Genomic DNA, 55,611 nt, shown 5'->3' on the forward strand with positions numbered 1-55,611 from the left:
GTGCGCTCCGCGCCCTGCCAGCCCGGTATAGCCGGGCGGCTCCCTCCGCTCCGCGCCGGGAGCCCAGGGAAACCGGGCCGCTCCGCGCCCCGGCGGTCGCCCTCCGGCCGACCCGTGGCCTCCGCTTCGCTCCAGCCACCCGCTGGTAGCCCACCAACTCCCCCGCGGGGCAGGCGTGCCACGCTCCGCGCGGCCCACCCATGGATCTGCGGCTCGGGCAGCGGTGAGAGGGGCGGGCGTGTTGCACGGCTCCCTTCGAGTTCTGCTCGGAGGGAGCCGTGCAGGGTCCGCTGCGCTCCCTCCCGGCACATCCTCTCCTCGGGCTGGGCCCGGTGTGCTCACGCAGGCCGGGAAGCGGAGTTCAAGCGTGTACGTGGTCGGGGGTGGCGGCCCGCCGGGGTGCGGCGTGGTGTGCCGGGGTGCGTGGCGAGGCTTTTTGGACGCGATGCAGCCACCAGGAGGCGGTAGTGAGCAGGCCGGTGAAGACCACCACGAGGAACAGGGAGACCCACATCTGTCGGCTCCCGGGATGAGTCGACCCCGTCCAGAGCGCGATGGCCGCCCACAGCAGGGCTCCTGCTTGGTAGAAACCGCAGGTCCGGCGCAGTTGTCGTGCGGCCCGCAGGGACAAAGAGTGTTCGGTCTTCGGTGCCATGTTCATCCGTGTGCCCTTGATGTGTTGCGTCTACCGGGCGCGTAGGGGTGCTTCTGCCGGTCCCAGCTGCTAGGGCTGGCAGAAGCACCTCGCGGCCCGGATTCTTTTCGTTCTGGTCAGGGTCGCTGCCTGCCGTCTCCTTCAAAGACCCTTCGTGCAGCTACACCCTGGTCTCCAACCAGCCCTGCGTTGTCCGGCAGGCCCAGGACGCTGCCGCAGTGCTCGCATAGCTTCCCGTCTTCTGCAGGTGTGCCGCATGCCTTGCAGAACCGGTTTCCCTGCTGGTCTTCAGCCTTCTGGTTCATGGCGTCTCCGATACGGTGGTGGACAGTATTCGTATCCGCGTACCCATGACGTGCGTGTTGAGTCGTCTGTAATCTGATTCATTTTTTTCTTCAGATAGGCTCTGGAATGAGGTGCCTGCCAGGGTTCGAGCGGCAGGCATCTCGGGCCGGTGCCCTGTCCGAGAAAAGAAGTGCGGGATCTCGTGTGCGGGCGGCTTCGCTGTAGTCCTACTGGGCGGTGTCCATGGGCCTGTATGTGAGCCCCGGGCCGGGTGCAGGGACTCCCGCGGCCGAAGGAGAAGGGGGACATCGCAATGGCAGTCAGGGAACTACGTGCCCACCAGCGGGAAGCCGTGAATGCCGTATTGCGTGCTCTCGAATCTCCTACAGGCTCACTTGTACCCGAGCAAGAACTCCGGACCCAGGCCCAGGTCATCATGGCGACCGGATCTGGAAAAAGCGCCGAAGAGCTCCACACCCGACCGGGTACTGGCGCTCGTGCCCTCGGTGGACCTGCTCACCCAGACCGAGGCCACATGGCGCAAAGGAGGCCGCAGGAAACCGATAATCGGAGTGTCCTCCCTGCGGGGTGAAGAAGTGTCCCTCCCCAACACCACGGACATGGACGAGCTGGTGGAGTGGACGCGGGGTCTGGACAAGGTCACTGTCTACGCCACGTACGCCAGCCTCGGACTCGGCACACTGGAGCGGGCACACGCCAGGGGCCTTCCGGCCTGGGACCTAATCGTCGTGGACGAGGCCCACCGCGTCTCGGGCCGGATCGGAAAGCCCTGGGCCGTCGTCCACGACAACCAGAAGATCCCCTCCCTGCGCCGCCTCTACATGACAGCCACACCCCGGCTCTGGCAGCTCGGAGACAATGACGAGGCCGGCGCACCGGGTGAGCTGGCCGCGAGCATGGACAACAACCCCAAGGGCCCCTTCGGCCGCCGGGCGTTCACTTTGACGCTCTCAGAAGCCATCAACCGGGGAATCTACGCCCCCTACCAGGTCGTGTGCGTGGACATCACCGACACTCAGCTCCAAGTCGCCCAGCTTCTGGGTACTGAGGGCCGTTCGGCCGAAGTCCGCAGGGCCTGACTCGCCGCCCTGCAAAGCACCCTGGTGAAGGCATCGGCCGAAGAGGGCTTCCGCAGGACGCTAGCCTTCAGGGGAGACGCAGCAGGCCAGCGACCCGCTGATAGAGGGCCTGGTGTCCGGCGTCGTTGGGGTGGAAGCCATCGGTGGTGTAGCCACCGAAGGCCGGTTGCCCTGCCGGAAGCCGATGGGCGGGGACGTCATAGAGATCGGCGCACGGGACGAAGATCCCACCGTTCTCGGCCCAGCACTCCGCGAGGAGCTCGTCCCAGTACGCGACCCTGGAGACCGGGCGGGGGCAGTCCTCCGGGCTCCAGAGGAGCGTGCGGTCGCCCCAGACGCCGAGACCGACGACGACCGCGCCGGGGCTGGCGGCCGCGACTGCGGTGAAAAGTGCCCGGGCGGCGCTACGGGTGTCTTTGGGTGTGTAGACGTATCTGTTGTCCCGTCGCTCGCGGCAGTCGTTGGTGCCGAGGCCCACGACGACCAGATCGCATCCGAAAGGCACGGTGTCCACGGTCGCCAGGCAGGTCAGGCCCTGGCCGTCCCGTGAGGTGACGCCGTTGACGCGGGTGACCTGCCAGGTCTTCGACAGGCGGGCCTGCAACAGAGAAGTCCATGCCAGGTCGGCGCTGGAGGCAAAGCTGCCACGGCCGGTGATGCTGTCACCGATGACTCCGTAGACGAGTGGTTCCCCAGGGCCGGCCAGAGCACGCGGACGCTGCGCCACGGCGGCCCTGGCAGCCGTGCCGATGGTGAGGAGCGTAGCGGGGGTGGTGAGGGCGGCGGTGGTGAGCAGGGCGCGACGGCTGGGGTGCATGGGCATTCCTGACGTTCAGTAGGTGTCGGGCGGATCAGCGGGCCCGAACCGGGCCACCGTGCGTGCCTTACGGACCTCGGTGTCGAGGCCTTCCAGCGTTGACCGGCGGATGCTCTCCCGCTCGGTCTCCGCCATCGCCGCGAAGAACGCGAACAGCAGCTTCCCCGGCCCGATGGGGTCGTAGATGCCGGACAGGAGCCCGGCGGGCATCTCCAGGACGGGTATGAAGCAGTCGGCACCAACCCGGAGGAAAAATTCTGGTGCGGCTATGCGGCTAAAGGAAAAGTTCTCTGCGTAGAACAGGACATACTGAGACGCACCTTTTCCTTGGCCTTGCGTCCCGGTGTCGGCGCTTTTCCCACCTGGTCGGCGGCACGTCGATGGTCTGCGGCCATCGTGCAGGCCTATGAATGCGAGGAGCAGGGGCGGGCCGATCAAGTCGACGATCAGCTACCTGGCGGAGCATCGTCCGAAGCTGCCCGGCCGGAACCACGCGGCCCCACCGTCTGACCGCGACAGTTCACGGGGACCTGCACTTCGCGAACCTCACCATGGACGGGCCTGTTCTCCTCGACCTGGGGGGACACGACCTCGGGCCGGTTGGGTATGACGCGGCAACGCTGTACCTGTACGGGCTCCTCGCGCCGCACACCGCGGTACGGAGACCGAGGATCACTGTTTCGCCAGCGTCCTCATCGTCGAGACAGCACCCGACGGACGGCTCGACACGGTCGACTGCAGCTGTGTACGCCCTCGTTCCTGTCCGCCGAGGGGATGGCGAGGTCGTCCTGCCACCGGGAGCACTGCCAGGCGTGTTCGCCCACATACCTGGCAGGGCACCTCAGGCGGTTTCCTGCACGATCCCGCCCGGGGCGTGCCTACTGGTGGTCGCGGACGGGGTCACCGAGGCCCGGGACTCCCGGCCGAATTCTTCGACCTGAAGGAATTCCTCCGTCGGCAAGCTCCTGGCTCCTGCCCGTGCGACAGTGCGACCGCTCTGCTTGCAGCCCTGGCCGCCCACAACCGGGGCGTTCTTCCCGACGACGCCGTCTTGCGGCCTGCGGCACTGCCCGCCGCAGCCTGAAAGCGGTGTCGGCACCGGCGCGTCCAATCGCGGTGTGCACGCCGTCGCAGGCCCGGCCTACGGCCACGAGACCGCTCCGGGCCGGCCGACAGCTGTGGCCTACAGCTTCGAACGGGTTCGTGCGGCGGGCAGCCGCCCGGTATGGGAGGCAGCTCGAAAAGGTCCCCAGTAATTGTGGCCGAATCCCTGATGCTCTCGGGCCTCGGCGGGGTGGCGGGCGCGACCCTGGGCGTGGCGGCGACGGGCGGGTACGCGTACGTCGCCGGGCTGCCCTGGGTGGTGGGCGGTAGTTTCGGCGCGACGCTGGTGATCGGGACGGTGGCCGGGCTCCATCCGGCGGGCCGGACCTCCCGGCTGTCCCCGACGCCGGCGCTCCAGGCGTAGGAGAGGGGATGCCCGGGGGCCGGGGCGGCTTCGTCCCTCGGCCCCGGGCTTTCCGGGGATGCTGCTCGCGGGCCGGTCTGGTCAGATGCGGGAGTTGCGTACCGACTGCCAGACCGCGCCGGCCAGCGCCCGCGTCGCCCGCGGGACGGACAGGTGCTCGTGCTCCCGGTAGAGGGCCCAGTTGTACTGCACGAGGGAGAGCTTGTTGGAGGACAGCGAGCCCGCCTGCTGGGCCCGGTAGACGGCCAGGGGTTCGGCGAGGCCCCGGGCGTCGGCGCCGTCGCGCATGATGCTCAGCCACAGCGCGTAGTCCTGGCGCTTGCGCATCTGCGGCATCAGCCTCGTGCCGAGGGCGTTGCGGTCGTACATGGCGGTGAGGGCGCCGATGTGGTCCTGGACCAGCATGTCGCGGTAGGTGACGTGGGCCCGCGCCTGGATCACCCGTCCGTTCGGAATCCAGTCGGTGCTCTCGCCGGGGTAGGAGGCGTCCATCTTGAAGTAGGAGGTGAACGTCAGCGGGGCGGTGCCCTCCTGGGCGAAGGCGAGCTGCTTCTCGGTCTTCTCCGGGAGCCACATGTCGTCACTGTCGAGGAAGGCGATGTAGTCCCCGCGGGCCCGCTCCATCGCGAGGTTGCGGGCCCGGCCGGCGCCGCCCTGTTCGGGTGCGGTCCGCGGCAGGACGCGTTCGTCCTGCGCGGCGAACTCGCGCAGCAGTTCCATGGAGGCGTCGGTGGACCGGTCGTCGGTGACCAGCAGCTCCAGGTCGGTGTGGGTCTGGGTGAGCACCGACCGGACGGCCGCGCCGAGAGTGGCTGCCGAGTTGTAGACGGGCATGACGACAGACACCAGGGGCACAGCACTTCTCCTCGCAGACCAGGAACGACTGGTCTATTCAAGCACTGCGGCCGGGCGGGAGCCGCCACGCCCGTGGTCGTCGCTGATCATGGACTACGGATGCCCTTCCCGGTCGCGTGTGCGCACGCTTCCCCTTACTGGACGTGCGGCTTCAGCCGTTCCGCCAGGTGGGCCAGGATCTCGTCCCGGGCGCGGACGGTGGGGTGGCCCTCCTCGTCGACGAAGTGGGCCGTGACGACGCTGTGGGCGCAGCCGACGACGTCGCGGAAGAAGGGTGGGGGGTCGGGGTTCGCCGTCTCGGCCGCAAGCACGCGGCCGTCGAAGGCGTCGCCCAGCAGCTTCTGGTAGGCGGCGAAGCGTCGGCCCGTGCACCAGGCGTCGTTCTCGAAGCGGTAGGCGAGGACGGTGAGGCCGTCCCGTTCGACGCGGGCGGCGACGGCTGCGGCGTCCTCGTCGCTGAGTTCGAGGGCGCCGGGGTCGTCGAGCGGGAGGGAGGGGTGGTTGACGACGGGGGCGATGACGGCGGGTTCGAGGGCCATGGTCAGGGCGAAGTTGCCGGTGAAGCACAGGCCGACGGCGCCGACTCCCGGACCGCCGCACTCGGCGTGTGCCAGGCGGGCGAGGCCCCGCAGCCAGGCGGTGACGGGGCTGGTGCCGCCGCCGGCGAAGGCGCGGAACTCAGCGCTGACGCAGGCGCGGGCGACCACGGTGCGGCGGGCCTCGGCCAGGGGGTAGGCGCCGTCGACGCCGAAGAGGGAGGGCAGGTGGACGGTGAAGCCCGCGTCCCGGATCCAGCGGGCGAAGCGGGCGACGTCGGGGCTGATGCCGGGCATCTCGGGCATGAGGACGACCGCCGGTCCGGAACCGGCGACGTACACGGTCTTCTCCGTCCCGTCGACGGAAACGGTTCTCCGCGTGAAGTCGTCCAGGGGGTCGTGCTGTCCGCGTGTCAGGGGCATGGGAGTGATGGTGCGTGCCGGTGGCCGGTGCGGGGAAGCGGCGGCATCGCCAGGCTTCCCGGTAATCTCGCCACACCGGTGGCGGGAGGGGGAGCATGGGTGCGTTGCGGATCGGTGTGCTGGCCCATCCGGGTTGTTTCGCGTCCGAGGTGTACGGGGTGCCGGATGTGCTGACGATGGCCGGGCACGTCAGTGCCGTCGGGGAGGCGGCGTTCGACGTAACGGTCCTCTCGCCGCGGCGGCGGGTGACCGCGTCCGGTGGCACGAGGCTCGACGTGGCGGCGGTGCGGCCGGTGGACGTACTGGTCGTGCCGGGTTTCGAGCTGTCGCCGGCGCTCGATCTCGACGCGGCGCTGGGGCGGCTCGGGCCGGAGACGGCGGTCATCCGGGAGCGGGCGGCGGCCGATACGGCGGTCGTGTCGATCTGCGTGGGGGCTTTCCTGCTGGCCGAGGCCGGGTTGCTGAACGGGCGGGAGGCGACGACATCGTGGCTGTTCGCGGACCGGCTCGCCCGTCGGTATCCCGAGGTGCGGATGTGTCCGGAGAGGCTGGTGGTGACCGACCGGGGGGTGACGACGACCGCGGGTTTCAGCGCGATGTACGACTTCGCGCTCCAGCTCGTGCGCACGCATCTCGGCCCCGGCGTCGCCCGGAGTACCGCGCGCGTCGCACTGGTGGACGACGCACGGTCCACGCAGGCCCCGTACGTCGACGCGGCGCTGCTGCCGACGCCCGGCCTGGAGTTCTCGCTCGGCGTCAAGCGGTGGCTGGATCAGCATCTCGACGTCCGGTACGACCTGCCCGCGCTGGCCCGGGAGTTCCACGTCAGTACGCGCACCCTGCTGCGGCGATTCGGTGACGAGGCCAGTGAGTCGCCGCTGGCGTACTTGCAGGCGGCCCGGGTGCAGCGGGCGCGGCGGTTGCTGGAGAGCACCGACCGGAGCGTCGCGCGCGTCGCCGCCGATGTCGGCTACCGCGACGCCGGCACGTTCAGTTCCGTCTTCGCCCGGTACACGGGGCGGCGGCCGCGGGAGTACCGGGCGGCGTTCCAGCGCCGGTGATCCCCGGGGCCGCCTGGAGCGGGCCCCGGGGGCGGGGCGGGGTCAGACGCGGTCGGCGGCGATCAGGACGTACTGGAAGGAGCCGTCCTCGTACGCGTTGACGAACGCGTCCTCGATGCCCGTGACCAGGGACGACGTGGCCCGGAGCTTCCAGTAGGGCAGCGTGTCGGGGGTGAGGTCGATGACGGCCTGCGGGACGAGACGGTTGTCGGCCATGGCGCGCAGGTATTCGCGGCGGGAGTGGATGTTGCACTCGAAGTGGGCGTTGATCTGCGAGACCCACTTGGAGGGCTGGCCGTAGCGGGGGTTCCAGCAGCCGGTGATGGTGACGTAGCGGCCGCCGACCGCGAGGACGCGGGAGTGCTCGGCGAAGAGGTCGTGCAGGTCGACGTACATGCTGGACTCGTTGTTCCAGGAGCCCTGGGCCTGCCCGGTTTCGAAGGGCATGGTGAGCATGTTGCAGACCTGGGCGCGGACGTGGTCGTCGATGCCGAGTTCCTGGGCGCGCCGGTTGCCGAATTCGGCCTGCTTGGCGGAGAGGGTGACGCCCTCGACCGTGCAGCCGAAGCGCTGGTGGGCCATGACGCTGGTGCCGCCGCGGCCGCAGCCGGCGTCGATGAGGGTGTCGTCGCGGCCGATGTCGCCGAGGTGGTCCAGGAGGAGTTCGGCCTGGGCGGATTCGAGGCGGTGCAGCTCGGCGACGAGCTTCTTCTCGGCCTCGCTGTCCTGGGGGTCGCCCAGCGCCGTGTGGTCGACCTCGCCGATGCCGTAGTGGTGGTGGTACAGGCCGTCGACGTCGCCGAGGCGCAGGTTGACGGGCCGGGCCTCGCCGTCCCAGTAGCGGGCGATGTCGCCCTGGTAGGGGGTGGCGGGGGCGGGGACGAAGGCGGAGGTCGTGCTGGTCACAGATGATTCCGTTTCTGTTCGGTGAGTGGTGCGGCTCGATGTGCTGTGCGGTGCCGCTCGCTGCGCGGTGGCGGGTGCGGGCCCGTCACCAGAAGTCGGGCAGGGTGTAGCGGTAGGTGTTGGTGCAGTGCCAGCGGTGGTTGCCGTCGACCCAGGCGGCGACGCCGCGCAGGAAGCGCTGCACGCTCGGTACGGGGCAGGCGGCGGTCAGGGCGGCGGCCTCGGACTCGAAGGTGTGCATGAGGTCGTTGTGGACCTCGACGGCCTTGAGGTAGGCGTCGCGTTCGGAGAGGTCCTCCCGTTCGGCGAGGACCACCGGCAGGTTCAGGTGGATGCCGGGGGCGTCGAGTTCCTTCGTGTACGAGTAGAGGTCGTTGACAATCGTGGTGGCGTTGCCCGCGAGCGCGATGACGCGCTGCATGGCGGGCTGGGCGTGCAGGTCGGCGGGGAGTTCGTAGCCGCCGACGGTGTCGGTGATGGTGGGGCAAGGGCGGAAGTTGTTGAACTGGCGCATCGCCAGGTACTCCCACACCTCCGGTACTCGTTCCTCCAGGGCCCAGGCGGCTTCGGCGAGGTAGCCCAGGTGGAGGCGGGCCATGTCGTGGCGGAGCCGGTCGGCCTGGGAGGCGGTGGCCGCCTTGGCGAAGTGCTCCATGGCGGAGCGGTAGGCGCGGCGGGGGGCGTCCGCGTGCAGGGACCGGGCCCAGCCACCCGCGTACTCCGTGGTCGTGTGCAGGGGGTCGAGGGCGGTGTGCGCCAGAAGCAGGCGTTCGCCGAGGCCCACGGGCGAGCCGCCGTGGTCCTCGCAGTAGCAGTCGTCGACGGCGTTCTCGGCGACCATCAGGCGGGTGGCGAGCATCAGGTGGTCGACGGTGGGGGCGTCCGGGTGGCAGCCGACCATGTAACCGGCGACGGAGAAGCCGTCGAACTCCTCCTCCCAGTCGTCGGGGTAGAGGTCGATCTCGTCCATCGCCCAGTCCTTGATCCGGCGGCTGACCTCGGCCACGCGTACGGGATCGGGCTCGGGCACCGGATGGAAATAGAGGCCGGGAATGGGGCGGCCGGCGGGCTGTGCCGGGGGCGGTGGGGCCGGAGCGGTCGCGGTGGTCAGGCGCAGGCCGGAGGTGCCGAGGCCGCTGGGGCCGTGCGGGAGGTGCGGGGTGGGCGGCGGAGGTGTGGCGGCGTCGGGGGCCGCGGGCGTCGCGGGTGACCGCGGCAGGGAGGGTACGAGCGCAGGGCCCCCGGTGGCCGCGGTCGCGAGGCCGAGGGCGCGGGCCGCCGCTTCGGCGAGGACGTGCACCCCGGGGTGCGCGGCGGCCTCGGGCACGTTCGGCTGCGCGGGGGTCGGGTCGGGCACGGGCATGGGGCTCCTTGTCCGAGGGGGCGGGGGGCGGGGCGGGCCGGGGAGCCGGTCAGGTGCGCCAGTGGCCGATCTGGACGTTCTCCAGCACGCCGAGGGCGTCCGGGACGAGGACGGCGGCCGAGTAGTAGGTGGTGACCAGGTAGGAGAGCAGGGCCTGTTCGTTGATGCCCATGAAGCGGACGGAGAGGCCCGGTTCGTACTCGTCGGGCAGGCCGGTCTGGTGGAGGCCGATGACGCCCTGGTCGTCCTCGCCGGTGCGCATGATGAGGATGGAGCTGGTGTTGTCGTCGGCGATCGGGATCTTGTCGCAGGGCAGGATCGGCACGCCGCGCCAGGCCCGCACCGGCTCTCCGCCGAGGTCGACCTGGTCCGGGCAGAGGCCGTGGGCGTTCCACTCGCGGCCGATCGCCGCGATCGTCCTGGGGTGGGCGAGGTAGAACTTGGACCCCCGTCGGCGGCACAGGAGTTCGTCCAGGTCGTCGGGGGTGGGCGGGCCGGTGCGGGGCTGGATGCGCTGCTTGAAGTCGGCGTTGTGCAGGAGTCCGAACTCCCGGTTGTTGATGAGCTCGTACTCCTGGCGCTCCCGCAGCGCGTGCACGGTGAGCCGCAGTTGCTCGGAGGTCTGGTGGAAGGGGCCGTTGTAGAGGTCGGCGACGCGGGAGTGGACGCGCAGGACGGTCTGCGCGACGGAGAGTTCGTACTCGCGGGGCCGGGCCTCGTAGTCGGCGAACGCGCCGGGCAGTGCGTGTTCGCCGGTGTGGCCGGCGGACAGGGCGATCTCGGCCTCGCCCTTGTGGTTCTGGCGCTGGCGCGGCAGCGACCGGATCCGTTCGATGTGCGTGTGCAGGGCGGGAGCGGAGGCACGCACGGACTCGAAGGCGTCGCGGGTCAGGGTGAGCAGGGTGCCGGCGGTCTCGGCGGTGGCGGTGTACTCCCACCGGGCATCGGAGTCCAGGAGGGCCTGGTCGCCGAAGCGTTCGCCGTCGGCGAGTACGGCCAGTTCCTGCTCGTCGCCGTACTTGCCGGCGGCCTTCTTGCTGATGCGGCCGTGGGCGATGAGGTGGAGCCGGTCGGCGGGGGCGCCCCGTTCGACGAGCGTCTCGCCCGCGCGGAAGTCGCGCTGCTCGCAGCGGTCGGCGAGCGCGGTCAGGACGTCCTCGTCGTCGAAGCCGCGCAGCAGGGCGAGTTCGCCGAGTTCGCGGGGGATGACGCGCACGTGGGCGCCGTCCTGGACGAATTCGACGCGCCCGTCGCCGACGGTGTACGTCAGGCGGCGGTTCACCCGGTACGCCCCGCCCTTGGTCTCCACCCAGGGGAGCATCCGCAGCAGCCAGCGGGAGGTGATCTCCTGCATCTGCGGGGCGGACTTGGTGGTGGTGGCGAGATTGCGGGCGGCACCGGTGCTCAGGGCCTGCTGGGGTGTCTCCACGTGCCGTTCGGGGCTCGTTTCCACGCTCATCGGGCGGCTTCTCCTTGGGCAGGTCGACTCGGTGGGGTGCCGGTGGGGTACGCCCGCCCGGCGGGCAAAGGGGTGAAAGGGGGGTCAAAGGCCGGGGAATCGGCCCGGACACCGTGGAACAGTAGCCATGGGTGCGGCCCTTCGGCCCGCGAAATCCGGTGACATTAACTCGATACGATGATCGCGCCCGCGGAATGTTTGCCTTGGGGACGACGTGATTCGGCCACGTCGAAGCGGACTTCCCCCTCGGCTCCGGATCGCTTCGGCGGAGTCCGGCGGGATGCCCCCGGGAACGGCGGTCAGTCCGCCCAGGACCGGGTCAGGCAGCGTCGGCGCGGCGGGTCGGGGTGGTCGGTGAAAGCGGTACGGCCGTGCAGTACGGCGGTGTTGTCGAGCAGGAGGAGGTCACCGCGGCGAAGGGGCACCCGGAGGGCGAGGTCCTGGCCGGCGAGCACGCCGTCGAAGGCGTCGAGGGCGCGGGTCCGGGCCTCGCCGAGCGGGACGCCCGCCGCGTGGTGGCCGCGTTCGATCTGGTGCCTGTTGTAGTGGACGGCGAGCCGGCCGTCGTGGCGGGCGAAGACGGGGCCGGTGCGTGCGAGGCCGGGTTCCGCGCCGAAGTGGAAGTCCGCGTACAACGCGGCCAGTTGGCCGGGGGGACGGGCCGTGAGCCTGTCGTGCACGGTGGCGGCGCTGATCAGCAGTGAGGCGCCGCCGGTCGGCGCGGGCCGCACGCACAGCAGGGCGAGGAAGTGCGGGGGGCCGGGCGGACCGGCACGGTCGGTGTGGGGGGCGAGTGCCGGGACTTCGGGCATGGGGTCCTGGGTGTCCGCGGGGCCCGTGGGGGCGGCCGGCGGCGGGACCGTGGCGAGGTGGGCGGTGCTGAGCAGGTGGTCCCCGGGTGCGGCGGATTCGTGGGGGCGCGGGGTGCCCGCCAGCGCGGCGATCCGTCGGCCGAGTTGCGCGCAGGCCTGGTCGTCGAGCCCGTCCAGCCGCAGGCCGCGCAGCACGGCGAATCCCGGCCCCTCGCGCAGGGCGGCGAGCAGGCGGGCGGCCGGGCCGGGTGGCAGGCACGTGGGGGCCGGTGGGGCAGTGGGGACCGTCGCGGGACGGGCGTCGGGCAGGTGGATCAGCCAGTCCCGCTCGCTCAGGGCTGCCGGTTCCCACGCGTGCGGTCCTGAGGCGGCGACGAACTTCCCCATGAGCACCCCTGGCGTCGTGCGGTCAGGAACCACGAGGGCATCCCTTCCCCGCCCGGCAGCGGCGAAGCGCCACCGGGCCGGGGAGCGGACGCACCGGTGGGTCGGCGTGCGCGGCGGCATGTGCGCGGGCGCCCTCCCCGACGGCATGCCGCGGGAGGGACGCAGCGGGCTTCCCGGTCGCTCGTCCCTCCCCGCCCTCCGGGAACACCGCTGCGGGGCAAGGACGTTGTACCGGCGCACCACTGTGACGTACCGGAAGACGCCCCTCATCGAGCTCCCGAGCGAAGGACACAGATGACCCTCCCCATCACTCTGGACGACGTACGCGACGCCGCCGCCCGGCTGAAGGGTGCCGTGCACCGCACTCCCGTGCTGCGTTCGCGCACGCTGGACGAGCTGGTCGGCGCCCAGGTGCACCTGAAGTGCGAGAACTTCCAGCGGATCGGCGCCTTCAAGATCCGTGGTGCGTACAACGCGATCTCCCGGCTCTCTCCCGGACAGCTCGCCAAGGGGGTGGCGGCCTTCTCGTCCGGCAACCACGCGCAGGCCGTCGCGCTGGCGGCCCGGGAGCTCGGGACGAGCGCGGTGATCCTCATGCCCGAGGACGCCCCGAGGTCGAAGGTGGAGGCGACTGTCGGGTACGGGGCGGAGGTCGTCACGTACGACAGGTACGCGGGTGACCGGATCGCGCTCGGCAGCACCCTGGCGGCGGAACGCGGGCTGGCGCTCGTCCCGCCGTACGACCATCCGCACGTCATGGCCGGTCAGGGCACGGTCGCGCTGGAGCTGGTCGAGGAGAGCGGCGAACTCGGGGCGCTGGTGTCCCCGGTGGGCGGCGGCGGCCTCATCGCGGGGAGTTCCACGGTGGTCAAGGGGCTGTACCGGAACACCCGGGTGGTCGGGGTCGAGCCGGAGGCGGGGGACGACACCAAGCGGTCGCTGGAGGCGGGACGGCGGGTCACGGTGCCGGTGCCGCGCACCATCGCCGACGGGCAGGCGATCCAGAGTCCGGGCGAGCTGACCTTCGCGGTCAACCGGCAGTTGGTGGACGAGGTGGTGCTGGTGACGGACGACGAGATCCGGGAGGCGATGCGGTTCGCCTTCGAGCGGCTGAAGATCGTCGTGGAGCCGAGCGGGGCGACCGGGCTCGCCGCGCTGCTGGCGGGGCGGATCGGGGACCTGCCGGACCGGGTGGGCGTGATCGTGTCCGGTGGGAACATCGACGCCCGGCGCTTCGCGGAGCTGTGCGCGCGTTGAACAGGCCGGCCGGGAGGGTCCGGGCGTCGGCGGGAGCGCCGGGGGCCGTCCGGGCGGCGGCCCGCGCCCCCGGCGCCACTCCCCCGGCGGCCGGGGTCGTGGCCGAGCCGGGGGCGGGGGCCCGGGCCGGCCGCGCGGGTTTCAGACGAACGCGCCGAGGCCGGTCACCGCGCGCCCCGTGATCAGGGTGTTGATCTCCCGGGTGCCTTCGTACGAGTAGAGGGCCTCGGCGTCGGCGACGAAGCGGCCGATGCCGTAGTCGAGGACGATGCCGTTGCCCGCGAGGAGTTCGCGGCCCCAGCCGACGACTTCGCGCATCCGGGTCGTGCAGTGCGCCTTGGCCATGGCGGAGTGTTCGTCGCGGAAGGTGCCCGCGTCCTCCAGCTGGGCGAGCCGTACCACCATGCCGAGGCAGGAGGTGGCGTCGCTGAGCATGCGCACCAGGAGGTCCTGCACGAGCTGGAAGCGGGCGACGGGGCCGCCGAACTGCTCGCGTTCGCGGGTGTAGTCGAGGGCGATGCGGTAGGCGGCGAGCATCACCCCGACGGCTTCCCAGGCGACGCCGCTGCGGGTGTGGCGCAGGACGTCGGCGGTGTCGCGGAAGCCGTTCGCCTCCTGGAGGCGGTTCTCCTCGGGAACGCGGCAGTCGGTGAGGACGATGTCGGCGTTCTCGACGGTGCGCAGGGCGATCTTGTTCTCGATGAGGGTGGCGCGGAAGCCGGGGGTGGCGGTGTCGACGACGAAGCCCCGGACGCCGCCGTCCTCGCCCTCCTCGCGGGCCCAGACGACCACGAGGTCGGCGAAGGTGGCGTTGCCGATCCATCGCTTCTGGCCGTTGAGGACCCAGGTGTCGCCCTCGCGGCGGGCGGTGGTGCGCAGGCCCAGCGCGACGTCGGAACCGCCCTGCGGTTCGGTGAGGGCGAACGCGCCGACCTTCTCCATGCGGCCCATCGCGGGGAGCCAGCGCTCGCGCTGCTCCGGGGAGCCGCAGCGGGCGATGCTGCCCATGGCGAGGCCGGAGTGCACTCCGTAGAAGGTGGCCAGGGAGGCGTCGACGCGGGCCATCTCCAGCGCGACGAAGCCGTTGAGGAGGCTGCTGGCGGGGGTGTCCGTGCATTCCTCGTAGGCCATGCCCGCAATGCCGAGCTCGCCGTAGCGCGGGATCAGGTGGTGGGGGAAGGACGCCTTGCCCCACCAGGTGTCGGCGTGCGGGGCGACCTCGTCGCGCAGGAACTCGCGGACCCGGTGGAGGGTCTCGCGCTCCGTGTCGTCGAGGAGTTCCTCGAATCGGTACAGGTCCTCTTCCAGCAGGTTGTCTGCCATGCGTCCGCCTCCACGACCGTTCGGTGAGCCAAGGTGCCCGACCTCGTACCCGGTGATCCATTGGGGATGCGCGCGCCGCCCTCAGAGGGGTCGCGCGTACGTCACGGACTCGCGGTCGGCCACGAATCCGGTCTGTTCGTAGAAGCCGAGCGCGCCGCTGGGGTTCGCGGTGTCGACCGTGAGCGAGGCTGTCTCGTACCCGGCGTCGGCGGCCGCGCGCAGCAGGTCGGCGAGCAGGGCGGGGGCCGCGCCCCGGCCGCGCCAGGCCCTGCGCGTACCGAGGTAGCCGACGTGGCAGTCGCGGCTGCCGGTCGCCCTGGTGTCCGCCTCGTTCTCCTCCGCCAGGAGGTAGGCCACGACCTCGTCGCCCGCGACCAGCAGCCGGGACAGGGCGGGCCGGAAGGCGCTGACGCCGGTCACCCAGGTCTTCCAGTCGGCGGCGTCGAGGCGGGCGAAGTCCCAGTGGTCGCGGAAGGCGTCGTTGTGCGCGAGCCGGGCGCCTTCGTCGTACGCGGTGTCGTACGGGACGATGCGGGTGCCCTCGGGGGCGGGGCGCGGCTCCTGGAGGTCCTGGAGCGGGTGCTTCATGAAGAACCACCAGCGGACGGGTGTGAAGCCGCACGCGGCGGCCAGCTTGCGCAGTCCCTCGTCCCGCGCTGTGCCGCCGAGGAGGAGTTCGCCGTTCAGGGCGGAGAGTTCCGCGTCGGCCGCGTACCGTTCCCGCGCGCGGTCGTGGAGCCAGGTGACGAGCCGGGTGCCGATGGAGCGCCTGCGCCAGTCGGGGTGCACCGCGGCGTCCGCGCCGAAGCGTGCCGCGTCGACCGCGCCGTGCGGGGTGTGCAGGAGGGCGTACGCGACCATGCGCGGCCCCTCCCAGAGGGCGAGGCTGTCCTGCCGGAGGTCGAGTTTGGGGTCGTCGAGGGCTTCGGCGAGTTCGGCGGCGCCGACGTGTTCGCCGGTGCGGTCGGTGCGTTCGACGGCTTCGTGGAGTTCCGTCCAGGCGGGGACCGCGTCCTCGGTGAGGGGGCGGGTTTCCAGGCCCTCCACGGTGATGGCGTGCTGTCCCTGCATGGTCTGCCGTCCTTTCGGGTGCGAGCGCCCCGGTGGGGTGCCCCGGGGCCTGGAACGATCAAATCATCATCAGGACAAGGACGGCATTTCGGGGCAGTGCGGCAGGCTCCCGGGGCGGCCGGCCACGGTGCGCGGTCAACGGACGGTCAAGGACGCGGTCGCAGGGGAATCCTCGGAATAGTCGCCCCAGGAAACAGGTTCGAGTGGCACGTACCCTGTCGGCGACTCCTGGCCGGCCCCCGGCCTGCTGCCCGTTCCCGCCCGAGACCGCTCCCCGGAGGCCCCTTCCCATGCCACAGCCGACGACTTCCACTCGCCGGACGGGCGGCGTCGTCCCTGTCCTCGCCTTCGCCGGAATCGTCGTCGCGGTCATGCAGACCCTGCTCGTACCGGTGATCAAGGACCTGCCCGCGCTCCTCGGCACCTCCCCCTCGAACGCCACCTGGGTCATGACGGCGACCCTGCTGGCCGGCGCCGTGGCCACGCCGGTCATGGGCCGGCTCGGCGATCTCGCGGGCAAGCGCAGGATGCTGGTCACCAGCCTGGCGGTCATGGTGGTGGGGTCGCTGATCTGCGGTCTCACCGATCAGTTGCTGGTGATGATCGCGGGCCGGGTGCTCCAGGGCTTCGCCATGGGCGCCATTCCGCTCGGCATCGGACTGATGCGCGACATGCTGCCCCCGGAGAAGCTGGGCTCGGCCATGGCGCTGATGTCCTCCTCCATCGGCGTGGGCGGCGGGCTCGCGCTGCCGGTCGCCGCCCTCGTCGCCCAGCACGCGAACTGGCACGCGCTGTTCTTCGGCGCGGCCGGGCTCGGCGTCCTGTCGATCCTGCTGACGCTCCTCGTCGTCCCGGAGAGTCCGCTGCGCGCCCGGGGCAGCTTCGACGTGCCCGGGGCCCTCGGCCTCACGCTGGGCCTGGTCCTGCTCCTGCTGCCCCTCACCAAGGGCAGCGACTGGGGCTGGGGCAGCGGCACCACGCTGGGCCTGTTCGGCGCGGCCCTCCTGGTGCTTCTCGGGTGGGGCGTGCTGGAGCTGCGGCTGAAGGCCCCGCTGGTCGACCTGCGCACCTCCGCCCGGCGCGAGGTGCTGCTCACCAACCTCGCCTCGGTCATGGTCGGTGTCGCCTTCTACGCGATCTCGCTGGTGCTGCCCCAGCTCCTCCAGCTTCCGTCCGCGACCGGGCACGGGCTCGGCCAGTCGATGGTCGTGGCGGGGCTGTGCGTGGCCCCGCTCGGCCTGACGATGATGTTCACCGCCCCCGTGTACGCCCGTCTCTCGGCGCGGTTCGGGCCGAAGGTCACGCTGATCCTCGGGCTGCTGGTCATCGCGATCGGGTACGGGGCCGGGCTCGGCCTGATGAGCGCCGCCTGGCAGACCGTCGTCGTCTCGGTGGTCGTCGGCGCGGGCATCGGGCTCGCCTACTCCTCGCTGCCCGCGCTCATCATCGGGGCGGTCGACCCGTCCGAGACGGGCGCGGCCAACGGGCTCAACACCCTGATGCGGTCGATCGGCACCTCGGTGTCGTCGGCGGTCATCGGCATGGTGCTGGCCGACACGGCCGACCACGTGGGCGGGGTGGCGGTGCCCACCCTGCACGGCTTCCGCCTCTCGTTCCTGATCGCGGCCGGTGCGGTCGTCGCCGGTGTGCTGCTCGCGCTGTTCCTGCCCGGCCGTCGCGGGCCGGCCGGGCAGTTGCGGGCCGGCAGCGAGCAGGACGCGGTCCTCGCGCGGGCCGAGGAGGCCCTCGCGGCCTTCCGGGGCAGGGTCGTGGGTGCGCAGGGCGCACCCGTCGCCCGCGCCCGGGTGACCCTGCTCGACCGGGGCGGACGCCGGGCCGGGACCGCCGTGACCGACGCGGCGGGCCGGTACGTGCTCGCGGTCCCGGCGCCGGGCTCGTACATCCTCGCGGCGAGGGCCCCCGGTCACGCTCCGCGTGCGGCGGCGGCCACCCACTCCGGGGAGGACCGGACTGTACACCTGGACCTGGCGCTGGAGGCCGCCGAGGAGGTCGCCCCGGGGTAGGGACGCGGGCCCGGGTACCGCGTACGGCCCACTCCCCCGCGACCGCGGGCCCCGCGGCTCCTTCACTGGAGGGATGGACCATGCACCCGAGCCCGCGGCCGTCCGGCCCCCGGCCGCCGCGTACCGGAATCTGCTCGTGGCCACGCTGGGGTTCACGCTCACCTTCTGGGCGTGGGACCTGATCGCTCCGCTGGCGGCCGACTACCGGGACCGGCTGGGGCTCAGTTCGTTCCAGCAGTCGCTGCTGGTGGCGGTGCCGGTGCTGGTGGGGTCGGTGGGGCGCATCCCGGCGGGCGCGCTGACCGACAGGTTCGGCGCGAAGCTGATGTTCCCGCTGGTGTCCGCGCTGACGATCGTGCCGGTGCTGCTGCTGATTCCGGCGCGGGACAGCTATCTCATGCTGCTGTTGGTCGGGTTCCTGCTGGGGCTGGGCGGAACGACGTTCGCGATCGGGGTTCCGCTGGTCAACTCATGGTTCCCGCCCTCCCGCAGGGGGTTCGCGCTGGGCGTGTTCGGCATGGGCACGGGCGGGGTGGCGCTGTCCGGGTACTTCACGCCGCGGATCGCGGCACACGGGGAGAATCTGCCCTTCGTGGTGGTGGCCGTGGCGCTCGCCGTCTTCGCCGTGCTGGCGGCCGTGCTGCTCACGGACCCGCCGGACCGCACGGTGCCGACGGCCTCGCTCGCCTCCCGGCTGGGGCGGGCGGGCAGACTGCGGGTGACGTGGGAGCTGTCGGCGCTGTACGCGATCGGGTTCGGCGGTGTGGTCGCGTTCGGCGTGTACCTGCCGACGTATCTGAAGACCTGGTACGAGCTGTCGCCGACCGACGCGGGCACCAAGGCCGCCGGGTTCGCCCTGGTCACGGTGGTCTTCCGGCCGATCGGCGGGCGGTTGTCGGACCGCTTCCACCCGGCCGCGGTGACGGCGGGCGCGCTGGCGGCGGTGGCGGTGTTCGCCGTCGTGCAGGCCTTCGACCCGGCGCTCGGGCCGCTGGGAACGATCGCGCTGCTGTCGATGGCGGCGGGGCTCGGGGCGGCGGGCGGCAGCGTCTTCGCGCTGGTGGCGCAGGTGACTCCGCAGGCCCAGGTGGGCAGTGTGACGGGCATCGTCGGGGCGATGGGCGGGCTCGGCGGGTTCCTGCCGCCGTTGCTGATGGGCGCGATCTACAGCGCCAAGGACTCGTACTCGATCGGTTTCATGCTGCTGTCGGACCTGGCGCTGGCCGGGTGCGTGTACGCGTACGAGCGGATGCGCGTCCGGCGTCCCTCGCCATAGCCCTGTAGTCCCTGTAGTCCCCCGTAGTCCCGCGCGGCCGTGGCACTTGTCCGGGGGCCCGTACGGAGGCGCTTGCCGCACCGCGTCACGCCGTGAGGCCCCGCCGGACGGCGTGCGCGTCCGACGGGGCCTCACGGCCGGGGCGGGCAGGATCAGTCCGTGCCGAACTCCATGGCGGCGCGGTCCAGCGCCTCGTCCTCGGCGGAGACCTCGCCGCGCGAGGCGATGGCCTGCGCCCCGCCCTCCGGCATGTCCGGCATCGACGAGCCGATCAGACCGGTCGAGGCGGCCTGGGCCGCGCCGATCGCCGGGTCGGAGGAGCCGATCAGGCCGAGGCCCGCGTACTGCTCCAGCTTGGCGCGCGAGTCGGCGATGTCGAGGTTGCGCATGGTGAGCTGGCCGATCCGGTCGACCGGTCCGAAGGCCGAGTCCTCGGTGCGCTCCATGGACAGCTTGTCCGGGTGGTACGAGAAGGCCGGGCCGGTGGTGTCGAGGATCGAGTAGTCCTCGCCGCGCCGCAGCCGCAGCGTCACCTCGCCGGTGACGGCCGCGCCGACCCAGCGCTGAAGGGACTCGCGGACCATCAGCGCCTGCGGGTCCAGCCAGCGGCCCTCGTACATGAGGCGGCCGAGCCGCCGGCCCTCGTTGTGGTACTGGGCGAGGGTGTCCTCGTTGTGGATGGCGTTGACGAGGCGTTCGTAGGCCGCGTGCAGTAGGGCCATGCCGGGGGCCTCGTAGATGCCGCGGCTCTTGGCCTCGATGATCCGGTTCTCGATCTGGTCGGACATGCCCATGCCGTGGCGGCCGCCGATGGCGTTGGCCTCCATGACGAGGTCGACGGCGGAGGCGAACTCCTTGCCGTTGATCGTGACCGGGCGGCCCTGCCGGAAGCCGATCGTCACGTCCTCGGCGGCGATCTCGACGGAGGGGTCCCAGAACCGGACGCCCATGATGGGGTCGACGGTCTCGACGCCCGTGTCGAGGTGCTCCAGGATCTTGGCCTCGTGGGTGGCGCCCCAGATGTTGGCGTCCGTGGAGTACGCCTTCTCGGTGGAGTCCCGGTAGGGCAGGTCGTGGGCGAGGAGCCACTCCGACATCTCCTTGCGGCCGCCGAGCTCGGTGACGAAGTCGGCGTCGAGCCAGGGCTTGTAGATCCGCAGGTGGGGGTTGGCGAGCAGGCCGTAGCGGTAGAACCGCTCGATGTCGTTGCCCTTGTAGGTGGAGCCGTCGCCCCAGATCTGGACGTCGTCCTCCAGCATCGCCCGCACCAGCAGGGTGCCGGTCACGGCGCGGCCCAGCGGGGTGGTGTTGAAGTAGGCGCGGCCGCCGGAGCGGATGTGGAACGCGCCGCAGGCGAGTGCGGCCAGGCCCTCCTCGACCAGTGCGGCGCGGCAGTCGACCAGGCGGGCCAGCTCGGCGCCGTAGGCCTGGGCGCGGCCGGGCACCGAGGCGATGTCGGGCTCGTCGTACTGGCCGATGTCGGCGGTGTAGGTGCACGGGACGGCACCCTTGTCGCGCATCCAGGCGACCGCGACGGAGGTGTCGAGACCACCGGAGAAGGCGATGCCGACGCGCTCGCCGGCGGGGAGGGAGGTGAGGACCTTAGACATAGGAAGAGTATGCATAAAGATGCATGCCCATGCAAAGCCGTTCGGTGTGACACGGCCAACTTCGGACGGGTGTACGAGTTTCTGCGCAAAACGGCTCGCCGGGGCGGGCCGCGTGCCTACGGTTTCGGGCATGACACGTTTCGGCGGACACGGCGTACTCATCACCGGCGCGGGCCAGGGCATCGGGGAGGCGACCGCGCGGCGGTTCGCGAGGGAAGGGGCCGGGGTGCTCGTCACCGACCGGGACGAGGCGCGCGCCGGGCGGGTGGCCGCGGCGATCCGCACGGAGGGCGGGTCGGCACTGGCACGGGCGTGCGACGTCGTCGACCGGACGGCGGCGGAGGCGGCGGTCGAGGCCGCCGTCGAGGCCTTCGGGCGGCTGGACGTGCTGGTCAACAACGCGTACGCCTGTCATGCGGAACCCGCGCTCTTCGAGGAGATGCCGGACGGCCCCTGGTACGAGGACTTCGAGGTGAGCCTGCACGGCGCGTTCCGCTGCGTGCGCGCCGCCCTGCCGCACCTGGCGGCGGCCGACGGGCGCGGCGCGGTCGTCAACATCGGCTCGGTCAACGCCGAGCGGCACTTCGGCAACCACGCCTACAGCGCGGCCAAGGCGGGCCTGGCCTCCCTCACGCGCACGCTGGCCGTGCAGTGCGCGCCGCGCGGGGTGCGCGTCAACGTCGTGGAGCCCGGAACCGTCCGCACGAGGGCCTGGGAGGGGCGGGAGACGCCGCTGGACGCACTGCCCGCGCACTATCCGCTGGGGCGGCTCGGGGAGCCGGAGGACGTCGCGGCGGCGGTCGCTTTCCTGGCCTCGGCGGACGCGTCGTGGATCACCGGGGTGACGCTGCCGGTGGACGGCGGGCTGCTGGTGAGCAACATGGCGATGCGGCGGACGATGGACGGGCTGCCCGCCGAGTAGCGGCGGGAAGGGGGTCCGGCGCCGGGGCGGGCGCCGCCGGGCGGGAATGCGGTGATCGCCTAGACTCGGCAGATGGCCAAGTACTTCGACGTGCACCCCGAGAACCCCCAGCCGCGCACCATCGCGAGCGTGGCCGACAGCATCCGGGCGGGCGCGCTGGTCGCGTATCCGACGGACTCCTGTTACGCGCTGGGCTGTCAGCTCGGCAGCAAGGACGGCATCAACCGGATCAGGACCATCCGGAACCTGGACGACCGGCACCACTTCACCCTGGTCTGCCACGACTTCGCGCAGCTCGGGCAGTTCGTGCAGCTCGACAACCGGGTGTTCCGCACCATCAAGGCGGCGACGCCGGGCAGTTACACCTTCATCCTGCCCGCGACGAAGGAGGTGCCGCGCCAGTTGCTGCACCCGAAGAAGAAGACGGTGGGGGTGCGCATCCCCGACCACGTCGTCGCACAGGCGCTCCTGGCGCAGCTCGGCGAGCCGCTGGTGTCGAGCACGCTGCTGCTGCCCGACCAGGAGGAGCCGATGACGCAGGGGTGGGAGATCAAGGAGCGGCTCGACCACGTCGTGGACGCGGTGATCGACTCCGGCGACTGCGGAACGGTGCCGACGACGGTCGTCGACTTCTCGGGCGGCGAGGCGGAGATCGTCCGGCGCGGCGCCGGGGACACCGAGCGCTTCGAGTAGGCCGCGGGAGCGGAACGCGGTCGGTCCGCGTCGTGACGCAGCCACCGGAAGAGCATTAGGTTAGGCTTACCTAAGTTGCTCGATCCGGCGTCCTGCCGTTGCCTCTTGGAGATCCCGCATGCGCCTGCCCCGCCCCTCCCGCGCCCAGCAGCCGACCAACGCCGAGCGGGCCAGGTCCGTCCTGGCCGCCGCCCACTCGATGACCGTCGTCAGCGACGGTGTGCACACGGAGGTCCGCAGGCTCGACGGGGAGGGCGTGATGAGCCGCGTCCACGTCCACGAGCCCACCGACGAGGCGTCCCCCTCCCCCGGGCACCGGCGCATCCCCGTACGGCTGGAGTTCACCGATGTCGCGCCCACTCCGGTACGGGACCGGGTGCGCTGCCGGGTGACGGTCACCGGACTGCTCGCCGCGCCCTTCGACGCCACGGAGGCGCACCAGGGCAGTACGTGCATGGAGTTCGGGCAGGCGGTGATCGAGGACGCGGACGGGCGGGCGTTCGTCGCCCTCGAAGAGCTGGAGCAGGCGGTCGTGGATCCCCTGGCCACCTGCGAGGCGGGCATGCTGACCCATCTGCTGGACGCGCACGCCGAGTTGGTGCCGCTGCTGCTGCGTCTGGTGCGTACGCCCCGGACCGCCGATCTGACGCGGGCGATGCCGGTGGCGATGGACCGGTACGGGCTGACGCTGCGTCTGGAGTACCCGCGTGCGCACGCCGACGTACGGCTGGCCTTCCCCACGCCGGTGACCGGGGTGGAGCAGGCGGGCCCGCAGATCCAGGGGCTGCTGCGGGCGGCGCGCCGGATGTCGCACCCCAACCGGCTGCCGGCCTGAACCGGGGGTGCGGTCCGGGAGCCCGGCTGCTCTTGCGGTCTGCGGCTCCCGAGGTGAGGCCTGTGGGCTCTGACGCTGCCTCCCCGCGTCGTCAGAGCCCGCAGATCTCGCAGCCGAGCCGGGCGGCCTCCGCCCGCCAGGCCGGTTCGGGATCGGCGTAGTACTGGACCTCGCCGCGCCGGTAGGCGTCGAGGTCGTGCTGGATGACGGCGCAGCGGTCCTCACCGGGGCCGGGGCGGTCGGCCGCCGCGGCGCCGGACAGGAGGCCGGTGGCGAGCAGGGCGGTGGCGACGGCCGCGGAAGCGGGGCGGGGGCGGAACATGGCGGGACCTCCCGGCGGGCGGAAGGCTGACCGGGGGCGGCCAGTCCTGCTCCCAGTAGGCAGCGCGGGCGCCGCTTTCGCACGCCGGGACCGGGGCGTTCCCCCGGCCCCGGACGGGCCGCGGCGCATCGGCTTCCGGGAAGCAGTCCGGCCGTCGCTGACCGGCCTGCGCGACGCCCTGCGGTATTAGGGTGGCCGCATGGCTTCGGAGACGGGAACGGTACGGATCGACAGCTGGGTGTGGTCGGTGCGGCTGGCCAAGACCCGGTCGGCTGCCGCCGCGGCCTGCCGGGCCGGGCACGTGCGCCTCAACGGCGAGCGGGTCAAGCCCGCCCAGTCGGTGCGGATCGGCGACGAGGTGCGGGTGCGGCAGGAGGGCTGGGAGCGCGTCGTGATCGTGTCCCAGCTCATCCACAAGCGTGTGGGCGCCGCGCCGGCCGCCGAGGCCTATGTCGACAAGAGCGCGCCGCGTCCGCCGCGCGAGGCGATGGGCGCGGGTGTGCGCGACCGTGGTGCGGGCCGTCCGACCAAGCGCGATCGCCGGGAGTGGGAGCAACTGCGCGGGGGTCTCTGAGCCCACGGCCGGGGGCGGTGCGGCCTCCTGCCGGGCGGGCGCGCCGGGGTGCGGGACCGGGCCCCGGCCGGGTCGGAGAAGATGGGCACATGTCCAAGGCCTCACGCTCCCGTCCTTCCCGTACGTCCTCCGCGGCTGCCGGACCGGCCCGCTCCCCCCGGTCCGCGCCCGTTCCGGCCGGCCCCGGCGGCGGCCCCTGCCCGTGCGGGCGCGCGGAGCCGTACCGGGACTGCTGCGGCCGCTTCCACCGCGGTGACGCCGCCGCCCCCACCGCCGAGCGGCTGATGCGCTCGCGCTACAGCGCCTTCGTGGTCCTCGATGTGCCCTATCTCCTGCGGACCTGGCATCCGACGACCCGGCCGGCCGGCCTGGACCTGGAACCCGCGATGCGGTGGGCGGGGCTGGAGATCCTGCGCACCGAGGGCGGCAGCGCCTTCCACCAGGAAGGGGTCGTGGAGTTCCGGGCGCACTACGTCCATGAGGGCGAGGCCGGCAGCCAGCACGAGGTGAGCCGGTTCGTACGCGTCGACGGGCTCTGGACGTATCTGGACGGTCAGAACAGCGGGAGCTGACCGGGGAACTCCGGTACCGCGTAGTCGTCGAGGGACGGCTGCACGGCCGAGCCGAGCGGTGCGGTGGTCCGGGAACCGGGGCAGGAGATCAGCTCCGTCGTACCGCGCGCGCCCGGCGGGTCGTGACGGGCGAAACGCGCGGCGACGACGGCGATCTCACGACGGCACACGGGACAGACACGGCGAGGAGAAGACACGTCGCTCAGTGTGCCTCATGTGCCCGCGGCTCCCGGCTGCCCCCGGCCCACCTCCTCGCCGACGCCTTCCACCACCGCCACGGCACGCGGTCCAGACCGCGCAGCAGCCGGGACCCGGTGTGCCGGCAGGCTTTCACCGGGTCCGCCGCCGCCCGTGCCTCCTTGACCGGCGTCTCCGCCTTGCCCCGTGCCCCCTCCTCCGGCCGTGTCGCGTCACAGGCCCGTGCCTCGTCGCGCGCCCGTGCCTCGTCGAGTGACATCGCCAGGTTCAGCACGATCCAGTCGGCCTCGTCGGGATCGTCGGCCACCAGCAGTTTATGCACCGCTTCGCGGGCGGCGGGGCTGCGGGGCTCCGCCGCGACGAGCCCGGCGCGCAGCCCGGCGAGGCGGTCCGCCTCCTGCGGAGTGTCCACCACCCGGGCGACCCGGTCGGGCTCCAGCAGTGAGCTGAAGAGGGCGGCCTGCTCCCACGGGTCCTCGGTGCGGGACAGGAACTCACCGAGCCGCCGGCTGCGCCAGTTCCGCGGCCGGCGGTCCTCCCCCGCGGCGAGGACGGCGCGCATGGCGGGCGGGTAGCCGCCCCGGAGCAGCTCCGGGTGCCGGGCCGCGAAGTCGGTCAGTTCCTCCACCAGGTAGAGCCAGACGACCGCCCGGTAGCGGTTGAGGTAGAAGCGCACGGGCCGCAGGTACCCGGCGCGGGCGAGCCCGGTGAAGCGCGCGCTCCCGATGCCCAGCAGCGCCGCCCCCTCGCTGGTGCCCGCGGTGCGCAGGCGTTCCCCGAGCGGGGTGGCCGTCCGCTCCGACTCCAGCAGCCGGTCCAGCTCTTCGCGGGCCACCCGGCGCCGTCCGCCGCCGCAGTCGGCGACGGTGCGGATGCGTCCGAGCTGCACCGCGAGATCGAACTCGTGTTTCTTCAGGCCCAGTTCCCGGGCCGCCCGCGCGGCGGTGACACTTCCGTGCCCCAGCCGGTTCGAATTGCGGTCGGCGTGCTCCTCGGCGCGGGCTTTCCGCATTTCCTGTACGGCCACGACGGTCCTCCCCAGTACGGTTCGCATCACTCTCAGTGACGACCGTAGCCCAGGCGGACCTGACCGCGCCCGGCCTGTGGAAAACTCTCAGACCGAACGCGTTCATGCAGGTCAGCAGCGATTCTGACGGGTCAGTCAGAAGCCCGGCTGGCGTGCGTCCACCGTGAGGTGCTCGCCGACGCGGTTGACGAGCAGCGTCATCTCGTAGGCGATCTGCCCGAAGTCAGCCTCGGCCGCGCCCAGGACGCACAGGCAACTGCCCTCGCCCGCGGCGGTGACGAAGAGGACTCCGTCATCGAACTCGATCATCGTCTGACGCACCTTTCCGGCCCCGAAATGCCGGCCGGAACCCTTCGCCAGGCTGTGCAAGCCCGAGGAGACCGCGGCGAGATGCTCCGCGTCGGGTCGTGCCAGTCCCGAACTCGCTCCGGTCACCAGTCCGTCGTTGGACAGGACCAGGGCGTGCCGGACGTGCTGGATCCGGTTGGTCAGGTCGTCCAGCAGCCAGTCAAGTCCCTTGCTCAGTGCCATGTTTCGGCTCTCCCCGCTCGGTCGTTCCCCGTTTCCCGTTTTCCCCTGTTCTCCCGCAAGCCTTACCCACAGTCGCCGCAGCGGCAAGCAGATCGGGATCACGGAGGGAGACGCCTGTTCGGTCGCGGGTGCCTGAGGCCCGGTCAGCTCATCGCGTCGAGCATGCGCGCGGTGTGGACACGGCCCGCGTACTCGACGAGCCGGATCAGCACCTCTTTGCCGGAGTCGCGGTCCCGGGCGTCGCACAGCACGACCGGGGTGCCCCGGTCGAGGTCGAGGGCACGGGAGACTTCGAGCGCCCCGTACGTCTGCGAGCCCGCGAAGCAGTTGACGGCCACGACGAAGGGGATGCGGCGGTCCTCGAAGTAGTCCACGGCGAAGAAGCTGTCGGCGAGCCTGCGGGTGTCGGCGATGACGACGGCGCCGAGCGCCCCGTGCGAGAGGTCGTCCCAGAGGAACCAGAAGCGGTCCTGCCCCGGGGTGCCGAACAGGTACAGGGACAGGCCGGAGCGGATGGTGATGCGTCCGAAGTCCATGGCGACGGTGGTCGCCGCCTTGCGGTCGAGCCCGGCGGTGTCGTCCACCGACTCCCCCGCCGCGCTGAGCACCTCCTCGGTGCGCAGCGGGCGTATCTCGCTCACCGAGCCGACCAGGGTGGTCTTGCCGGCGCCGAATCCGCCGGCGACCAGTATCTTCAGGGCGAGCGGCGCGGCCTCCTCTTCGACGCCCTCTCCCGGGCTGCCGGCGGTCCCGGCGCGGGAGGGGTCGGTGCTGTCCGGGCGGTCGCTGCGGTCGAGGGCCATCGGGTGCTTCCTTCGGAGGTGGGTCGGAGGCCGGGAGGGGCCCGCCCGGCGCCGGGCGTCCGTCACAGGGCGCGCAGGGCGTCGACGACGTCCTGCAAGGGGAGGCCGGCGGGCAGGGCGGTGGGGCGGGCGGGCCCGCGCAGCTCCAGCCGGCCCGCGCTGAGCAGGTCGTTCAGGAGGGTGCGTACGACTCCGGTGGGCAGCCCCACGGACGACGCGAGGTCCGCGACGGTGTGCGTGCCGCCGCGGCACAGGGAGAGCAGCGCCTGGTGTTCGCGGCCGAGCAGGGAGGCGTCGGGCGCACCGGCTCCGTCGGCCGCCGTGACGTGGGCGACCAGGTCGAGGTGGCGGCCTCCGGTGCCGGTGGCGGCACCCGTCGCGGTCGTGGCGTAGGGGCGTACGAGGGGGCCCGCGTCCGCGTCGTACCACTGGTCGGTGCCTTCGGCCGCCCTCTGATGCTCGGTCATCCGTGGGTCTCTCCGGCTCCGGCCTGGGTGCGGCGCGCTGCGCACCGTGGGGTGTGGACGGTAGTACCGGGGCCTCGGCTTTCCGGGGCTCCTTTCGAAAGGCGGCGCAATGTGGCCGCGGGGCGCCCCGGGGGGATCATGTGGGCATGACGAATGACCACACGCGGGTTCACGACCGGACGCAGGTGCAGGAGTTCTTCGGGTCCCGTGCCGCCCGGTGGGACGAGCGCTTTCCCGACGACGGTCCCGCCTACGAGGCCGCCGTGGCCGCGCTGAGGCTGGGTCCGGGCGACGCGGTGCTGGACGCGGGCTGCGGCACGGGGAGGGCGCTGCCGTACCTGCGGCGGGCGGTGGGCCGCGCCGGGACGGTGCTGGGCGCGGACCTCACCCGGGAGATGCTGGACGTGGCCGCCGGCAAGGGGCGCGGGCGCGGGGCCCTGCTCCTGCAGGCCGACGTGGCGCGCCTGCCGCTCGGTACGGGCGTGCTGGACGCGGTGTTCGGGGCGGGGCTGATCTCCCATCTGCCCCGCCCCGGGGAGAACCTCGGCGAGCTGGCCCGCACAGTGCGTCCCGGCGGGCTGCTGGCCCTGTTCCACCCGGTGGGCAGGGCCGCCCTCGCGGCCCGCCAGGGGCGGCGGATCACCGAGGACGACCTGCGGGCCGAACCCCGGCTGCGGCCGCTCCTGGAGCGGTCCGAGTGGCGTCTGCTGTCGTACGTCGACGAGGACGACCGGTATCTGGCGCTGGCCGTCCGCGAGGCGTGAGCCGGGGCGTCGCGCGTGAGCCGGGGGGTTACGGGGTGCGTCGGCCGTGCGGTACGGGGCAGCCGCGCACGCCGGGCACCGGGAACGTGCCGAGGGCGGCGAGGTCGTACCCGTCCGGGTAGCCCTTGATCTCGGGGTTCTGGCGGGCGTAGTGCGGTGCGCGGCGCGGTGGCAGCAGGCGCACCGCCCGGCCGCGCAGCCGCAGGGCTCCCCGGACGGCGGCGCGGGCCGCCGGGTGCGGTCGTTCGTAACGGAAGGCCCGCAGCAGCGGGTCGTCCAGGAGGGCGAGGCTGGCTCCCTTCGCGAGGGGTGCCAGGGGCCCGTACCAGGAGCCCATCAGGTCGAGCGTCGCGTCGGAGACCTTGCGGGCGCCCTCGTCCCAGCCGAAGCGCTCGGCCTCGTAACTGTCGAGGAAGCTCTCGAAGTCCTCGTAGGTGCGCGGCAGTTCCCGGATGCCGAGGTGTGCGCCGAGGGTGCGGTAGTACGCCGCGCAGGCACGCAGTTCGTGGTCGCAGAGCCTGCGCCACCCGTAGGCGTCGATCCAGCGCTTGGGGGTGACGACGAACGTGCTCAGGACGTACCGCATGTCGTCGTCGCTGATGTCGTAGCTGCGGTGCATCCGGTTGATGCGCTGGATGGCGGTGCGCCCCTCCGCACTGGCGAAACCGTGTTCCACGACGGCGTCCAGCAGCAGCGCGGTGTCGTCGTAGCGCTTCTGCGAGCGGTCGGTGAGCTCGGCGGTCTCGGCGAGGAGGCGGCCGATGGAGGGGACCGCGTAGGTGCGGTAGAGGGCCAGTTCCAGGGCCCGGGTGAAGTCCCAGGGGAATTCGTAGGTGGACGTCAGGCGGTAGATCCGCAGGAAGTCCTTCTCGGGGTCGAGTCGGCGGATCTGACGGAGCCGGTCGTAGCGCTTCACCATGTGTCGCCCTTCTGCCGGGTCGCCTCCGGCGGTCGGTCCCTGCTCGCGCCGCACCGCGCGAGGCACTGCCGCTCACCATCGCGGACGGTCCGCGGCGGCTCAACCCTACGGCCAGGGGGCACACTTGGAGCATCCGAGACCTACGGCTCACGGGATGTGGTGCGGATGCTGAACAGAATCGCCCGGCTCTTCCGGTCCTCGCAGGGGCCTCGTCCGGTGAAATCCCCGACGGCCCGTCCGCACAACCTCTTTGAGGCGGCCGCCGAGTACGTGGCGGCCCGCGTGGAGGACGACGAGCCGCGCAGCGACGAGGCCGCGGGCTGGGTGTCGCCCGAGGCGCTGTCGTTCGGGGTGACGGAGCTGGCGTGCCGGGCGGTGATCGCGCTCGCCCGGGAGCGCGACGAGGAGCCGCAGCGGGTGGCCCGCAGCCTGCTCGGTCTGCCCGCGGCCTGACCTCGGCGGCGGGCCGGCCCCGGGGTGCGGGGCGGCCCGTAGCGGATCGGCCGTCACCTCTCGACGCGCAGGTTACCCACTGGTTAAGGTGCGCCGACGACCGAACGTCTGGGGAGGGTGCTGTGACCGGGACGGAAGCTGCCGGGGGCGACTTCCCGCAGGAGACGGCGGCCGCGCGTCAGGAGACTGCCGGGGAGGACGAGCTGTTCGTGCTCACGGCGGTGCTGCTCACGCCCGCGCAGTTCCCCGCGGTGCTCGGCGACGACTTCCCCGAGGCGTGCGGGGCGCTCGGCCTGGCGCCCGACGAGCGCGGCTACGGGCTGGTGCTCGGGCAGGACGGGGCCGGGGCGCGCTGGACAGTGGTCGTGGACGACGTGTCCCTGGTGGCGGTGGCGATCGCCGCGTGGGACTGCGGCATGGAGTACGACCTGTCGCCGCCGGAACGCTCGGTGGTGGCGGCTCTGCCCGGCTGGCCGCTCGCCCTCGCGGTCGCCGCTCCCGGTGTTCCCGCGCCGCACGATCCCGAACTGCCCGACGGCTCCCCGGACGGGCCGCTGCTGACGCCGCCCGACACCGGGGAGTGGGGTCCCGCCCAGCGCCGGCTGGGCGCCGACGAGATCGCCCGGCAGTGGGCGACCTGGCGCGGCCGGCTCGACGAGCAGAGCGCGCCGGACACCTTCGAGGGCACCGAGGGCGAGCTCCATCCGCTGGTGCGCCGGGTGATCGACGCCCTGCACGGGTACGTCGCGGACCCGCCGCCGGTCGGGCGGGTGCGGTCGGCGTTCGCCCCGGGCGGGGCGCGGACACTGCGGGCGGACGGCCCGGGCTGGTCGTTCGTGGCCAGGACCGACGACATCGCCTTCCTGCTGCTCGACGACGAGCCCGGAGAGCTCCTGCCGGTGGGGCGGGGGGCCGAACTGCCGGGGCTGCTGGAGTCGCTGGAGAAGCTGGCGGCGCGGCCGTCCTGACGCCCGCGCCGGGCTGGGGGCCTGACGCGTCCGAGCTCGGAGGCGAGGAATGTCGGACGCGCCGAGCCCGGCGGTGAGGAGTGTCGGACGCGTCCTGGCCGGTGCCGGTGCCGGCGAGCGTCGGACGCGTACGAGCGGGCGGTGCGGGATGTCCGTCGCGTCCGGGCGGGCGGTGGCGAGTACTCAGACGCGTTCGAGCGGGCGGTGCGGGACGGGGGGCAGTTCGACGGAGATGGGGTCGCCCGGGCGGACCACACCGCCGGTGCGCACGACGCTCATGATTCCGGCCTTGCGGACGACCTTGCCCTCCGCGTCGCGGCCGACGACCTGCTTGAGCAGCCCGTCCTGGAAGGCGTCGATCTGCAGGCAGGGGTTGCGCAGGCCGGTGACCTCCACGACCGCCTCCTCGCCCAGCCGCAGCAGGGTGCCGGTCGGCAGGGCGAGGAGGTCGATGCCGCTGGTGGTGACGTTCTCCCCGAGCCGGCCGGGGCCGACGTCGAAGCCCGCTTCGCCCACCTCGTCGAAGAGTTCCCGGTGGATGAGGTGGACCTGGCGAAGGTTGGGCCGGGTGGGGTCCTGGGCGACGCGGGAGCGGTGCTTGACCGTCTCGCCGCAGTGGACGTCGCCCTCGACGCCGAGCCCGGCGAGCAGGGTGATGCTGTCGCGGTCGGGCTTGGTGAACGTGTGGGTGCCATTGCTGCTGACCGCCGTGACTGCCGCGCCCATGACGGGGCTCCCCTCCTCCCGGACCGATGATCGTTCCTGACCTTGGTACGGACGGTCCTGGCGTCTTCCGGCAGGAGCGGCCGGGCGCCCGGGCGGGCGGGGCCTCAGCGGCCGAGCTCCTTGCGGGTGATGCGCTGCAGCCTGCGCCGTTGGGTCTTGTCCAGCATCAGGTAGGCGGCGACGGGCACGCCCACCATGACCAGCAGGGCGGGCCAGAAACCGATGAACCAGATGAGGGCGATGCCCACGACGACACCGCCGGCCGCGACCTTCGAACTCTTCGACATCTTCGACGCCTCCTTCGCGGCTGTCGCCGCTCCTGCCTGAGACAACGCAGTGCGGGCCGGTGTGGTTCCCTCCCGCCCTGGTTCACACGTTCGAAGGACGGGGCTCCTCCCGCAGCGGTGCGCCGACCTCGTGCATGTGGCGGAGCGCCTGCCGGTAGGACTCGAGGAGTCCCGTCTCGGTGTACGGGATGCCGGCCTCGCGGCAGTGGTCGCGCACCAGGGGCTGCGCGAGCCGCAGGTGGGGGCGCGGCATGTTCGGGAACAGGTGGTGCTCGATCTGGTAGTTCAGGCCGCCGAGGAACCAGTCGGTGACGGGACCGCCGCGCACGTTGCGCGAGGTGAGCACCTGGCGGCGCAGGTGCCCCCAGCGCTCGCCGTCGGGGTCGGGCATCTCCATGCCCTTGTGGTTGGGGGCGAAGGCCATGCCGAGCTGGAGTCCGAACAGGGCGTGGTGCAGGAGGGCGAAGGCGAGCGCCGTCAGCGGGGCCATCGTGGTCAGCAGGAGCGCCGCGTAGAGGGCGAGGTGCGTGAGGAGGAGGGCGCCTTCCGTCCTCGCCTCGCGCCGGTCCTGGCGGCGCAGGTCCTGGAATCCGTACACCTTCAGGGCGATGCCTTCGAGGAGCAGCATGGGGAAGAAGAGCCGGGCCTGGTTGCGGGTGAGCCAGCGAGCGAAGCCCGCGCGTTCGGCGGCCTGTTGCTGGGTCCAGACCAGTGCGCCGACGCCCACGTCCGGGTCCTTGTCGACGTGGTTGGGGTTGGCGTGGTGTTTGTTGTGCTTCTCGTTCCACCACGCCTGGCTCATGCCGAGGAGCAGATTGGCGTGGGTGAGGGAGATCCACCTGCCGGTGCGGCGGCTGCTCGATATCTGCGCGTGCCCCGCGTCGTGGCTCAGGTAGGCGGTGCGGGTCCACACCAGGGAGAACGGGACGGCCAGCAGGAGCACCCACCCACTGTGTCCCAGCAGGACCACGCCGGTGACCACGGCGGCCAGCGAGCACAGGTTCACGAGGACGCGGGCGGTGTACCAGCCGTGCCGGCGGTCGAGCAGTCCCTGTCCCCTGACCGTGCGCAGCAGGGGGGCGAAGTCGCTTCCCGGGGTGGTTCCGGCGGAGGGCGCCGGTGCGGCGTCGACGGCCTGGGGCATGTGGGGCTCCGGTCTGTGGCGGCGCGCTTCGCCTCTGCGGCGCGCGTCCACCGGAAAAGCTACGGAGCGGGGCCTGTCGCGGCCATGACGGCACCACCCGGACCCGGTGGGGGGCTTTCCCCCGTGACACCCGGAGGCGGGCGTGCACCGGCGCGGGTGTCAGGGAAAGGAGGTGCCGAAGTCGGAGGGGAAATCGGACGGGAGGCCGGAGAGGAGGTCCGAGGGGAAGCCGCTCGGCAGTTCGGTGGGGAATGCCGAGGGGAGCTCCGTCGGGAAGCCCGACGGGAGGCCGGTGGGGAGCTCCGACGGCAGGTGGAAGGTGGGCTTCGGCGCCGGGCTGGTCGTCGTGGGTGCGCCGGGTTCCTTCGCACCGTTGTCGCCGTTCAGCACGAGGACGACAGCCACCGCGGCGGCGATCGCCAGGGCCACGGCGAGCACGATCAGCAGCGGGCGCCGCCCGCCGCCGGTCCCGCCGGGCGGCCCTGCGGGACCGGGTGGGGGCGGGCCCTCTGGGGGCCACCCGTGCCCTCCCCCGGCCGTCGGCGGGCCGAAGCCTCCCGGCGGACCGGGCGGCGGATCGTACGGCGGCCCCCCGGGAGGCGGCCCCGGAGGGGGTCCGGAAGGGGGCCCGGGAGGCGGGGCCTGAGGGGGGCCGAAGCCTCCTTGCGGCGGTGTTCCGGGCGGCTGGTGCGGAGGAGGTGCGGGCGGCGTGGCCATACCCTCCAGGGTCGGCCGTACGGGGGCGACTTGCGACCCCCGTACCGAAGTTGCGGCCCGGCCCGTGACGGATCGCGACATTCCGCCTCCTGTGCGGCCGGTCGCGGCACCGTCCTGCCCCTCGGCGGGCGGCGCCGACCGGCCGCCTGCCTCTGGACGGTCCTCCGGGCGGCCTGTACCAAGGTTCCGACCCGTCCCGCCCCGGAAGTGGAGCAGCGCAGCGATGACCGATCCCCGCGTGGTGACCGTACGACCGCAGGAGGGCGACTACGCCTGGACGTTCGGCGGGGCCGCGCCCGTCGCGCGGATCGCACCGGGCACAGTGCTCGACCTGTACACCGAGGACTGTTTCGCGGGGCGGGTGCGCTCCGAGAAGGATCTCGTCTCGCAGGTGTGCGAGTTCCCGTTCCTGAATCCGCAGACGGGCCCCTTCCACGTGGAGGGCGCCGAGCCCGGCGACACGGTGGCGGTGCACTTCGTGTCGATCGAACCGGCCCGCGACTGGGCGGCGTCGACGACGGTGCCGCTGTTCGGCGCGCTCACGTCCACGCACACCACGGCCTCCCTGCAGGCGCCGCTGCCGGAGGTGGTGTGGATGTGGGAGCTGGACCGTGAGCGGCGGACCTGTCTGTTCCGGGCGCGGGACAGCGGCATCGAGGTGGAGCTGCCGATGGACCCGATGCACGGCACGGTGGGGGTGGCCCCGGCGAATCTGGAAGTGCGCTCGGCGCTGGTGCCCGACGCGCACGGCGGCAACATGGACACCCCGGAGATGCGGGCGGGGGTCACCTGCTACCTCGGCGTCAACGTGGCGGGCGCGCTGCTCAGCCTGGGCGACGGGCACGCCCGGCAGGGCGAGGGCGAGACCTGTGGCGTGGCGGTGGAGTGCGCGATGAACACGGTGGTGGTCGTGGAGCTGCTCAAGGGGGTGGCGACGCCGTGGCCGCGGCTGGAGTCGGACACGCATCTGCTGTCGACGGGGTCCGCGCGGCCCCTGGAGGACGCGTTCCGGATCTCGCAGCTCGATCTGGTGAGGTGGCTGGCGCGCGACTACGGGCTGTCCGAGCTGGACGCGTACCAGCTCGTCAGTCAGGCCGGCGAGGCACCGCTGGCGAACGTGTGCGACACGAACTACACGTGCGTGGCCAAGATCCGCAAGGAGTGGCTGCCGCCCGGGGACCCGCACCGGGGGCTGCACCGGCACCTGCGGCAGGTGGCCGGGACGCTCGGCGCCCTCGGCTGACCCGTACCTCCGGTTGGCCGTGTGCTCCTCCGCCGTGCCAGTATCCGCAGCATGGACACCGAGAAGAGCCTGGCTCCGCTGGAACTGGCCGTGCAGCGCCTGCAGGAGGCCGAGGTCGCGCTGAACGCGGCCCGTGCGGACGTCGAGACCGAGGCCGTGGCAGCCGCCCGGGCCGGGGCGGACGTCGAGGAGGTGGCGGCCCTTTCGGGGATCTCCGCGGGCGATCTGCGGACGCTGAGCGCCCAGCTCGGCGAGATCCCGCCCCGGTAGGCGCGCGGTCGTGGAGGAGTTCGAACTGCTCGACCCCTGGTCGATCGAGATGCTCGCGCCGATCGTGGTGGCGGGCGAGGGACCGATGGCGTGCCCCGGCTGCGCGGCCGTCACCGGTTTCTCGGCCGGGGGCAGGTGGGGCGACGTGGTGCGGATGCGGTGCCGGTGCGGGCGCGACTGGCTGCCGTTCGAGGACGATCCGGAGCTGAGCCGCGAGCTGATGAAGGAGCTGATCATCGCCGCGCAGTCGGAGGGCTGAACCGGCCCGGGAAGCAGCCGGAGGGCTGAACCGGTCCCAGGGAACAGCCGGAGGGCTGACCCGGCCCGGAAGGGGCACTGCCGGGACGGTTGCCGCCCTCCCCCGGCGGGGCGACGATGGGGCTCCTCGGCCGCTCGGCACCGGCCGAGAAGCCCGCTGTCGCCCGAAGTCTTCGCCGGGGAGGCCGAGTTGACCGATGCCTGGGTGGCTCTGGAACCGGGCGCCGATCCCGGTGCGCGGCTCGGCGTGCTGCGCCGGGCGCACGAGGCGTTCACCTCGGCGGGCCGGGTGGAGCGTCCGGTGCGCCCGGTGGTGGCCGCTTCGTGGCGGCGTTCGGCGCACGCCCGGGTGAGCCCCGACGGCAGCGCGCGGGTGGAGCTGGCGGAGGACGACCTGAGCGCGTACCGCGAGGGTCACCCGCTGGCGCGGGCGATGCCGCTGTTCCGGGAGCTGATGGGCGCATACGCCCGTGACGGGGAGCACCTGGTCGCCGTGTGCGACGCGTCCGGCCGCCTGTTGTGGGTGGAGGGGGACGCCCGGTCGCGGCGGCGGGCGGGGCGGATGAACTTCGTGCCGGGGGCCCGCTGGGCGGAGTCGTCGGTGGGCACGAACGCGCCGGGCACGGCGCTGGCGCTGGACCGGCCGGTCCAGGTGTTCGCGGCGGAGCACTTCCTGCGCCCGGTGCACCCCTGGACCTGCGCGGCGGCCCCGCTGCACGATCCGCACACCGGGCGGCTGCTGGGCGCGGTGGACATCACCGGCGGCGACAGCCTCGCCCATCCGCACAGTCTGGCGTTCGTGCAGGCGGTGGCGCGGGCCGCGGAGTCGCACCTGGCTCTGTCGGCGCCCCTGCCGCGTGACGACGGCGACCGCGCCCTACTGTACGCGCTGGGGCGGGACGAGGCGCTGCTGGTGGCGGGCGGCTCCCGGGTGCGGCTGAGCAGACGGCACAGCGAGATCCTGGTGCTGCTCAGCCGGCACCCCGAGGGTCTGTCGGGCGACCGGCTGCTGTGCGAGCTGTACGAGGACGAGTCGGTGACTCCGGTGACCCTGCGCGCGGAACTGTCGCGGTTGCGACGCCTGTTGGGGGACGGGCTGCTGCGCTCGCGCCCCTACCGGCTGACCGTGCCGGTGGAGGCGGACTTCACGGTGGTGGCCCGGCGGCTGGGCTCGGGTGCGGTGGCCGCCGCGATGGGCGCGTACGCGGGGCCGCTGCTGCCCCGCTCGCAGGCTCCCGCCGTGGTGCGGCTGCGCGGGCGGCTGGAGGGCGAACTGCGGGCGGCGCTGGTGGCGCGGGCGGACCCGGGGCTGCTGTCGGACTGGGTGCACAGCCCGTGGGGCGAGGACGACTGCGCGGTGTGGCGGGCACTGGCGGAGGCCGCTCCCGTACGACAGCGTCCCGTGGTGCGTGCGCGCATGAGGGAGCTGGACGGTGAACTGCGCGCGCCGGCGCCGGTGCGCGGGTCGCCCTTCGCAACGGTGTCGCAACGTCCGCCGTCCTAGCGTGCCTGCCGGTGCCGCCCGACGGCGGGCGGCGCCGCCCGAGGGAGGCCACGCCATGACCCGATACTCCGCACCCGGCAGCGACGGCGCGATCATGTCGTACCAGGGCCGCTACGACCACTGGATCGGCGGCGCGTACGTCGCCCCGGTGCGCGGCGGTTACTTCGAGAACCCGAGCCCCGTCGACGGACGCCCCTTCACCGAGGTCGCCCGCGGCACCGCCGAGGACGTCGAACTCGCCCTGGACGCCGCGCACGCGGCCGCGCCCGGCTGGGGGCGGACCGCGCCGGGCGACCGTGCGAACGTCCTGCTGCGGATCGCCGACCGGATGGAGGCGCACCTGGAGGAGCTGGCGGTCGCCGAGAGCTGGGAGAACGGCAAGCCGGTCCGTGAGACCCTCGCCGCCGACATCCCGCTGGCGATCGACCACTTCCGGTACTTCGCGGGCGCCCTGCGCGGGCAGGAGGGGTCGCTCAGCGAGATCGACGACGACACGGTCGCCTACCACTTCCACGAGCCGCTGGGGGTGGTCGCCCAGATCATCCCGTGGAACTTCCCCCTCCTGATGGCGACGTGGAAACTGGCGCCGGCGCTGGCGGCGGGGAACGCCGTCGTCCTCAAGCCCGCCGAGCAGACCCCGGCCTCGATCCACTACTGGATGGGCCTGGTCGCCGATCTGCTGCCGCCGGGCGTGGTGAACATCGTCAACGGCTTCGGCGCGGAGGCGGGCAAGCCGCTGGCGTCCAGCCCGCGGGTCGCGAAGATCGCGTTCACCGGGGAGACCACGACGGGGCGGCTGATCATGCAGTACGCCTCCGAGAACATCAAGCCGGTCACCCTGGAACTGGGCGGCAAGAGCCCGAACATCTTCTTCGACGACGTGTGGAGCGCGGACGACGACTTCCGCGACAAGGCCCTCGAAGGGTTCACGATGTTCGCCCTCAACCAGGGCGAGGTGTGCACCTGCCCCTCGCGCGCCCTCATCCAGCGCGGGCACTACGGCGAGTTCCTGGAGGCGGCGATCGCCCGCACCGAGCGCATCAGGCCGGGCCACCCCCTCGACACGGACACCATGATCGGGGCGCAGGCGTCCAACGACCAGCTCCAGAAGATCCTGTCCTACCTGGACATCGGCCAGCAGGAGGGCGCGAAGATCCTGACGGGCGGCCAGCGCGTCGAGCACGGCGGCGACCTGGCGGGCGGCTACTACGTCCAGCCGACCATCTTCGAGGGCGACAACCGGATGCGGGTCTTCCAGGAGGAGATCTTCGGCCCGGTCGTCGCGGTCACGTCGTTCACCGACTTCGACGACGCGATGAACACCGCCAACGACACCCTGTACGGACTCGGCGCGGGAGTGTGGACTCGCGACATGAACACCGCGTACCGGGCGGGCCGCACGATCCAGGCGGGCCGGGTGTGGACCAACTGCTACCACGCGTATCCGGCGCACGCGGCTTTCGGCGGCTACAAGCAGTCCGGCATCGGGCGGGAGACGCACAAGATGATGCTGGACCACTACCAGCAGACGAAGAACCTCCTCGTGTCGTACTCGCCGAAGAAGCTGGGCTTCTTCTAGACACAGAAGAAGGGTGCCTGACCATGGGTTTTTCCTACCAGGCACCCTTCGGTGCGTATGACTAAGAGGCCCTAACAGAAGTCGTTGATCATGTGACTTTCGGTTTGGGCGGTTGTTGGTCCGGCCGTGGGGAAACGTGAGTCGCGACCGTGGATCGTGTCGGATGAACCGTGGCCACTCATCGAGCCGTTGCTGCCGCAGCCGGTGCCGGAACAGGTGGAGGGGCGCCCCCGGGTCCCGGACCGGCAGGCACTCTGCGGGATTCTGTTCGTGCTGCATACCGGAATCCAGTGGGAGTACCTGCCGCAGGAGCTGGGCTTCGGATCAGGCATGACCTGCTGGCGGCGCCTGGCCGCGTGGAACGATGCCGGCGTCTGGGACCAGCTGCACGTGGTGCTGCTGAAGAAGCTGCGGGTCGCGAAGAAGCTGGACTGGTCGCGGGCGGTGATTGGCTCCCCCCACGTCAGGGCAGCCCGGCGGGGCCCGAATGCGGGCCCGGCCCGGTCGACCGGGCACGTCCGGGCAGCAAGCACCCCCTCGTCGTCGACGGCCGGGGCATCCCGCTCGCCGTCTCGCCGACCGGCGGCAACCGCAACGACGTCACCCGACTGATACCCCTGCCGCAGAAGATCCCGTCCGTGGCGGGCCTGGTCGGACGGCCACGCCGACGGCCCGACAGCCTCCTCGGCGACCGCGGCTACGGCCACGGCCACGGCAAATACCGCCGCCTGGTCTGGGCGCCGGGCATCAAACCAGTGATCGCCCGCCGCGGCGTCCCCCACGGATCCGGCCCGGGAGTCCACCGCTGGGCTGTCGAGCGGACCATCGCCTGGCTCCACGGCTTCCGCCGGCTCCGCGTCCGATGGGAACGACGCGACGACATTCCCGAAGCCCTCCTCGGCCTCGCCGCCTGCCTCATCGCCCACCGACACGCCCAACGCCTTTGTTAGGGCCTCTAACAGACGAAGAACGTTCTTTGCTCTTACAGCCCGAAAAAGCCCGGGTTCTTCCAGAGCTTCAAGTGGGTTGCCCGGAGCCCGCGTTGCGCTCCAGACAGCCCTCACAAGAGATCACGCACTGTAATCGTCCATGGGGCTGGGTCACCATTCGCCCGTCGAACGGTTCCCTCTCGGACCAGCCGCGGACCGAACGGTGCCCTCGCGGCACTCCCTCCGCTGCCTGAACGCAAGGATCTTTGACAGTCTCACTCTTCCGCCCGCCGGCTCCGGTCGCATCAGCGTGCTCTTGTCGCCCTGATCTCCCTCCGCGGACCCTGCCACCGCCATCGACCTGGACGCCCCGCCCTTCCGGCACCTCACCGTCCGAGGAGTCTCCCGCCGTTGCTCCTGCGGAACCGGGTGCAGTGGGCAGGAAGACCCGCCCTAGGAGTTCGACGCGGGGACCACGCCTTCGACGAGGCCCAGGTGGATCAGATGCGCGACGGTGGGCGCGGTGCGCTTGCTGCGGATACGGCGCAGATAGGTGCTCACCGTGTGCACGCTGATGCCCAGACGTTTGGCGACCTGCTTGTGCGAGAAGCCTGCCGCGACGTACGCCAACACCTGCTTCTCTCTGTGGGATAACGCAGGCCGGCTCTCAGGGCGGCTGTCTACTGGCATTTTCCTTCCAGGAGGAATGTCGACTTTTGCGGCGACCTCGAACACAAGTGGATCTAACCATGGCCATGTGGAAACACAAAGGGTGCTGCGCATCCGGGAGGCCAACGAGGCGGCCGGCCTTCGATGTTGGCGCGACGTCGATGCCAGACGTCGGCGCTGGAACCGCAGCCCCGCCTCCTCATCCATGCGGTCGAGGAGGACAAGCACCGCACCCAGGACCTTCCCTGCCCCCCGCTGCGGTCGTACCCGGCGGGGGCGAGGGTGGAGGCGGACTCCGCCGCACGTGCTTCGGGCCGGCTGCACCGCTGACGCCGTACACCGCGCCCCTGGACCACCCCCGTCGCCGTCCTGTCGTACGAGATTGGCGCAGGAACTCCAGCGACCCTGTCAAGTCACCAGTTCGGGTGGCTTTAAGCGCACTTCCGTGCGAGTGAGTGTGAAGGCGGCCTCGGCTGAGCGCAGCCGTGCACGACCGTGCGTACAGCTCAGTAGCGGACCAGGGAGAACACGTGAGGCAATTTCGCCTGCTCGTCGTGGGCAACGGCTTCTCGGCGTACGGCAGTTACCTGAACATGGTCGCCCTCAACGTCTTCATCTACGAGGTGACCGACAGCGCCCTGGCCGCAGGGATCTTCATGGCCGTACGCCTGATGACCAGCGTCATATCCGGCTTTGCGAGCGGAAGGCTGGTCTCGGCGTACGACCGCAAGAGGTTGATGGTCGGCGCCGATCTGACCCAGTGCGCGGCAATGGTAGCCCTGCTGATCGCTCCTGAGACCTCGCGCGCGGGACTTCTGTACCTGCTGGCCGTCGTCACCGGCTTCTGCTCGATCCTGTCGGGGGTGGCGCTGCGCACCAGCATCCCGGAGATCGTCGGCAGTGATCTGCGCATGCGAGCCAACGCGCAGCTGTCGACGGGGCGTTCTCTGGCCATGATCGCCGGGTTCGCCTCCGCCGGTGTGGTGGTCGCCCAGTGGGGATACGTCGCCGCCATCTCGCTGGACGCCGTCACGTTCGCGGTGTCGGCCTGCCTGCTGCTCTCGCTGCCGATCCGTACGCGAGCGCAGAAGGAGAAGAGGGAGGAGAGGAGCGGGGAGGAGAGAAGTGAGGACGGCTCGGTGTCCGGGCGGGCGCGGAAGGCAGGCTCGCTCATGCTGCTGTCTGCTGCCCCCGTGCTCGCGGTCATGCTGGTGGTCCGGGCTGCCGACGGCCTCGGCTCCTCGTCGCACAACGTCGCCCTGCCCGTTTACTCCAGCATCCTGGACCCGTCCCACCCGGCCACGTTCGTCAGCCAGTTCTGGGCGACGTGGGCCATCGGCAACATCGTCATGCAGCAGGTGTGCAGCAGGTGGGCCGGGCGCGGCGGACGACAGGGACCCGGGGAACGGGCCTTCGCGATCGGGGCCTGTGTGATGTCTGCCGCGTTCATCGTGGTGTTCGCCGGCCTGCCCACGGGCGTGGCCGTCGCGGCGGCCCTGGTGGCGGGAATGGCCGACGGGCTCACCGAGACCGCCTACGTCACCCGGCTCCAGGCGGCCCCCGACGAGCAGCGCGGCCGGCTCTTCGGCCTGTCCGCGTCGGTCGAGAACACCGGTTTCGGTCTGGGGATGCTGGTCAGCGGCGCACTCCTGGACCGCTTCACACCGTTCCACGTGGTGGGCCTGCTGCACGGACTGGCGATCGTGCTGTGCGTCGGGCTCTTCATCGTTCTGGTGCGGCACACGCGTCGGTCCGGGTCCGCGCCCCCGGGAGAACAGAGCGCGCCGGCCGTGGGGAGCGAGGCCCGATGACCGTCAGTCGCGATGTTCCCGTGGCCGTCGTCGGGATGTCCTTCCGCTTTCCCGGTGCGAACACGCCGGAGGAGTTCTGGCGCACGATCCACGACGGTACGGACCGCATCCATCGCTTCACCGAGGCCGAACTGGCCGCTGCGGGAGTACCCGAAGAGCAGTACAGCGCCGACGACTTCGTCGGAGCGAGCGGGCTCCTCACCGACATCGCGGGCTTCGACGCGGGCTTCTTCGGGATGAGCGCGCACGAGGCCGAGATCACCGATCCGCAGCACCGGCTGTTCCTCGAATGCGTGCACCACGCCCTGGAGAACGCCGGGTACGCGGGAGGTGCGGAGGGCGCCTCGGAGGGGGCGGATTCCGACGGAGGAGGCCATGAGATCGGTGTCTATGCCAGTACCGGCTACCACCTCTACTCCCTGCAGACCTACCTCCAGAACAACGTCCTCCCGGGCGGCATCGACGACTGGCTCGCCGGAATGCAGGCGACCGTCGGCAACTTCACCGACTTCAACGCCAACCGTGCCGCCTTCCGCCTCGGTCTGACGGGCCCGGCGGTCAACGTGCAGACGGCCTGCTCCAGTTCACTGATGGCGGTGCACCTCGCCGCGCAGGCCGTGGCCGCGGAGGACTGCGCCGTCGCCGTCGCCGGAGCCACCGCCGTCCACGTGCCGCAGGTCCTCGGCTACCCGTACGTGAAGGGCTCCATCCTCTCCAGGAGCGGGCGGCTGCGGCCCTTCGACGCCGCATCGGACGGGACGGTCGGCGGCACGGGTGTGGCAGCCGTGGTACTCAAGCGCCTCGAACGGGCCGTCGCGGACGGTGACCACATCCATGGCGTCATCCGAGGCAGGGGGGTCGTCAACGACGGTGCGGACAAAAGGACGTTCGCAGCGCCCAGCGCGGACGGCCAGCGCAAGACAATCCGGCGCGCCCTGGAGAGGGCGGGCATTGACGCGGGCACCGTCGGCTACCTGGAGACGCACGGGACCGGAACGTACAAGGGCGACCCGATCGAGTTCGAGGGTGCCACCGCCGCGTTCCGCGCGGACACCGATCGCACGGGCTACTGCGCCCTGGGCTCGGTCAAGGCGAACATCGGTCACCTCGACGTATGTTCGGGCCTGGCGGGGATGATCAAGGCTCTGCTCGTGCTGCAGCACGGAGTCATCCCGCCGATGGCGGGCTTCCGCCGCCCCAACCCGGCACTCGACCTCGCGGCGAGCCCGTTCTACATCCCCGAGTCCGCTCGGCCCTGGCCGCGGAGCGACGTACCTCGCAGGGCCTGCGTCAGTTCGTTCGGCATCGGCGGCACGAACGTCCATGTCGTCCTGGAACAGGCCCCCGAGCCCGCGCCGCGCCCCGCCGACGCGTTGCCTCCCCCGGCCGTCCTGACGATCGCGGGCCACACGCCGGCGGCCCTCGCCGACAACGCCCGCGCCCTGCGCGACCACCTGCGTACGCACCCCGGCACGCACCCCGCGGACCTCGTGACGACGCTGGCGCTCGGCCGCGCCCACCGCAGGCACCGCCTAGCGGTACGCGGCGACACCGTGGGCGCGTTCACGAGCGCCCTCGACGCCTGGATCACGGGTCCACGCCCGACGGGAGACGCGGAGGCCGCGGGCGTCGGGTTCCTGTTCACCGGGCAGGGCAGCATCCACCGGGGCGCCGCACGCACCCTCCATGCGCGCTTCCCCGTCGTACGCGAGGTCCTGGACTCCTGCGAGCGGCAGTACGCCGCGCTCACCGGCGGCGACAGCCTCCTCGAACCGCTGCTCTGCGAGGAGTACGAGGGCGGGGCCGAGCCCGCCTGGCCCACCGAAGCCGCACAGCCTGCGCTCTTCGCGTTCCAGTGCGCGCTCGTCCGCCTGTGGCGCGCGGCCAACGTCGTGCCCCACGTGGTGGCCGGGCACAGCGTGGGCGAGTACGCGGCGCTGTACGCGGCCGGGGTGCTGTCCGCCGAGGACGGGCTCCGCCTGACGGCGGAGCGCGGCAGGCTGATGCAGCAGTACTGCGCGCCGGGCGCGATGGTCGCGGTCCCGATCGGGGCACGCGCGGCGCGGGAGCTGGCCACCGAGGTTCCGGGGGTGGAGCTCGCCGTCACCAACGGCGCACGCAGCCAGGTCCTGGCGGGCCCGGCCGACGCCGTGGCACGCCTGAAGGAACTGCTGGCCGAGCGCGACGTCCCGGCCCGTGCGCTTCCGGTGCACCACGCGTTCCATACCGCCCTGATGGATCCCGTCCTCGACGGGCTGCGGGAACTGTTCGCAGGGGTGGAACTCCGGCCGTGCGAGGTGCCGTTCGTCAGCGGCCTGGACGGGCGCACGCGGCCGGCGGGCTGGGTCGCGGACCCGGAGTACTTCGTACGGCAGGCGCGTCAGCCGGTGCAATTCGCTGACGTACTGAGGGAGTTGGGGACATCTCACAGGAGCTTCGGCGCCCTGGTGGAGATCGGACCGCACACAACGCTGAGCGGGCTCGCACGGCGGGAGCTGCCGGGCAAGGCCGCGTATCCGACGCTGCGGCGCGGGGCGGGGCTCGAACCGCTGTGGGACGCGGTGGCGGGCCTGTACCGGGGCGGGGCTCCGGTCGACTGGCGGGTGCTGGCGGAAGGGGCGGGCCGCAGGATCCCCCTGCCCGGATACCGATTCCAGCACAAGGACTACTGGACAGGGCCGGAGAACCACTTCTCCAGGTCCGCACAACCGACAAGGGACGGGTTCGCAGTGGCACAGGACGAGGCAGCGGTCGAGCGCGTGCTCCAGCACATCATCAAGGTCACCGCGAAGCATCTCGGCTACGACACGAACGAGGTGGCCGAGGACGCCAACTTCTTCGATCTCGGCGCCGACTCACTGCAAATGATCGGCGTACTGCGCGAGTTGGAGGAGGAACACCAGGTCAAGGTGTCGATGCGGGAGCTCTTCGAGGAAGCGGGCACGGCGAAGGAGCTGGCGCGGATCATCGCGCGGAAGGCAGGCGGCCCGGAAGTGGCCGCACCGCCCCGGGCGCCCGCCTCATCCGAGCCCGCCGCACGGCCCGTGGCGCCCGCCCCGTCAGTGGCCGCCGTGCCACCCGCCCGCGCGCCGGAGCCGGTGGTCCATGAGCCTTCGTCCGTGGCCCATGAGCCCGTGGCGGTCGACCCGGCGCCCGTACCGGTCGCGGCCTTCACCCCCGCCCCGGTCGAGTACGCCACGCGCCGCGAAGTGGACGATCTCGTACGCCAGGTGCACCAGCTCTCCCAGATGCAGCTCCAACTCATGCGTCACCTCTCGCAGCTGCTGGCCTCGCAGACCGGGGAGGCGGGCCGATGACCGGGACTGACGCCGCCGGCGCATCGGCGGCGGTCGACCAGGATCTCGCCGCGATGACCGAGCTTTCGCAACGCATCTCCCGCCGGATGGGGCCGCCAGTCGCAGAGGAGGAGCAGCCCAGCGTCAGGGCCGCCCAGCACGGGCCGCGCCTGGAAGTCGCCCGCGCGTCCGGCATGGTCCGCGGCGGCGCGTCCGACGCCCAACGGGCGCACCTGGAAGACCTGGTGCGCCGCTACACCGCCAAGACGCCCACCTCGAAGCGGATCGCCCAGCGCTACCGCCGGGTGCTCGCCGACAGCCGCGCGGCCGTCGGGTTCCGCAGCAGCACGAAGGAGATGCTGTACCCCATCGCGGGCCGGCGGGCGCGGGGCTCCCAGCTTGAGGACATCGACGGCAACCGCTACGTCGACATCACCATGGGCTTCGGCGTGCTGCTCTTCGGCCACGAGCCCGCCTTCGTCACCGAGGCGGTCCGCGAGCACCTCTCCCGTGGCGTCCAGCTCGGCCCGCGCAACGTGGAGACCGGCGAAGCCGCCGAGCTGCTCGCCGAGCTGACAGGCCTGGAACGGATCGCCTTCGCCAACTCGGGTACGGAGGCGAACTCCGCCGCCATTCGGCTCGCCCGCGCCGCCACCGGACGCTCTCGCATCATCACCTTCGAGGGCGCCTACCACGGCCATGCCGACAACGTCCTCGGCCGCTCCCCCGGTACCGGGGGCGAGGGACTCACCACCGTTCCCCTGTCCGCGGGGATCCCGCACAACGCCGTCGCCGACCTCCTTGTCCTCCCGTACGGCAGTGACGAGAGTCTCGCTGTCATCGAGCAGCAGGCGGGCGACATCGCGGCGGTCGTCGTCGAGCCGGTGCAGAGCCGTCACCCGTCGCTGCGCCCTGCCGACTTCGTACGGCGGCTGCGCGAACTGACCCGGCGGCACGGCATCGTGCTGTTCTTCGACGAGATGCTGACCGGCTTCCGCCCCGCGCTGCGCGGCGCCCAGGAGCTCTACGGCGTCACTCCCGACCTGGCCACCTACGGCAAGGTGCTCGGCGGCGGATTCCCCATCGGAGCGATTGCCGGGCGCTCCGACATCATGGACGGCATCGACGGCGGGCACTGGAATTACGGGGACGACAGCTACCCGTCGGCCGACACCACGTTCTTTGGCGGCACCTACATCCAGCACCCGGTGTCGATGGTCGCCGCCCGCGCCGTACTGACGCATCTCAAGGAGCACAGCCCTCGGTTGCAGGAGCGGCTGAACGCGCGCACCGACGAGCTGGCCGCGACGCTCAACGCGTTCTTCGAGGCGGAGGGGTTCGCCCTGAGCATGAGCCACTTCGGCTCGCAGTTCCGCTTCGAGCAGCGCGCCGACATGGAGTTGCTCTACCACCACCTCATGCTGCGCGGCGTCCATGTGTGGGAGTGGCGGAACTTCTTCCTGTCCACCGAACACACCGGCAGCGACGTCGAGTTCATCGTGGAAGCGGTCAAGGGGTCACTGCGCGAGCTGCGCGACGGAGGCTTCTTCCGCGGGAGGCCGAGAGTCGCCCCCGCGTCCTCGCCGGAGCCCCGGGCCCAGGCCGTGGCCATGGCCTGGAACAGGGCGGCCACGGCTCGTCGCCCGGAGCCGAAGCCGGAGCCGGAGCCGGAGCCGGAGCAGCAGCCGGAGCAGCAGCCCCCCTCCGGGGCGGCAGCCCAACAGGACGCTCGAACACTGGACTTCGGCGTCTACTTCTTCGGCGACTATCCGCAGGACGAGACGGCCTCCCGGCACGGAAAGTACGACCAGATCCTGGAGACCGCCCGCTTCGCCGACCGCCACGGCTTCCACTCCCTGTGGATTCCCGAACGGCACTTCCACTCCTTCGGCGGCCTGTTCCCCAACCCCGCCGTGCTCGCTGCGGCCCTCGCCCGCGAGACCGACCGCGTCCGCATCAACGCCGGCTCCGTGGTGCTGCCGCTCCATGACCCGATCCGCGTCGCCGAAGAGTGGTCGATGGTCGACAACCTCTCCGGGGGGCGGATCGGCATCGGCTGCGCCAGCGGCTGGCACGCCGACGACTTCGCCTTCTTCCCCGACCGCTTCGGTTCCCACAGGGAGCTGATGTACGAACAGGTGGAGCAGATAAGGAAGTTGTGGCGCGGTGAGCCGGTACGCCGCACCACCGGAGACGGCGAGAGCGACCTGCGGCTGTTCCCCCGCCCCGTCCAGGACACCCCGCCCATGTACACGGCCGTCGTCGGCAACCCCGCGTCCTACGAGCTGGCCGCCCGCCACGGCCTGGGCATCGTCACCAATCTGATGACGCAGAGCCTTGAGCAGCTCCGGGAGAACATCGCGCTCTTCCGCCACACACGCGCCCGGCACGGCCTGGACCCGGACACGGGGCGAGTGGCCGTCCTGCTGCACACCTTCCTCGCCGAGGACCACGTGGAGGCGCGTGCCACGGCGCGCGATCCGCTGTCCCGGTACATGCGCGCCTCCCTGTCCCTGTTCGGGAACGTCGCCAACAGTCTGGGTCACCGGGTCGACCTGTCGGCAATGACCGACGACGATCTGGACGTGGTGTTCGGGCGGGCCTACGACCGTTACTGCGACCAGCGAGCTCTCATCGGCAGCCCCGAAAGCGTGCGGCCCGTCGTGGACGCCGTGCGTGCAGCGGGCGCCGACGAGGTCGTCGCGCTCGTCGACTTCGGCGTCGAGCCCGACGCGATGCGCTCCGGCCTCGTCCATCTCGACGCGCTGCGCCGCGACTGCGCGACCACCCCCGTGGCGACAACGGCCCCCACGGTCGCGGAGACGCCCGGGGCGGGCTCCGCGCCCCTGTTGGTCACGGACACGCCCGTGGCGGACCCCGCTCCCCTGTCCCCCGGCCAGCAGCGGATCTGGTTCCTGGAGCGGATGCTCCCCGGTCGTACCGCCTACAACGAGACCAAGGCGATCGACCTGGAAGGCCCGCTGGACGTCGCCGCGCTGCGGGCCGCCCTGCGCGCCCTGGTCGGACGGCACGAGCAGCTGCGTACGGTGTTCCGGGAAGTGGCGGGCGAGTCAAGGCAGTTCGTACAGCCCGCGGCGGACGTGGACTTCGCGGTCATCGACGGCACGGGCGCCGGGGACGCGGTGACCGACACTCTCCGCGCCGAGAGCGAGCGCCGCTTCGACCTGGCGCGGGGCCCGCTGTTCGTCACGCGCCTCGTCCGACTCGGCGATCGACGACACGTGCTGGTGCTGTCCCTGCACCACATCGTGATGGACGCGGCATCGGCCGCGGTGCTCGCCCGCGACGTGTCCGCCCTGTACCGGGGGGCGTTGCCCGGCGCGCCCGCCGCGAAGCTGCCCGCCCTCACCCGTACGTACGCCGACCATGCCCGTCGGCAGCTCGCTTCCCTCAGCGACGCGAAGACGGCGGAGGACCTCGCCTACTGGAAGAAGACGCTCGCCGGCGACCTGCCCGTCCTGGAGCTGCCCACCGACCGGCCCAGGCCCGCCGTGATGACCTCCAACGGCCGCGCCCTGTTCCGTACGCTCGGCCCTGAACTGTCGGAGCGGGTACGGGCATTGAGCCGCAAGCGGCGCAGCACCCTCTTCATGGCCCTGCTCGCCGGATACGCGGCCGCGCTGCACCGCGTCACCGGTCAGGACGACCTCGTCATCGGCACCCCGATGTCCGACCGCACACCCCCGTACGAGGACGTCGTCGGCTTCTTCGTCAACACTCTGGCACTGCGCATCGACCTCTCCGGCGACCCGGACTTCGGCACGCTCCTGGACCGGGTGCGTGGCGTCGCCCTGGACGCGTACGACCACGCCGACGTGCCGTTCGGGACGGTCGTGCGGGAGCTGGCGCCGGCGCGGGCGCTCGACCGGATTCCGGTCTTCCAGACGCTGGCCGAGTTCGAGACCGGTGACCCCTTCCGGTTCGACCTGCCCGGGGTCCGGGCCACGCCGCTCGACTCGGGTCCCGACAAGGCGCTCACCGACATCAGCGTGTACTTCACCGACCAGGAGGACGGCATCCGTTGCCACCTGGAGTACAACACCGATCTCTTCGACGAGGCGACGGTGGACGCACTCTTCGGGACGTTCCGGGACGTTCTCACCGAGGCGGTGGAGACCGCCACCCCTCTCGCACGTGAAGAGGGCACGGCGATCCCGGATGCGTGGCGGCGGGGGAAGGTCCGGCAACCGACCCGGAGCACCGTCGATTCCCTGGTCTCGCGGTGGGCCGCGGTCGCCCCGGATCGCACCGCGGTGAGCTGTGGTGAAGTCGCTCTCACTTACGGTGAGTTGAACGAACGCGCGGAACGCCTCGCGGCGTCTCTGCGGGCGGAGGGCGAGGCCGGAGTACCGGTCGCCCTGTGGCTGCCGCGTGGCACCGACCTGGTCGTCGCCATGCTCGCGGCTCTCAAGTCGGGCCACGGATACGTTCCGTTGGACCCGGGGCAGGGGTGGGCGCGGGCCGAGGCCATCCTCAAGGAGTGCGGCGCACGGATCCTGGTGAGCGACAGCGGGCGAACGGACACGCCGTCAACGCCGCCGGGCGGGATCGTCGTGGTCGCCGTCGACGCCCAAGCAGCACCCGACCCGCTGCGCGACCCGGCTCCTGCGCCCGATCCGGTGGGCGATCCGCCCCCCGCGCCCGGTCCCGAATCCCTCTGCTTCGTCATCCACACCTCCGGCAGCACCGGTACCCCCAAGGGCGTCGCCGTGCCGCACCGGGCCGTCGTGGACCTGTGCCAGTGGCACCACGAGCGTTTCGGGTTCACCGCGGACGACCGCAGCGCAGCTGTGTGCAGCCAGGGCTTCGACGCCGCAGCCCTGGAGATCTGGCCCGCACTGACCGCGGGAGCGACGGTCGTCGTGGCCGACGAGGCGGTCCGCAGGGACCCGGCCGCGCTGGCCCGCTGGTACGCGGACCTGCGGATCAGCTTCTCCATCCTTCCGACGGCCCTGGGAGAGGCGGTCCTCGCGCTCCCGGCCGCACAACAGCCCCCGCTTCGCCACCTCTTGGTGGGCGGCGACGTGCTGCGCACCCGCCCGCGTCCCGGTGTTCCCTACGAGACGGTGAACGTCTACGGCCCCACCGAGGTGACCGTGCTGTGCACGGTCGAGACGGTGGAACCACAGGCACCGGGCGCCGCGGCGGTCCCGATCCCGATCGGCCGACCGGTGGACAACGTCACGCTGCGGGTGCTCGACGGGCACGGCCGCGAGGTCCCCGTCGGAGAGGTGGGTGAGCTGTACGTCGGCGGCCCCGGTGTGGCCACCGGCTACCTCGGCCGGCCGGACCTGACGGCGGAGCGCTTCGTCCGCGACCCGCTGGGCACCGAGGGGCGGATGTACCGCACCGGCGACCTCGTGCGCTGGAACGAGTCGGGAGCACTGGAGTTCCGTGGGAGGTCCGACGATCAGGTGAAGATACGAGGTTACCGCGTCGAGCCCGAGGAAGTCTCCCGCGCGCTCAACGGCCTGCCGGGGGTCGGCGAAGCGGTCGTCATGACCCGCCGCAACCGGCGGGGCGAGGCTCAGCTCGCCGCCTTCGTGGTCCCCGCGGGGCCGGCCGGACGGCCGCAGGAGTTCGCCGACCGTCTTACGGAGGAGCTGGCCGGAAGGCTGCCTGACCACCTGGTGCCGCATGCCTGGGCTGTGCTGCCCGCCCTCCCCCTGTCCGCGAACGGCAAGCTGGACCGGGCCGCCCTGCCCGCCGCCTCCGTCGTGACCGCGACTGCCGCTCCCACTCCCGTCCGGGCGACGACGTCGGTGGCCCGCCCGACGGCTGCCCGGGCCGACGAGGTGCGCCTGAGGCGGCTGTGGGCCGAGGAGTTCGAGGTGGACATCGCGGCGATCGGCTCCGACGCCTCCTTCTTCGACCTCGGCGGCCACTCGATCACGGCGATCCGGCTGACCAACAGGGTGCGTGAGGCGTTCGGTGTCGAGTACCCCATCGCGCGCTTCTACGCGGAGCCCACGCTTAACGCCATGGCGACGTACCTCGCCGGTGGTGGCGCTCTCGGGGGCGCCGACGATCCTGACGGCGCCCCCAGGGACAGCAGGAATACGGGCAGGGAGGCCCGGGAAACCGACAGGGCGACGGTCGGCCGCGCACCGGCCACCGTCCAGCAGAGCACCTTCATCGGCCGCCACCAGTCACACCCCCGTCCGCAGGTCTACAACGTGGCCATGCGCCTCACCTTCACGGGCACGCTGGACGTACCGGCTCTGCGCACCGCACTGACCGGACTCGTTTCGCGCCACGAGGCGTTGCGCACGCGCTTCGTACAGGACGACGAGGGCGAGTGGTGGCAGGAGGCGTTGCGGCCCAGGCCGGTGGAGCTGCCGGAGGAGGATTTGGCTGCGGAGCCGGACCCGGAGACCGAGGCGGCACGCGTGGCAGCGGAGACGGCCGCGGCCCCATTCGACATCCGGGCCGAGCTCGCCCCGGTGTTCCGCCTGCTGCGCACGGGCAGTGACCGTTGGGAGCTGCTCTTCGTCCTGCACCACGCCGCCTGCGACGGATGGTCGGTCAGTGTCCTGCTGCGCGAACTGGCAGCGCTGTACCGGGCTGCGGCCACCGGCGTACCGCACGGCCTCTCGGAGCGCGTACCGCAGCCGAGCGAGTACGCGCGGTGGCAGCGCGAACGGAGCCGCACGCAGGACAAGGGCCGTCTGATCGACTACTGGGCGAGGGAGTTGAAGGGCGCCCCGTTCGGCTCGTCGCTGCCCCTGGACCGGCCCCGCCCGAAGGAGCCCACAGGAAGGGGCGACGTCGTGCTGTTCACGGTGGGGCGCAGAACGCGTGCCGACCTGGAAGAACTGGCGCGACGGCGCCGCACGACGCCCTTCGTGGTGACGGCCGCCGCCCTGGCCACGCTGCTGTCCGGACTGACCGGCGAGCCGGACGTCGTCCTCGGCATCTCCCACGCCAATCGCGAGCGGCGGGAGTTCGAGGCACTGGCGGCCTGCACGGTCTCGTCGTTCACGCTGCGGGTCCGCGGCGAGGCCGAGTCGTTCGGCGCGCTCGTGGACCAGGTGGCACGCAGCACGGTCGAGGCGATGGACCACGCCGCACCGATCCGCGCGATGGCCGCCGAACTGAGTGCCGCGTGGGGCACAGAGGTACCTGACAAGCTGCCGTTCGGTTTCCAGTACCAGAGCTCTCTGGAGACGGACATTGAACTGCCGGGCGTGACCACGGCTGTCGAGGACGTCGTGGTCCCCGGCGCACGCTCCGAGTTCAACTTCGGCCTGGTCCCCACGGGCGACGTGCTGTCCGGCTACGTGGAGTACTCGACCGACCTGTGGGACCGCACCACGGTCGAGGCGTGGACCACCGCGTACGTCGGCCTCCTGGGCAGGGAAACCGCAGCCGCCCTGGGCGAGGACGTCTGAGGAGAGAGGGGGCGATCGCGGATCCCGGCGACGGACAAGGCCGCAGAGCGACCTCGTCAAGGTCCGGACCGGGAGCGGGCCAACTCCGCTCCCCACCGCGAGCATTCATTCTTCTCCGCAGGTCAGGAAGCTAGGAATCCGTGTACCACCAGCAGACGAAGAACCTCCTGGTGTCGTACTCGCCGAAGAAGCCGGGCTTCTTCTAGACACAGAAGAAGGGTGCCTGACCAGGGGTTTTCCCTGCCGGGCACCCTTCGGGGCGTACGACTAAGAGATCATCTCATCTGGCTAGCCCGGTGAAGTGTTGGTCGTGGTGGGGATCGTTGAGCGGCTGGTGCCGGACGAGTTGTGGGAGTTGTTCCAGCTGGTGGTGCCGGAGGCTCCGTCGCGGCCGCAAGGCGGTGGCCGACGTCGGCATGGTGACCGGGAGGCGCTCGCCCGGGTGCTGCGGCGCGACGACGTCATCGCCATTCCCAGAGCTTCGACGGTGGCGCACGTGGAGGACAACCACGCCGCCCTCGGCATCAGCCTCACCGACGAGGACCTCAAGGCACTGGATGCCGCGTTCCGCGCGCCCGTACGCAAGGAGCCCCCGGAAATCCTGTGCAGGGGTGCGGGAGGCGGCGTCCTGCGCATTCCCGGGCCCGTCGAGGCCCGGCTCGTCCCGGCCGTCGCTCTCCCGGGGCGGCTACTTGATGGCCAGGGGGTTGATCGGCGAGCCCACCGCGCGGGTGAACTTCAGTGGTGATCCCGCGTAGAGGAATTCGTAGACGCCGTCTGCCGCGCAGGACGCCGCCAGGGCTTCCAGGTCCAGGATCTCCGCCAGCGTGACGCCCATGTCCCGGATCAGCACCATGTGCAGTTCGAACATGCCCGCCTTGTTCTCGCCCGGCACCACCTCGATCGCGTGGTTGTCGGCGCCGACCACCGCGACGTCCCGGTCCCGCAGCCACTCGGCGCAGGCCAGGCCGAGACCGGGTTCGGTGTCCATGAACGCCGTCGCGTCTCGGTCGGAGGTGAACTTCCGCCACCAGCCGGTGCGCAGCAACAGGATGTCACCGGGGCCCACCGTGACGCCGTGGGCCCGTTCGGCCTCCTCCAGGTCGGCCGGGGAGATGAGGTGGCCCCCGGGCAGCCAGTCGACGCCGTTCAGGCCTGCGATGTCGAGCAGCACACCGCGGCCGGTGATGCCGTTGGCCTGGGTGTGGATGCCGCAGCGCTGAGCGCCCTTGCTCGTCACGTCCCGGCTGGGGTGACCGTTGTAGAGCCGGCCGTCGTAGTGGATGTGGGACAGCGCGTCGTACTGGCTGCCGGCCTGCAGCGGCATGAAGACGTAGTCGTCCGCCCAGGTCAGGCCGCCCGGCAGTTCCTGCTCCTGACCGTTCTCGGACATCAGCCGGATCGGGTTGACGCGGAACCCGCCGGGTTGCGGGCCGTCGGAGTCGAGGGGGATCCCGAGGTCGAACACCTCGCCGGTACGGACCAGCTTCGCCGCCTCGACGATGCGGGCGGGGGTGATCAGGTTGGTGGTGCCGCGTTCGTCGTCGGCGCCCCAGCGGCCCCAGTTGCTCAGCCGGGCGCCCAGGGCCCGTACGTCGGGCACCTCCGGGTCGGCGGGGGGTTCGGTGGCGGCGGTGACGGGATCAGTCATGAGCAGGCCTTTCAGCTGTGGGCAGTTCAGTGGTGCGGAGCCCCGGTGGAACGGATCACTTCATGCCGGCCAGGTCGATTCCCCGTGTCTCGCGCATCGTCAGTGCAGCGACCGCGCTCAGCAGGCACAGCACGGTGGCGTACAGGGTGAAGATCCAGGACAGGCCGGCGTTCTCCAGCAGTTGGCCGAGATAGGGTGCGCTGCCGCCGAACACCGTGTTCGCCAGGGAGGTCGCGATGCCTATGCCCTTGCTGCGGAAACTCGTCGGCAGCATCTCCGAGACCAGGGCCGGGTAGATGGCGGCCATCATGGCCCACAGCAGTACGGCGGACAGTTCCGAGGCGAACAGTGTCTCCGGCTCGGCGCCGACCATCAGCGTGATCGGGAAGGCGAACACCGCACAGCCCAGCGCATAGCCGAGCGCCAGGGGTCTGCGCCCGTACCGGTCGGAGAGGCGGCCCCAGAGCGGCAGGCTCAGGAGCCCGATGAACTGGGCCGCGAATCCCGCCGTGAAGGCCTCGTTGGCGGGCATCCCGTGCCGGCTCACGGCGTTGCCGGCGCCGAAGACGATCCAGGAGTAGTACATGACCCCGATGCTGGCGGTGATGATCACTATGCGGAGTCCGGCGCCGATCAGTCTGCGCCGGGGCCAGGCCGCCCGCTCGGCCGCCGCCGTGCCGCCGCCGTCCGCGGACTGTTGTTCCTCGAACACGTCGCTCTCCACTGCGGTGCGCCGCAGGTGGAGGGCGAACACGCCGAGCAGCCCGCCGACCACGAAGGGGACCCGCCACCCCCACGAGGCGAGGGCTTCGGTGGGGAGCACGGCCGTCAGGACCGCGCCCAGGCCGGTGGCCAGCAGGGTGCCCGCGGAGACACCGGTGAAGACCGAGCTCGACCACAGGCCGCGCCGGGCGGGTGGGGCCAGTTCCGACACGTACGCGAAGGCGGCTGCGGACTCGCCGCCGTGCCCGAGCCCTTGGGCGAGCCGGGCGAGGAGCAGGAGCACCGAGGACCAGACGCCGATGCTGTCGTAACCCGGTGTCAGGCCGACGACCAGGCTGCTGGCCGCCGTCAGCAGCATCGTGGCGACGAGCACCGCCCGTCGCCCGATCCGGTCGGCCAGCGCGCCGAACAGCACGCCGCCGAGCGGGCGGGTCACGAAGCCGACCGCGAACACGGCGAACGTGCTCAGCAGCGCCGACAGCGGATCGGACTTGTCGAAGAGGGCCGACGCGAGGAACGTGGCGAAGACCGCGTAGACGTTCCAGTCGTACCACTCCAGGGCGTTGCCCACGACGCTGGCGACGAGCGACCTGCGCACCGCCCGGGGCGGGGAGTGCCGGTCGCGGACGCGGAGAGCCCCGGACTTCTTCGGGGTC

At 71.9% G+C, this 55,611-nt stretch carries 50 protein-coding genes and 1 pseudogene (2 of these 51 cut by a window edge); 25 read left to right on the forward strand and 26 right to left on the reverse strand.

Features of this window, described 5'->3' with window-relative positions:
- The first annotated feature begins 1,296 nt into the window (after positions 1-1,296).
- A complete protein-coding gene (locus ACZ56L_RS26315) occupies positions 1,297-2,040 on the forward strand; it encodes a DEAD/DEAH box helicase family protein (protein ID WP_471066720.1) in 744 nt (247 codons plus the stop codon).
- 67 nt (positions 2,041-2,107) lie between these two features.
- On the opposite strand, the gene ACZ56L_RS26320 is transcribed toward ACZ56L_RS26315, so the two are convergent.
- A complete protein-coding gene (locus tag ACZ56L_RS26320; RefSeq protein WP_471066722.1) occupies positions 2,108-2,857 on the reverse strand; it encodes an SGNH/GDSL hydrolase family protein in 750 nt (249 codons plus the stop codon).
- A 15-nt stretch (positions 2,858-2,872) separates the two neighbouring features.
- Positions 2,873-3,067: a recombinase family protein gene (locus ACZ56L_RS26325; RefSeq protein WP_401761723.1), complete on the reverse strand. Its 195-nt coding sequence runs from the start codon at positions 3,065-3,067 to the stop codon at positions 2,873-2,875.
- A 200-nt stretch (positions 3,068-3,267) separates the two neighbouring features.
- On the opposite strand from ACZ56L_RS26325, the gene ACZ56L_RS26330 reads away from it, so the two are divergent.
- Together ACZ56L_RS26330 and ACZ56L_RS26335 are read left to right on the forward strand one after the other, a co-directional pair.
- Entirely contained in the window at positions 3,268-3,798 is a 531-nt protein-coding gene (locus ACZ56L_RS26330) for a phosphotransferase (RefSeq protein ID WP_471066724.1), read from the forward strand.
- A 317-nt stretch (positions 3,799-4,115) separates the two neighbouring features.
- Positions 4,116-4,325: pseudogene (locus tag ACZ56L_RS26335) on the forward strand (ABC transporter permease); the annotation flags it as partial.
- Between the two features lie 81 nt (positions 4,326-4,406).
- On the opposite strand, the gene ACZ56L_RS26340 reads toward ACZ56L_RS26335, so the two are convergent.
- Both ACZ56L_RS26340 and ACZ56L_RS26345 read right to left on the reverse strand, forming a co-directional pair.
- Positions 4,407-5,180, reverse strand: coding sequence for a glycosyltransferase family 2 protein (locus ACZ56L_RS26340; protein ID WP_380837550.1), 774 nt, complete (start codon positions 5,178-5,180; stop codon positions 4,407-4,409).
- A gap of 134 nt (positions 5,181-5,314) precedes the next feature.
- A complete protein-coding gene (locus ACZ56L_RS26345; RefSeq protein WP_471066726.1) occupies positions 5,315-6,139 on the reverse strand; it encodes a dienelactone hydrolase family protein in 825 nt (274 codons plus the stop codon).
- Positions 6,140-6,234: 95 nt separating this feature from the next.
- Between ACZ56L_RS26345 and ACZ56L_RS26350 the strand changes: the two genes are divergently transcribed.
- Entirely contained in the window at positions 6,235-7,200 is a 966-nt protein-coding gene (locus tag ACZ56L_RS26350) for a GlxA family transcriptional regulator (protein ID WP_471066728.1), read from the forward strand.
- A gap of 42 nt (positions 7,201-7,242) precedes the next feature.
- Here the strand turns inward: ACZ56L_RS26350 and ACZ56L_RS26355 are convergent, their stop codons facing one another.
- The 4 genes from ACZ56L_RS26355 to ACZ56L_RS26370 all read right to left on the reverse strand — a co-directional run bounded on the left by ACZ56L_RS26355 (position 7,243) and on the right by ACZ56L_RS26370 (position 12,127).
- A complete protein-coding gene (locus tag ACZ56L_RS26355; protein WP_380837542.1) occupies positions 7,243-8,106 on the reverse strand; it encodes a geranyl diphosphate 2-C-methyltransferase in 864 nt (287 codons plus the stop codon).
- Positions 8,107-8,191: 85 nt separating this feature from the next.
- Complete coding sequence (locus ACZ56L_RS26360; RefSeq protein ID WP_471066730.1) at positions 8,192-9,469, reverse strand: family 2 encapsulin nanocompartment cargo protein terpene cyclase; 1,278 nt, start codon at positions 9,467-9,469, stop codon at positions 8,192-8,194.
- Between the two features lie 49 nt (positions 9,470-9,518).
- Complete coding sequence (locus ACZ56L_RS26365; RefSeq protein ID WP_471066732.1) at positions 9,519-10,928, reverse strand: family 2B encapsulin nanocompartment shell protein; 1,410 nt, start codon at positions 10,926-10,928, stop codon at positions 9,519-9,521.
- Between the two features lie 299 nt (positions 10,929-11,227).
- Positions 11,228-12,127 (reverse strand): TauD/TfdA family dioxygenase, encoded by a 900-nt coding sequence (locus ACZ56L_RS26370; protein ID WP_471066734.1) that lies wholly within the window; start codon positions 12,125-12,127, stop codon positions 11,228-11,230.
- A 294-nt stretch (positions 12,128-12,421) separates the two neighbouring features.
- Between ACZ56L_RS26370 and ACZ56L_RS26375 the strand changes: the two genes are divergently transcribed.
- On the forward strand, positions 12,422-13,384 hold the full coding sequence (locus ACZ56L_RS26375) for a pyridoxal-phosphate dependent enzyme (protein WP_468692051.1): 963 nt from the start codon (positions 12,422-12,424) through the stop codon (positions 13,382-13,384).
- Between the two features lie 141 nt (positions 13,385-13,525).
- Here ACZ56L_RS26375 and ACZ56L_RS26380 read toward each other — a convergent pair whose 3' ends face one another.
- Positions 13,526-14,707 (reverse strand): acyl-CoA dehydrogenase family protein, encoded by a 1,182-nt coding sequence (locus ACZ56L_RS26380; RefSeq protein ID WP_345226268.1) that lies wholly within the window; start codon positions 14,705-14,707, stop codon positions 13,526-13,528.
- Between the two features lie 81 nt (positions 14,708-14,788).
- Complete coding sequence (locus ACZ56L_RS26385; RefSeq protein WP_471066736.1) at positions 14,789-15,778, reverse strand: GNAT family N-acetyltransferase; 990 nt, start codon at positions 15,776-15,778, stop codon at positions 14,789-14,791.
- A 290-nt stretch (positions 15,779-16,068) separates the two neighbouring features.
- Here ACZ56L_RS26385 and ACZ56L_RS26390 point away from each other — a divergent pair, with 290 nt between their 5' ends.
- Positions 16,069-17,802 (forward strand): MFS transporter, encoded by a 1,734-nt coding sequence (locus ACZ56L_RS26390; protein WP_471066738.1) that lies wholly within the window; start codon positions 16,069-16,071, stop codon positions 17,800-17,802.
- 73 nt (positions 17,803-17,875) lie between these two features.
- Positions 17,876-19,078: an MFS transporter gene (locus tag ACZ56L_RS26395; protein ID WP_471066740.1), complete on the forward strand. Its 1,203-nt coding sequence runs from the start codon at positions 17,876-17,878 to the stop codon at positions 19,076-19,078.
- Positions 19,079-19,230: 152 nt separating this feature from the next.
- Here ACZ56L_RS26395 and argG read toward each other — a convergent pair whose 3' ends face one another.
- The gene (gene argG / locus ACZ56L_RS26400; RefSeq protein WP_345226259.1) at positions 19,231-20,688 is read right to left on the reverse strand and encodes an argininosuccinate synthase; all 1,458 of its coding nucleotides are present in this window, start codon (positions 20,686-20,688) and stop codon (positions 19,231-19,233) included.
- A gap of 130 nt (positions 20,689-20,818) precedes the next feature.
- On the opposite strand from argG, the gene ACZ56L_RS26405 reads away from it, so the two are divergent.
- The 3 genes from ACZ56L_RS26405 (at position 20,819) to ACZ56L_RS26415 (ending at position 23,138) form a co-directional block, all read left to right on the forward strand.
- The gene (locus ACZ56L_RS26405; RefSeq protein WP_471066742.1) at positions 20,819-21,610 is read left to right on the forward strand and encodes an SDR family NAD(P)-dependent oxidoreductase; all 792 of its coding nucleotides are present in this window, start codon (positions 20,819-20,821) and stop codon (positions 21,608-21,610) included.
- 72 nt (positions 21,611-21,682) lie between these two features.
- Entirely contained in the window at positions 21,683-22,303 is a 621-nt protein-coding gene (locus ACZ56L_RS26410) for an L-threonylcarbamoyladenylate synthase (RefSeq protein WP_345226254.1), read from the forward strand.
- Between the two features lie 118 nt (positions 22,304-22,421).
- The gene (locus ACZ56L_RS26415) at positions 22,422-23,138 is read left to right on the forward strand and encodes a DUF2470 domain-containing protein (RefSeq protein WP_471066744.1); all 717 of its coding nucleotides are present in this window, start codon (positions 22,422-22,424) and stop codon (positions 23,136-23,138) included.
- A 91-nt stretch (positions 23,139-23,229) separates the two neighbouring features.
- On the opposite strand, the gene ACZ56L_RS26420 is transcribed toward ACZ56L_RS26415, so the two are convergent.
- Positions 23,230-23,460 carry a hypothetical protein gene (locus ACZ56L_RS26420; RefSeq protein ID WP_401761701.1) on the reverse strand — a complete coding sequence of 77 codons (231 nt, stop codon included), beginning with the start codon at positions 23,458-23,460 and terminating at the stop codon, positions 23,230-23,232.
- A gap of 199 nt (positions 23,461-23,659) precedes the next feature.
- Between ACZ56L_RS26420 and ACZ56L_RS26425 the strand changes: the two genes are divergently transcribed.
- A complete protein-coding gene (locus ACZ56L_RS26425) occupies positions 23,660-24,034 on the forward strand; it encodes an RNA-binding S4 domain-containing protein (RefSeq protein ID WP_471066746.1) in 375 nt (124 codons plus the stop codon).
- Between the two features lie 89 nt (positions 24,035-24,123).
- A complete protein-coding gene (locus ACZ56L_RS26430) occupies positions 24,124-24,606 on the forward strand; it encodes a YchJ family protein (RefSeq protein WP_471066748.1) in 483 nt (160 codons plus the stop codon).
- Here ACZ56L_RS26430 and ACZ56L_RS26435 read toward each other — a convergent pair.
- The 5 genes from ACZ56L_RS26435 to ACZ56L_RS26455 all read right to left on the reverse strand — a co-directional run bounded on the left by ACZ56L_RS26435 (position 24,588) and on the right by ACZ56L_RS26455 (position 27,632).
- On the reverse strand, positions 24,588-24,803 hold the full coding sequence (locus tag ACZ56L_RS26435; protein WP_471066750.1) for a hypothetical protein: 216 nt from the start codon (positions 24,801-24,803) through the stop codon (positions 24,588-24,590). The genes ACZ56L_RS26430 and ACZ56L_RS26435 overlap by 19 nt on opposite strands.
- 5 nt (positions 24,804-24,808) lie before the next feature.
- A complete protein-coding gene (locus ACZ56L_RS26440) occupies positions 24,809-25,831 on the reverse strand; it encodes a DUF6397 family protein (RefSeq protein WP_471066752.1) in 1,023 nt (340 codons plus the stop codon).
- A gap of 135 nt (positions 25,832-25,966) precedes the next feature.
- Positions 25,967-26,362: a roadblock/LC7 domain-containing protein gene (locus ACZ56L_RS26445; RefSeq protein WP_468692079.1), complete on the reverse strand. Its 396-nt coding sequence runs from the start codon at positions 26,360-26,362 to the stop codon at positions 25,967-25,969.
- Positions 26,363-26,505: 143 nt separating this feature from the next.
- A complete protein-coding gene (locus ACZ56L_RS26450; protein ID WP_345226237.1) occupies positions 26,506-27,165 on the reverse strand; it encodes a GTP-binding protein in 660 nt (219 codons plus the stop codon).
- 62 nt (positions 27,166-27,227) lie between these two features.
- Positions 27,228-27,632: a DUF742 domain-containing protein gene (locus ACZ56L_RS26455; RefSeq protein ID WP_468692083.1), complete on the reverse strand. Its 405-nt coding sequence runs from the start codon at positions 27,630-27,632 to the stop codon at positions 27,228-27,230.
- 146 nt (positions 27,633-27,778) lie between these two features.
- On the opposite strand from ACZ56L_RS26455, the gene ACZ56L_RS26460 reads away from it, so the two are divergent.
- On the forward strand, positions 27,779-28,396 hold the full coding sequence (locus ACZ56L_RS26460; protein WP_471066755.1) for a class I SAM-dependent methyltransferase: 618 nt from the start codon (positions 27,779-27,781) through the stop codon (positions 28,394-28,396).
- A 28-nt stretch (positions 28,397-28,424) separates the two neighbouring features.
- Here the strand turns inward: ACZ56L_RS26460 and ACZ56L_RS26465 are convergent, their stop codons facing one another.
- On the reverse strand, positions 28,425-29,315 hold the full coding sequence (locus ACZ56L_RS26465; RefSeq protein ID WP_471066757.1) for an oxygenase MpaB family protein: 891 nt from the start codon (positions 29,313-29,315) through the stop codon (positions 28,425-28,427).
- A 165-nt stretch (positions 29,316-29,480) separates the two neighbouring features.
- On the opposite strand from ACZ56L_RS26465, the gene ACZ56L_RS26470 reads away from it, so the two are divergent.
- On the forward strand, positions 29,481-29,768 hold the full coding sequence (locus tag ACZ56L_RS26470) for a hypothetical protein (protein ID WP_471066759.1): 288 nt from the start codon (positions 29,481-29,483) through the stop codon (positions 29,766-29,768).
- A gap of 122 nt (positions 29,769-29,890) precedes the next feature.
- Positions 29,891-30,736: a hypothetical protein gene (locus ACZ56L_RS26475; RefSeq protein WP_471066761.1), complete on the forward strand. Its 846-nt coding sequence runs from the start codon at positions 29,891-29,893 to the stop codon at positions 30,734-30,736.
- Between the two features lie 183 nt (positions 30,737-30,919).
- Here ACZ56L_RS26475 and ACZ56L_RS26480 read toward each other — a convergent pair whose 3' ends face one another.
- From ACZ56L_RS26480 to ACZ56L_RS26495, 4 genes are all read right to left on the reverse strand, one after another.
- A complete protein-coding gene (locus tag ACZ56L_RS26480) occupies positions 30,920-31,462 on the reverse strand; it encodes an MOSC domain-containing protein (RefSeq protein WP_471066763.1) in 543 nt (180 codons plus the stop codon).
- Positions 31,463-31,566: 104 nt separating this feature from the next.
- On the reverse strand, positions 31,567-31,749 hold the full coding sequence (locus ACZ56L_RS26485) for a hypothetical protein (RefSeq protein ID WP_345226225.1): 183 nt from the start codon (positions 31,747-31,749) through the stop codon (positions 31,567-31,569).
- Positions 31,750-31,831: 82 nt separating this feature from the next.
- Positions 31,832-32,893, reverse strand: a complete 1,062-nt coding sequence (locus tag ACZ56L_RS26490) for an acyl-CoA desaturase (RefSeq protein ID WP_471066766.1) — start codon at positions 32,891-32,893, stop codon at positions 31,832-31,834.
- Positions 32,894-33,052: 159 nt separating this feature from the next.
- Positions 33,053-33,322, reverse strand: coding sequence for a hypothetical protein (locus ACZ56L_RS26495; RefSeq protein WP_471066768.1), 270 nt, complete (start codon positions 33,320-33,322; stop codon positions 33,053-33,055).
- 511 nt (positions 33,323-33,833) lie between these two features.
- Here ACZ56L_RS26495 and ACZ56L_RS26500 point away from each other — a divergent pair.
- The 6 genes from ACZ56L_RS26500 (at position 33,834) to ACZ56L_RS26525 (ending at position 39,414) form a co-directional block, all read left to right on the forward strand.
- On the forward strand, positions 33,834-34,853 hold the full coding sequence (locus ACZ56L_RS26500; protein ID WP_401761681.1) for an acetamidase/formamidase family protein: 1,020 nt from the start codon (positions 33,834-33,836) through the stop codon (positions 34,851-34,853).
- Between the two features lie 51 nt (positions 34,854-34,904).
- A complete protein-coding gene (locus tag ACZ56L_RS26505; RefSeq protein WP_345226217.1) occupies positions 34,905-35,123 on the forward strand; it encodes a hypothetical protein in 219 nt (72 codons plus the stop codon).
- 10 nt (positions 35,124-35,133) lie between these two features.
- Complete coding sequence (locus ACZ56L_RS26510) at positions 35,134-35,382, forward strand: hypothetical protein (protein ID WP_345226215.1); 249 nt, start codon at positions 35,134-35,136, stop codon at positions 35,380-35,382.
- A 189-nt stretch (positions 35,383-35,571) separates the two neighbouring features.
- Entirely contained in the window at positions 35,572-36,885 is a 1,314-nt protein-coding gene (locus ACZ56L_RS26515) for a GAF domain-containing protein (RefSeq protein ID WP_471066771.1), read from the forward strand.
- Positions 36,886-36,940: 55 nt separating this feature from the next.
- Entirely contained in the window at positions 36,941-38,464 is a 1,524-nt protein-coding gene (gene exaC / locus ACZ56L_RS26520) for an acetaldehyde dehydrogenase ExaC (protein WP_345226211.1), read from the forward strand.
- Between the two features lie 153 nt (positions 38,465-38,617).
- A protein-coding gene (locus ACZ56L_RS26525) for an IS5 family transposase (RefSeq protein ID WP_471067031.1) occupies positions 38,618-39,414 on the forward strand; the annotation gives its coding sequence in 2 pieces (ribosomal slippage) (positions 38,618-38,939 and positions 38,939-39,414; 798 coding nt in all).
- A 432-nt stretch (positions 39,415-39,846) separates the two neighbouring features.
- Here the strand turns inward: ACZ56L_RS26525 and ACZ56L_RS26530 are convergent.
- Positions 39,847-40,269 carry a response regulator transcription factor gene (locus ACZ56L_RS26530; protein ID WP_471067033.1) on the reverse strand — a complete coding sequence of 141 codons (423 nt, stop codon included), beginning with the start codon at positions 40,267-40,269 and terminating at the stop codon, positions 39,847-39,849.
- A gap of 323 nt (positions 40,270-40,592) precedes the next feature.
- On the opposite strand from ACZ56L_RS26530, the gene ACZ56L_RS26535 reads away from it, so the two are divergent.
- The 4 genes from ACZ56L_RS26535 (at position 40,593) to ACZ56L_RS26550 (ending at position 53,329) form a co-directional block, all read left to right on the forward strand.
- Entirely contained in the window at positions 40,593-41,873 is a 1,281-nt protein-coding gene (locus tag ACZ56L_RS26535; protein WP_471066773.1) for an MFS transporter, read from the forward strand.
- Positions 41,870-45,190: a type I polyketide synthase gene (locus ACZ56L_RS26540; RefSeq protein ID WP_471066775.1), complete on the forward strand. Its 3,321-nt coding sequence runs from the start codon at positions 41,870-41,872 to the stop codon at positions 45,188-45,190. The genes ACZ56L_RS26535 and ACZ56L_RS26540 overlap by 4 nt, the downstream gene beginning before the upstream one ends.
- The gene (locus tag ACZ56L_RS26545; protein ID WP_471066777.1) at positions 45,187-52,581 is read left to right on the forward strand and encodes a MupA/Atu3671 family FMN-dependent luciferase-like monooxygenase; all 7,395 of its coding nucleotides are present in this window, start codon (positions 45,187-45,189) and stop codon (positions 52,579-52,581) included. Before ACZ56L_RS26540 ends, ACZ56L_RS26545 begins: the two co-directional genes overlap by 4 nt.
- A 301-nt stretch (positions 52,582-52,882) precedes the next feature.
- Positions 52,883-53,329, forward strand: a complete 447-nt coding sequence (locus ACZ56L_RS26550) for a hypothetical protein (protein WP_471066779.1) — start codon at positions 52,883-52,885, stop codon at positions 53,327-53,329.
- Here the strand turns inward: ACZ56L_RS26550 and ACZ56L_RS26555 are convergent.
- Complete coding sequence (locus tag ACZ56L_RS26555) at positions 53,270-54,232, reverse strand: cyclase family protein (protein ID WP_345226201.1); 963 nt, start codon at positions 54,230-54,232, stop codon at positions 53,270-53,272. The genes ACZ56L_RS26550 and ACZ56L_RS26555 overlap by 60 nt on opposite strands.
- A 55-nt stretch (positions 54,233-54,287) precedes the next feature.
- Positions 54,288-55,611, reverse strand: the 3' portion of a protein-coding gene (locus ACZ56L_RS26560) for an MFS transporter (RefSeq protein WP_471066781.1). 2 nt of this gene lie beyond the right edge of the window; only the last 1,324 of its 1,326 coding nucleotides appear in the window; only part of the start codon is in view: it crosses the right edge, with 1 base visible at position 55,611; the stop codon is at positions 54,288-54,290.
- Positions 55,610-55,611: a 2-nt sliver of an ABC transporter substrate-binding protein gene (locus tag ACZ56L_RS26565; RefSeq protein WP_468692163.1), read on the reverse strand. The gene runs 928 nt beyond the window's last position; a 2-nt sliver of its 930-nt coding sequence is all that appears in the window; its start codon lies beyond the right edge, outside the window; its stop codon straddles the right edge of the window (only 2 of its three bases are visible, at positions 55,610-55,611). Before ACZ56L_RS26565 ends, ACZ56L_RS26560 begins: the two co-directional genes overlap by 4 nt.

The organism is Streptomyces sp. NPDC039736, assembly GCF_055596485.1.

Excerpts from the sequence above, each read along its gene's own strand:
- ACZ56L_RS26315 (WP_471066720.1), top strand. The coding sequence starts at position 1,297 with ATGCCGTATTGCGTGCTCTCGAATCTCCTACAGGCTCACTTGTACCCG.
- ACZ56L_RS26320 (WP_471066722.1), bottom strand. The coding sequence starts at position 2,857 with ATGCACCCCAGCCGTCGCGCCCTGCTCACCACCGCCGCCCTCACCACC.
- ACZ56L_RS26325 (WP_401761723.1), bottom strand. The coding sequence starts at position 3,067 with ATGCCCGCCGGGCTCCTGTCCGGCATCTACGACCCCATCGGGCCGGGG.
- ACZ56L_RS26330 (WP_471066724.1), top strand. The coding sequence starts at position 3,268 with ATGCGAGGAGCAGGGGCGGGCCGATCAAGTCGACGATCAGCTACCTGG.
- ACZ56L_RS26345 (WP_471066726.1), bottom strand. The coding sequence starts at position 6,139 with ATGCCCCTGACACGCGGACAGCACGACCCCCTGGACGACTTCACGCGG.
- ACZ56L_RS26350 (WP_471066728.1), top strand. The coding sequence starts at position 6,235 with ATGGGTGCGTTGCGGATCGGTGTGCTGGCCCATCCGGGTTGTTTCGCG.
- ACZ56L_RS26360 (WP_471066730.1), bottom strand. The coding sequence starts at position 9,469 with ATGCCCGTGCCCGACCCGACCCCCGCGCAGCCGAACGTGCCCGAGGCC.
- ACZ56L_RS26365 (WP_471066732.1), bottom strand. The coding sequence starts at position 10,928 with ATGAGCGTGGAAACGAGCCCCGAACGGCACGTGGAGACACCCCAGCAG.
- ACZ56L_RS26370 (WP_471066734.1), bottom strand. The coding sequence starts at position 12,127 with ATGGGGAAGTTCGTCGCCGCCTCAGGACCGCACGCGTGGGAACCGGCA.
- ACZ56L_RS26375 (WP_468692051.1), top strand. The coding sequence starts at position 12,422 with ATGACCCTCCCCATCACTCTGGACGACGTACGCGACGCCGCCGCCCGG.
- ACZ56L_RS26380 (WP_345226268.1), bottom strand. The coding sequence starts at position 14,707 with ATGGCAGACAACCTGCTGGAAGAGGACCTGTACCGATTCGAGGAACTC.
- ACZ56L_RS26385 (WP_471066736.1), bottom strand. The coding sequence starts at position 15,778 with ATGCAGGGACAGCACGCCATCACCGTGGAGGGCCTGGAAACCCGCCCC.
- ACZ56L_RS26390 (WP_471066738.1), top strand. The coding sequence starts at position 16,069 with ATGCCACAGCCGACGACTTCCACTCGCCGGACGGGCGGCGTCGTCCCT.
- ACZ56L_RS26395 (WP_471066740.1), top strand. The coding sequence starts at position 17,876 with ATGGACCATGCACCCGAGCCCGCGGCCGTCCGGCCCCCGGCCGCCGCG.
- argG (WP_345226259.1), bottom strand. The coding sequence starts at position 20,688 with ATGTCTAAGGTCCTCACCTCCCTCCCCGCCGGCGAGCGCGTCGGCATC.
- ACZ56L_RS26405 (WP_471066742.1), top strand. The coding sequence starts at position 20,819 with ATGACACGTTTCGGCGGACACGGCGTACTCATCACCGGCGCGGGCCAG.
- ACZ56L_RS26410 (WP_345226254.1), top strand. The coding sequence starts at position 21,683 with ATGGCCAAGTACTTCGACGTGCACCCCGAGAACCCCCAGCCGCGCACC.
- ACZ56L_RS26415 (WP_471066744.1), top strand. The coding sequence starts at position 22,422 with ATGCGCCTGCCCCGCCCCTCCCGCGCCCAGCAGCCGACCAACGCCGAG.
- ACZ56L_RS26420 (WP_401761701.1), bottom strand. The coding sequence starts at position 23,460 with ATGTTCCGCCCCCGCCCCGCTTCCGCGGCCGTCGCCACCGCCCTGCTC.
- ACZ56L_RS26425 (WP_471066746.1), top strand. The coding sequence starts at position 23,660 with ATGGCTTCGGAGACGGGAACGGTACGGATCGACAGCTGGGTGTGGTCG.
- ACZ56L_RS26430 (WP_471066748.1), top strand. The coding sequence starts at position 24,124 with ATGTCCAAGGCCTCACGCTCCCGTCCTTCCCGTACGTCCTCCGCGGCT.
- ACZ56L_RS26445 (WP_468692079.1), bottom strand. The coding sequence starts at position 26,362 with ATGGCACTGAGCAAGGGACTTGACTGGCTGCTGGACGACCTGACCAAC.
- ACZ56L_RS26450 (WP_345226237.1), bottom strand. The coding sequence starts at position 27,165 with ATGGCCCTCGACCGCAGCGACCGCCCGGACAGCACCGACCCCTCCCGC.
- ACZ56L_RS26455 (WP_468692083.1), bottom strand. The coding sequence starts at position 27,632 with ATGACCGAGCATCAGAGGGCGGCCGAAGGCACCGACCAGTGGTACGAC.
- ACZ56L_RS26460 (WP_471066755.1), top strand. The coding sequence starts at position 27,779 with ATGACGAATGACCACACGCGGGTTCACGACCGGACGCAGGTGCAGGAG.
- ACZ56L_RS26465 (WP_471066757.1), bottom strand. The coding sequence starts at position 29,315 with ATGGTGAAGCGCTACGACCGGCTCCGTCAGATCCGCCGACTCGACCCC.
- ACZ56L_RS26470 (WP_471066759.1), top strand. The coding sequence starts at position 29,481 with ATGCTGAACAGAATCGCCCGGCTCTTCCGGTCCTCGCAGGGGCCTCGT.
- ACZ56L_RS26480 (WP_471066763.1), bottom strand. The coding sequence starts at position 31,462 with ATGGGCGCGGCAGTCACGGCGGTCAGCAGCAATGGCACCCACACGTTC.
- ACZ56L_RS26485 (WP_345226225.1), bottom strand. The coding sequence starts at position 31,749 with ATGTCGAAGAGTTCGAAGGTCGCGGCCGGCGGTGTCGTCGTGGGCATC.
- ACZ56L_RS26490 (WP_471066766.1), bottom strand. The coding sequence starts at position 32,893 with ATGCCCCAGGCCGTCGACGCCGCACCGGCGCCCTCCGCCGGAACCACC.
- ACZ56L_RS26500 (WP_401761681.1), top strand. The coding sequence starts at position 33,834 with ATGACCGATCCCCGCGTGGTGACCGTACGACCGCAGGAGGGCGACTAC.
- ACZ56L_RS26505 (WP_345226217.1), top strand. The coding sequence starts at position 34,905 with ATGGACACCGAGAAGAGCCTGGCTCCGCTGGAACTGGCCGTGCAGCGC.
- exaC (WP_345226211.1), top strand. The coding sequence starts at position 36,941 with ATGACCCGATACTCCGCACCCGGCAGCGACGGCGCGATCATGTCGTAC.
- ACZ56L_RS26530 (WP_471067033.1), bottom strand. The coding sequence starts at position 40,269 with ATGGATGAGGAGGCGGGGCTGCGGTTCCAGCGCCGACGTCTGGCATCG.
- ACZ56L_RS26540 (WP_471066775.1), top strand. The coding sequence starts at position 41,870 with ATGACCGTCAGTCGCGATGTTCCCGTGGCCGTCGTCGGGATGTCCTTC.
- ACZ56L_RS26545 (WP_471066777.1), top strand. The coding sequence starts at position 45,187 with ATGACCGGGACTGACGCCGCCGGCGCATCGGCGGCGGTCGACCAGGAT.
- ACZ56L_RS26555 (WP_345226201.1), bottom strand. The coding sequence starts at position 54,232 with ATGACTGATCCCGTCACCGCCGCCACCGAACCCCCCGCCGACCCGGAG.